General features: G+C 40.4%; 50 protein-coding genes, 2 pseudogenes and 3 riboswitches (2 of these 55 cut by a window edge). Of the genes and pseudogenes, 38 read left to right on the forward strand and 14 right to left on the reverse strand.

What is annotated here, in order from left to right:
• The 3 genes in view from AC6CHS_RS15830 to AC6CHS_RS15840 are tightly spaced (each overlapping or abutting the next) and all read left to right on the forward strand, a layout consistent with a single transcriptional unit that may run on beyond the window.
• Positions 1-502, forward strand: partial view of a spore germination protein gene (locus AC6CHS_RS15830; RefSeq protein WP_498237577.1) — the end only. 827 nt of this gene lie to the left of the window's left edge; only the last 502 of its 1,329 coding nucleotides appear in the window; the start codon falls outside the window, past its left edge; the stop codon is at positions 500-502.
• Complete coding sequence (locus AC6CHS_RS15835; protein ID WP_498237579.1) at positions 495-1,568, forward strand: GerAB/ArcD/ProY family transporter; 1,074 nt, start codon at positions 495-497, stop codon at positions 1,566-1,568. The genes AC6CHS_RS15830 and AC6CHS_RS15835 overlap by 8 nt, the downstream gene beginning before the upstream one ends.
• The gene (locus AC6CHS_RS15840; protein WP_498237581.1) at positions 1,565-2,629 is read left to right on the forward strand and encodes a Ger(x)C family spore germination protein; all 1,065 of its coding nucleotides are present in this window, start codon (positions 1,565-1,567) and stop codon (positions 2,627-2,629) included. Before AC6CHS_RS15835 ends, AC6CHS_RS15840 begins: the two co-directional genes overlap by 4 nt.
• A gap of 60 nt (positions 2,630-2,689) precedes the next feature.
• On the opposite strand, the gene AC6CHS_RS15845 is transcribed toward AC6CHS_RS15840, so the two are convergent.
• The 11 genes from AC6CHS_RS15845 to AC6CHS_RS15895 all read right to left on the reverse strand — a co-directional run bounded on the left by AC6CHS_RS15845 (position 2,690) and on the right by AC6CHS_RS15895 (position 14,947).
• Positions 2,690-3,904: an EAL domain-containing protein gene (locus tag AC6CHS_RS15845; protein ID WP_498237583.1), complete on the reverse strand. Its 1,215-nt coding sequence runs from the start codon at positions 3,902-3,904 to the stop codon at positions 2,690-2,692.
• Positions 3,905-4,236: 332 nt separating this feature from the next.
• Positions 4,237-5,001 (reverse strand): ABC transporter permease, encoded by a 765-nt coding sequence (locus AC6CHS_RS15850; RefSeq protein WP_498237585.1) that lies wholly within the window; start codon positions 4,999-5,001, stop codon positions 4,237-4,239.
• Positions 4,998-5,726 carry an ABC transporter ATP-binding protein gene (locus AC6CHS_RS15855; RefSeq protein ID WP_498237587.1) on the reverse strand — a complete coding sequence of 243 codons (729 nt, stop codon included), beginning with the start codon at positions 5,724-5,726 and terminating at the stop codon, positions 4,998-5,000. Before AC6CHS_RS15855 ends, AC6CHS_RS15850 begins: the two co-directional genes overlap by 4 nt.
• A 386-nt stretch (positions 5,727-6,112) precedes the next feature.
• Positions 6,113-7,018: an oligopeptide ABC transporter permease gene (gene opp4C / locus AC6CHS_RS15860; protein ID WP_498237589.1), complete on the reverse strand. Its 906-nt coding sequence runs from the start codon at positions 7,016-7,018 to the stop codon at positions 6,113-6,115.
• 11 nt (positions 7,019-7,029) lie between these two features.
• The gene (locus tag AC6CHS_RS15865; protein ID WP_498237590.1) at positions 7,030-7,995 is read right to left on the reverse strand and encodes an ABC transporter permease; all 966 of its coding nucleotides are present in this window, start codon (positions 7,993-7,995) and stop codon (positions 7,030-7,032) included.
• A 59-nt stretch (positions 7,996-8,054) separates the two neighbouring features.
• Entirely contained in the window at positions 8,055-9,869 is a 1,815-nt protein-coding gene (locus tag AC6CHS_RS15870; RefSeq protein WP_498237592.1) for a peptide-binding protein, read from the reverse strand.
• Positions 9,870-10,094: 225 nt separating this feature from the next.
• Positions 10,095-11,093 (reverse strand): ABC transporter ATP-binding protein, encoded by a 999-nt coding sequence (locus AC6CHS_RS15875; protein ID WP_498237594.1) that lies wholly within the window; start codon positions 11,091-11,093, stop codon positions 10,095-10,097.
• Complete coding sequence (locus AC6CHS_RS15880; protein ID WP_498237595.1) at positions 11,090-12,076, reverse strand: ABC transporter ATP-binding protein; 987 nt, start codon at positions 12,074-12,076, stop codon at positions 11,090-11,092. The genes AC6CHS_RS15875 and AC6CHS_RS15880 overlap by 4 nt, the downstream gene beginning before the upstream one ends.
• A 345-nt stretch (positions 12,077-12,421) precedes the next feature.
• Positions 12,422-12,919, reverse strand: coding sequence for a hypothetical protein (locus AC6CHS_RS15885; RefSeq protein ID WP_498237597.1), 498 nt, complete (start codon positions 12,917-12,919; stop codon positions 12,422-12,424).
• Between the two features lie 8 nt (positions 12,920-12,927).
• A complete protein-coding gene (locus tag AC6CHS_RS15890; RefSeq protein WP_498237599.1) occupies positions 12,928-13,935 on the reverse strand; it encodes a DUF3231 family protein in 1,008 nt (335 codons plus the stop codon).
• A gap of 1 nt (position 13,936) precedes the next feature.
• Positions 13,937-14,947, reverse strand: a complete 1,011-nt coding sequence (locus AC6CHS_RS15895) for a DUF3231 family protein (RefSeq protein WP_498237601.1) — start codon at positions 14,945-14,947, stop codon at positions 13,937-13,939.
• Positions 14,948-15,100: 153 nt separating this feature from the next.
• Between AC6CHS_RS15895 and AC6CHS_RS15900 the strand changes: the two genes are divergently transcribed.
• The 20 genes and pseudogenes from AC6CHS_RS15900 to AC6CHS_RS15995 all read left to right on the forward strand — a co-directional run bounded on the left by AC6CHS_RS15900 (position 15,101) and on the right by AC6CHS_RS15995 (position 40,416).
• A complete protein-coding gene (locus AC6CHS_RS15900; protein WP_498237603.1) occupies positions 15,101-16,642 on the forward strand; it encodes a spore germination protein in 1,542 nt (513 codons plus the stop codon).
• 6 nt (positions 16,643-16,648) lie between these two features.
• Entirely contained in the window at positions 16,649-17,764 is a 1,116-nt protein-coding gene (locus tag AC6CHS_RS15905) for a GerAB/ArcD/ProY family transporter (protein WP_498237605.1), read from the forward strand.
• Positions 17,751-18,932, forward strand: coding sequence for a Ger(x)C family spore germination protein (locus AC6CHS_RS15910; protein ID WP_498237606.1), 1,182 nt, complete (start codon positions 17,751-17,753; stop codon positions 18,930-18,932). Before AC6CHS_RS15905 ends, AC6CHS_RS15910 begins: the two co-directional genes overlap by 14 nt.
• 226 nt (positions 18,933-19,158) lie before the next feature.
• Positions 19,159-20,655 (forward strand): amidase family protein, encoded by a 1,497-nt coding sequence (locus AC6CHS_RS15915; protein WP_498237608.1) that lies wholly within the window; start codon positions 19,159-19,161, stop codon positions 20,653-20,655.
• 168 nt (positions 20,656-20,823) lie between these two features.
• Positions 20,824-22,374 carry an AbgT family transporter gene (locus tag AC6CHS_RS15920; RefSeq protein WP_498237610.1) on the forward strand — a complete coding sequence of 517 codons (1,551 nt, stop codon included), beginning with the start codon at positions 20,824-20,826 and terminating at the stop codon, positions 22,372-22,374.
• Positions 22,375-22,921: 547 nt separating this feature from the next.
• Complete coding sequence (locus AC6CHS_RS15925; protein ID WP_498237612.1) at positions 22,922-24,178, forward strand: hypothetical protein; 1,257 nt, start codon at positions 22,922-22,924, stop codon at positions 24,176-24,178.
• Positions 24,179-24,225: 47 nt separating this feature from the next.
• Positions 24,226-24,375, forward strand: coding sequence for a hypothetical protein (locus tag AC6CHS_RS15930; RefSeq protein WP_498237613.1), 150 nt, complete (start codon positions 24,226-24,228; stop codon positions 24,373-24,375).
• A 126-nt stretch (positions 24,376-24,501) separates the two neighbouring features.
• Positions 24,502-24,768: pseudogene (locus AC6CHS_RS15935) on the forward strand (KGG domain-containing protein); the annotation flags it as partial.
• A gap of 108 nt (positions 24,769-24,876) precedes the next feature.
• Positions 24,877-25,293, forward strand: coding sequence for a glucose starvation-inducible protein B (locus AC6CHS_RS15940; RefSeq protein ID WP_498237615.1), 417 nt, complete (start codon positions 24,877-24,879; stop codon positions 25,291-25,293).
• A gap of 296 nt (positions 25,294-25,589) precedes the next feature.
• Entirely contained in the window at positions 25,590-26,549 is a 960-nt protein-coding gene (locus AC6CHS_RS15945; protein WP_498237617.1) for an AAA family ATPase, read from the forward strand.
• Entirely contained in the window at positions 26,549-27,817 is a 1,269-nt protein-coding gene (locus AC6CHS_RS15950; protein ID WP_498237618.1) for a DUF58 domain-containing protein, read from the forward strand. The genes AC6CHS_RS15945 and AC6CHS_RS15950 overlap by 1 nt, the downstream gene beginning before the upstream one ends.
• Complete coding sequence (locus AC6CHS_RS15955; protein WP_498237619.1) at positions 27,814-30,012, forward strand: transglutaminase TgpA family protein; 2,199 nt, start codon at positions 27,814-27,816, stop codon at positions 30,010-30,012. The genes AC6CHS_RS15950 and AC6CHS_RS15955 overlap by 4 nt, the downstream gene beginning before the upstream one ends.
• Before the next feature lie 43 nt (positions 30,013-30,055).
• Positions 30,056-30,157, forward strand: a riboswitch (purine riboswitch).
• Between the two features lie 293 nt (positions 30,158-30,450).
• Positions 30,451-31,986, forward strand: a complete 1,536-nt coding sequence (gene guaA / locus AC6CHS_RS15960) for a glutamine-hydrolyzing GMP synthase (RefSeq protein ID WP_498237621.1) — start codon at positions 30,451-30,453, stop codon at positions 31,984-31,986.
• Between the two features lie 722 nt (positions 31,987-32,708).
• Positions 32,709-33,041, forward strand: a pseudogene (locus AC6CHS_RS15965) (methyl-accepting chemotaxis protein); the annotation flags it as partial.
• Between the two features lie 14 nt (positions 33,042-33,055).
• Entirely contained in the window at positions 33,056-33,880 is an 825-nt protein-coding gene (locus AC6CHS_RS15970) for a methyl-accepting chemotaxis protein (RefSeq protein ID WP_498237623.1), read from the forward strand.
• 318 nt (positions 33,881-34,198) lie between these two features.
• Positions 34,199-35,203, forward strand: a complete 1,005-nt coding sequence (locus tag AC6CHS_RS15975) for a metal-binding protein ZinT (RefSeq protein ID WP_498237625.1) — start codon at positions 34,199-34,201, stop codon at positions 35,201-35,203.
• A 136-nt stretch (positions 35,204-35,339) separates the two neighbouring features.
• Complete coding sequence (locus AC6CHS_RS15980; RefSeq protein WP_498237627.1) at positions 35,340-36,932, forward strand: metal ABC transporter solute-binding protein, Zn/Mn family; 1,593 nt, start codon at positions 35,340-35,342, stop codon at positions 36,930-36,932.
• Between the two features lie 211 nt (positions 36,933-37,143).
• On the forward strand, positions 37,144-37,854 hold the full coding sequence (locus tag AC6CHS_RS15985) for a metal ABC transporter ATP-binding protein (protein WP_498237629.1): 711 nt from the start codon (positions 37,144-37,146) through the stop codon (positions 37,852-37,854).
• Positions 37,800-38,645, forward strand: a complete 846-nt coding sequence (locus AC6CHS_RS15990) for a metal ABC transporter permease (RefSeq protein WP_498237630.1) — start codon at positions 37,800-37,802, stop codon at positions 38,643-38,645. Before AC6CHS_RS15985 ends, AC6CHS_RS15990 begins: the two co-directional genes overlap by 55 nt.
• A 212-nt stretch (positions 38,646-38,857) precedes the next feature.
• Positions 38,858-38,958: riboswitch (purine riboswitch) on the forward strand.
• Between the two features lie 123 nt (positions 38,959-39,081).
• Entirely contained in the window at positions 39,082-40,416 is a 1,335-nt protein-coding gene (locus tag AC6CHS_RS15995) for an NCS2 family permease (protein ID WP_498237632.1), read from the forward strand.
• Positions 40,417-40,489: 73 nt separating this feature from the next.
• On the opposite strand, the gene AC6CHS_RS16000 is transcribed toward AC6CHS_RS15995, so the two are convergent.
• Both AC6CHS_RS16000 and msrA read right to left on the reverse strand, forming a co-directional pair.
• Complete coding sequence (locus AC6CHS_RS16000) at positions 40,490-41,665, reverse strand: MFS transporter (protein WP_498237633.1); 1,176 nt, start codon at positions 41,663-41,665, stop codon at positions 40,490-40,492.
• A 212-nt stretch (positions 41,666-41,877) separates the two neighbouring features.
• Positions 41,878-42,402, reverse strand: a complete 525-nt coding sequence (gene msrA, locus AC6CHS_RS16005; protein ID WP_498237634.1) for a peptide-methionine (S)-S-oxide reductase MsrA — start codon at positions 42,400-42,402, stop codon at positions 41,878-41,880.
• 95 nt (positions 42,403-42,497) lie between these two features.
• Here msrA and AC6CHS_RS16010 point away from each other — a divergent pair, with 95 nt between their 5' ends.
• Positions 42,498-43,085, forward strand: coding sequence for an MOSC domain-containing protein (locus AC6CHS_RS16010; protein ID WP_498237636.1), 588 nt, complete (start codon positions 42,498-42,500; stop codon positions 43,083-43,085).
• 79 nt (positions 43,086-43,164) lie between these two features.
• On the opposite strand, the gene AC6CHS_RS16015 is transcribed toward AC6CHS_RS16010, so the two are convergent.
• Entirely contained in the window at positions 43,165-43,581 is a 417-nt protein-coding gene (locus AC6CHS_RS16015) for an Hsp20/alpha crystallin family protein (RefSeq protein ID WP_498237637.1), read from the reverse strand.
• A 466-nt stretch (positions 43,582-44,047) separates the two neighbouring features.
• On the opposite strand from AC6CHS_RS16015, the gene AC6CHS_RS16020 reads away from it, so the two are divergent.
• The 14 genes from AC6CHS_RS16020 to purD all read left to right on the forward strand — a co-directional run.
• Entirely contained in the window at positions 44,048-44,689 is a 642-nt protein-coding gene (locus tag AC6CHS_RS16020; protein WP_498237639.1) for a DUF2179 domain-containing protein, read from the forward strand.
• Between the two features lie 257 nt (positions 44,690-44,946).
• Positions 44,947-45,846 (forward strand): SDR family oxidoreductase, encoded by a 900-nt coding sequence (locus AC6CHS_RS16025; protein WP_498237641.1) that lies wholly within the window; start codon positions 44,947-44,949, stop codon positions 45,844-45,846.
• Between the two features lie 207 nt (positions 45,847-46,053).
• Positions 46,054-46,153: riboswitch (purine riboswitch) on the forward strand.
• Positions 46,154-46,272: 119 nt separating this feature from the next.
• A complete protein-coding gene (gene purE, locus AC6CHS_RS16030) occupies positions 46,273-46,764 on the forward strand; it encodes a 5-(carboxyamino)imidazole ribonucleotide mutase (RefSeq protein ID WP_036577255.1) in 492 nt (163 codons plus the stop codon).
• Positions 46,751-47,881, forward strand: a complete 1,131-nt coding sequence (gene purK / locus AC6CHS_RS16035) for a 5-(carboxyamino)imidazole ribonucleotide synthase (protein WP_498237643.1) — start codon at positions 46,751-46,753, stop codon at positions 47,879-47,881. Before purE ends, purK begins: the two co-directional genes overlap by 14 nt.
• Entirely contained in the window at positions 47,878-49,182 is a 1,305-nt protein-coding gene (gene purB, locus AC6CHS_RS16040; protein WP_498237645.1) for an adenylosuccinate lyase, read from the forward strand. Before purK ends, purB begins: the two co-directional genes overlap by 4 nt.
• A gap of 1 nt (position 49,183) precedes the next feature.
• Positions 49,184-49,897: a phosphoribosylaminoimidazolesuccinocarboxamide synthase gene (purC, locus tag AC6CHS_RS16045; protein ID WP_498237647.1), complete on the forward strand. Its 714-nt coding sequence runs from the start codon at positions 49,184-49,186 to the stop codon at positions 49,895-49,897.
• On the forward strand, positions 49,894-50,145 hold the full coding sequence (purS, locus tag AC6CHS_RS16050) for a phosphoribosylformylglycinamidine synthase subunit PurS (RefSeq protein WP_036577259.1): 252 nt from the start codon (positions 49,894-49,896) through the stop codon (positions 50,143-50,145). The genes purC and purS overlap by 4 nt, the downstream gene beginning before the upstream one ends.
• Complete coding sequence (gene purQ, locus AC6CHS_RS16055) at positions 50,142-50,825, forward strand: phosphoribosylformylglycinamidine synthase subunit PurQ (protein ID WP_498237649.1); 684 nt, start codon at positions 50,142-50,144, stop codon at positions 50,823-50,825. Before purS ends, purQ begins: the two co-directional genes overlap by 4 nt.
• Positions 50,809-53,037: a phosphoribosylformylglycinamidine synthase subunit PurL gene (gene purL, locus AC6CHS_RS16060; protein WP_498237651.1), complete on the forward strand. Its 2,229-nt coding sequence runs from the start codon at positions 50,809-50,811 to the stop codon at positions 53,035-53,037. The genes purQ and purL overlap by 17 nt, the downstream gene beginning before the upstream one ends.
• On the forward strand, positions 53,013-54,422 hold the full coding sequence (gene purF / locus AC6CHS_RS16065) for an amidophosphoribosyltransferase (protein ID WP_379549163.1): 1,410 nt from the start codon (positions 53,013-53,015) through the stop codon (positions 54,420-54,422). The genes purL and purF overlap by 25 nt, the downstream gene beginning before the upstream one ends.
• 27 nt (positions 54,423-54,449) lie before the next feature.
• Complete coding sequence (gene purM / locus AC6CHS_RS16070) at positions 54,450-55,466, forward strand: phosphoribosylformylglycinamidine cyclo-ligase (protein ID WP_498237653.1); 1,017 nt, start codon at positions 54,450-54,452, stop codon at positions 55,464-55,466.
• Positions 55,463-56,032 carry a phosphoribosylglycinamide formyltransferase gene (purN, locus tag AC6CHS_RS16075; protein ID WP_498237655.1) on the forward strand — a complete coding sequence of 190 codons (570 nt, stop codon included), beginning with the start codon at positions 55,463-55,465 and terminating at the stop codon, positions 56,030-56,032. Before purM ends, purN begins: the two co-directional genes overlap by 4 nt.
• 28 nt (positions 56,033-56,060) lie before the next feature.
• Positions 56,061-57,593 (forward strand): bifunctional phosphoribosylaminoimidazolecarboxamide formyltransferase/IMP cyclohydrolase, encoded by a 1,533-nt coding sequence (gene purH, locus AC6CHS_RS16080; RefSeq protein WP_498237656.1) that lies wholly within the window; start codon positions 56,061-56,063, stop codon positions 57,591-57,593.
• A gap of 17 nt (positions 57,594-57,610) precedes the next feature.
• Positions 57,611-57,671 carry the start of a phosphoribosylamine--glycine ligase gene (gene purD, locus AC6CHS_RS16085; protein WP_498237657.1) on the forward strand. Its footprint extends 1,178 nt past the window's final position, so the window shows 61 of its 1,239 coding nt (coding positions 1-61); its start codon is at positions 57,611-57,613; the stop codon falls past the right edge of the window.

The raw sequence follows: 57,671 nt of genomic DNA on the forward strand, positions 1-57,671 counted from the left end.
TGTGTCGCTAATCGTACCTGGTCTGTATGTAGCTTTGGTAGCAGTAAATCCAGAGGTCCTGAGGATAGAGCTAGCCCTCTCTATTGCACAAAGTAGGGAAGGTGTACCTTATCCTGCCTTTGTAGAAATGTTGTTCATGCTTATTATTATGGAATTTATTATTGAAGGGAGTATAAGACTTCCTAAAAGTATTGGTCCCACAATAACGATGGTAGGAGGAATTATCATAGGCCAAGCAGTCGTGGAAGCAAAATTAGTAAGCAATATTTTAATCATATTTTTGGCTGCTGCAACTATCGCCAACTCGACCATTATTGGTTTTCAAAACGCTGCCGCTATCCGACTATGCAAATATATTATCTTAGTTTTTGCGGCACTATACGGTGTGCTGGGAGTCCTTGCAGGAATCTTCATTATTGCAGCATACCTTGCAAGTATACAGGTTTTTGGCATTTCCTATCTATCGTTCAATTTGGTGAAGGAGGAAGGTAAAAGTGGATAAAAGTCTTCAAATAACAGTTTTTTATATTCTTACACATATGGGACTAATCTTTTTCTTGTACCCTGCAAACATTATAGAAAGTACAGCATCAGCACATTGGATTCCTATATGTGTAGGACTTTTCGTACATCTTTTAATTGTTATTATTTATCTAAAGGGACTTCAATTCTTTCCTAACAAAGATATTGTTTCTATTTATACTGCTTCCGGGATACTAACAACATTTCTATTTCTTCTGCCGATAGGAGTGTATTTTTTAATGATAAATATTATTACAGTTCGAGCGTACTCCGAAATCATTATGATTATTTTTTTATCGAAGACACCTCTCTGGGCAATTATGGCGTTACTATTATTTAGCGCAACTTATCTTGCCTGTAAAGGAGTGAAAGCTATTTTTCAGACGGGGCTAGTATTGGCAATTTTAGTTATGCCTTTCATACTGTTTACCATAGTAGCTTCTCTTCAGAATGTGGATTGGCGTTATATCTACCCTCTATGGAATGATGACTTCTCTTTTTTTACTAAATCCGTCTATTATAAGAGCTTTTTCGCTATTGGTGGGTCCTTTTTATTTCTTGGTTTTGTCCACCCTATTTTGCCTTACCGCCCCAAAAGAGTCTTACTTAGCGTGATAGCTATCCTTCCCCTCTTTTTAATTTCTGTTTACCTTCCTGTAATGACATTTGGACAAGCTACCTCTTCCCACTTTTTATTTCCCTATGTAATGACGGTAGATGCAATCTACTTACCATGGCTTATGTTTAATCGAGTGACCATGTTCTTTCTCTTAGGTCTGGTTATCTTCATAACATTATTTATGGCGCTTGTATTGTGGAAAACTGCTAGAATTGTGCATGCTTTCTTACCTATACGAAATCAAGGTTTCCTTTTAATCCTATTAGCAATATTTATCTTTAGTTGTGCTATGTTTATTGCGGATTGGAAAGGGATTGAAAAGATCTTTGGTTGGAACACACCTCTACGATTTTATGTTGTATTTAGTGTGCCAATATCCGTTCTTATACTGGGTTTAAAGCAAACAAAGGGAGAAACCTCGTTATGATAATCAGAAAAATATCTTTTATCTGCTGTCTGCTCGTATTATTAAGTGGTTGCTGGGACAATAAAGATATTAATCATCGGTTAATGCCAGTTGTTTTGGGAATTACAGGGGATGATGATCAATACAAGGCTTATTTGCAAATCCCTAAGCCAGAAGAGGATGGAGTGGGATCACAGACTATAACAGAGACGGGATATACTATCAATCAAATTGTAGATAAAATAAGTGTGAATATGGAAAGTAGTATTGATTTACTGCATATTAAGGTAATTATTATAGATAAAGAACTTGCAGAGAAAGGGATATTAGACCTTATCACAGGGTTTATGAGATCTAGAGATATTTCCTCCAAGGCCCTAATGGTGGTTAGTGAAAGTAATTTAGATGACTTGTTTTCAGAGATACCGCAGTATACAGCACCAGATGGTTCCATTTTATTGGATTACTTTGAAAAAAATGCAGGATGGGAACCGCAGATTGCACTTACAAGAATTTGGCAAGTGTACAGAAGTATACATTCGTATACCAGAGACGTTGCCATACCATTAATAGGAATGGGTGACAATACTTTTTTAAATCATACGGGTTCCGCTATTATAAAAAACGGGAAAATGGTAGGTGAAATTAATACTGATGAGACTTTGCTATATAACGCCTTTAGTGGACACAGTACAAGTGGGAAAATAGAAGTTTTAGATGACGCCAGTGTGATGATTCTAGGTAATCAATTACACATTAAGAATAAGTTTGAAAACGAGATACCATACCTTACCACAGCAATTTCGTTTAAAGTAATGATACTGGAAACGAAAAACAATCCATCAGCAGAAAAAATAAAGAAAGAGGTCGATAACCTTCTCTTAAGTCGTCTTGAAGGTTTAATAGAAAAGTCTCAAAAGAATGAAGCGGATATTTTAGGGATTGGTCAATACTTTAGAAAGGAAATTTCTAGAGACAAGCTGAAGAATTGGCGATCCAACTATTTTATGGCTTTAAATTGGAATTTAGATGTTAAAGTAGATATCCAGAATGCCGGGAATTTGAAAATACCTTCTAAATAATTGAAGCCCATAAGCCAAATGAAAATTTGGCTTGGACTCGAATCAGCGGGAACTAATAATCTATAATAGACCTTCCTGTTCATATAAATAGTCATATGGGATATCAATAAAAATAAATACTTCCTCTGATATAGGGAAGGAGTATGTCCTTATACGTTCATCTCGTTCAATATCTGTATATAGGTCGGAGAGTATACCTTTTTTCTCAATGTTCATGCGGACAATATTTTCAAAAAAGTAAGGACGCCAGCTCCAGTTCTTTTGTCTTCCTTCATAATGGAGTTTCCACTCGCCGTCACTATTTTTCTCTGCGTTGGAAGAAAGTTGGTAACCGGCTTGATTACATATGTAAACACGGAATGTAATAGGATCACAGTCATTAGCAATGGTAAGTATTGTTTTATCATAGTGGTCTTCCACGTTTAATTTTTTTAGGCTTTTACTTAGTTGGTTGTTTATTGATTCCGTTAAATCAAGCTGGGCTTTCATTTTTTTCTGCTCAAAGGTGATGAAATGGTGAAAATCTTTTTTTATTTTGCCCTTACAACAATCTGTCGCTACAAATTCAGGCAGCTCTTGTGCGAAGTATTTTCCCTGGTAGTAACGACCACCGTTTCGCCAAGCATAGTTTAATTGTTGAAAGGTTGCTATGCCTTTAAACAGCAGTGTAGCACCAATTTTTCTTGAGAACATAGAGAGTAAATGGTGCACATCTTGATAGAGATGTGGTAATGCATCATTTTCTAGAAAAGAGGTATCTACTTTTAAGATATTTGGTTTAATCATCGCCAATCGTTCCAAGTTTCCATTTTGGTTCCCTGCATCATCAATTGCCAGGCGTATGCCAAGTGTTTGGATATAGGCTAGTAGGTGTTTGTAAGAGTCAATGTGTTTGATCACATAGTCTGCAGATAGTTCTAGCACGAGCCTGTTTAAGTTTAAACCTCGTTCTGCGTATGATTGCAATAGATTTAGTAATGTTTCTCCATTATCATTTAATAATAATTTTGCATTATAATTAATAAATAAAAGCGTTGATTGTTCTGTATGGAAAAAGAGGTCTAAGGCTTTTTGTTGGATAATCGTGTTCAATTCCAGACGAAATTCGCTCGGAATAGAATCGTCCTTAAAAAACCAATCTAGACTGAGCTTTTCAGAATCTTCGTAGTAGGGTTTTAACTCGTAGCCAATAATTAATTGATTTTCGGCACTAATAATCGGCGAAAAATATGGAACAACTTGCTCTTGATTCATCATGATATCTAAAGGGTCCAAATCGATCACCTCCATCTCTGGTTATATGTATTATAGCATGAGAGAAGGAGGATTTCTTTAATTTCAATTGGTGTAGTTTCAGATTGAATTGCTAAAATATCTCTTTCTAGATGCATCATTAAACTTCTTCTCATTTTCTCTCTCTTTAGAGAGCGGTTTAAATCCTCATACTCCATATTGGTTTCTCACTCCCTGCCATTTCATATTACTAATCTCAATAGTATATTTTGATTGGCCAAGTATTGGGTGGGGAGGAGTAACAGGACTAACTAAATAGGGGGAAGAGCATATAAAAAAGGATAGGAGTCTCCCTTTCCAGAAGACTTCTATCCTTATTTTTTTGCTTTTTCTAGTTTTAAAAATTGCATGCGCTCATTAAAAAGGGTGGGGTAGGATAAATATCCTAGCATAATACTTGTCACAACGGCTGTCGTTAGAAGGAGAAAAAGGATCAGTAATTGAAATAAAACTGCCTGTAAAGGATCTGCTCCAGCTATTATCTGCCCGCTCATCATTCCTGGTAGCTGCACAAGTCCAATTGTTTTCTGACTCTCAATTGTCGGAATGGTGCTTGCTTGAATCGATGTGATTAATTGCTTATGGACTGCTTGCTTCGGCGTTCCGCCAAGGGAAAGAATAAGCTCAGTATCTTTTGATTTTGACTCCACCTCTGATATAAAACGATTTAGAAACAATATGGAAAGCACCATGGAGTTTCCGATAACCATACCACTAATCGGAATAATGTACTGGGCAGTGGCAGGTGTTATGCCTAGGCCTAGTAGAATTCCTTGTGTTAGTATCTCAACTGTAAAAAAGGTAAGAATGAGCTTCCATGTAATCCCTTTAATTTGTACGCCTTTTTTTCTAGCGTTTTGTGTTGCTGCAGCTATCATAAGAATAATCATAAGTAGGATATAGATAAGATATTCCGACTCGAAAACAAATTGCAGAACATATCCTACAGCGAGAAGCTGAATAATAGATCGTACTGTAGCAATCAGTGTATCTTTTTCAAGTCCCAAATTTAATGTCTTGGACAATACAAGAGGAATAATAACAAAGATTAGTGTAATAGCCAGTGATACATAACTCATGAATTGTCTCCTTTCACAAAAAGCCTGACTTCATTGTTTTCAGGTTCGTCTAAGAGAGAGCTTTTTCCAGATTCAATGAGTTGTCCATCTATTAACACCCATGTATAATCCCCGATTGTTCGCGCTTGTTGAAGGTTGTGTGTAATCCATACAATAGTCGTGCCATAATGTTTATTAATCCTTACAATTAACGCTTCAATATCTTGTTGGGAAACTCTATCTAGAGAAGAAGTAATTTCATCCAGAAGTAATATAGAAGGGCGGTTTACGAGTGTTCTAGCTATCGATAGCTTTTGCCGCTGTCCACCTGATAAATCGTTTGTACTCTGGTCAGTAATAGTAATCGGAAGACCTACGAGTTGCAGTAATTCTTGCGCCTTTTCCTCTGAAAGATCCTTGCCTTGTAAAGTTAGGGGCATAGCAAGGTTTTCATATACTGTTCCGTCAATCATGGTTGCATCTTGCAAGGCAAAGCCAACCATTCTTCTTAATTCAACAGGTGGATAGGTTCCAATTTCTTTTCCCGCGATTAGTATTTCACCTGTATCCGCTGTATGTAGCCCATTGCATAATTTAAATAAGGTTGATTTACCTGCCCCAGAAGGCCCTACAAGCGTGGTGATTTTTCCTTCATAAAAAGTCCCGGAAAGGTTCTGTATGATGGTTTTTCCTTTAACAGAAAAGGTGACATTATTCCATTGAACTGCTGCATTTAATGATTGCATTTTTTCACTTCCTTTAGAGGTTGTTCAAAAAGTCCAGTAAAAATGACACATCGGTACTGATGACCTTCGACTAAATTCCGACACGTCCTGTGTCGAACGTCGAAGTCACCACATCCTGTGGAAGCTCGTTGGCTTGCTTTTCCGTTCCTCACGTATTAATTGCATACGTTCCGGTACTCAAAGCTACGCCGCCTCGAACTTCTCGGTCCTTTTTATCCTCCTTTTTGAACACGCACTTTTCGTGCAAATACGCTGCACTTTTCCTATTATGAGAATATCCATAGCGTAACATGTATGGATAAAAGAAAAAACTTCCACTATTTATTAGTAGCGGAAGTTCTTATATCCCCTATATTAGGTATCACCAAACGCTGCTTCACCAGTCCTCACCTTCTGTTGCTTTTAGGGTCGAAAGCATCTCTAAGGCCATCTCCAATAAAATTAATGGCAAGCACGGTTAAAAGGATGGCTAATCCAGGAGGAATCCAAGCTTCTGGATGATCGCGTAAAATACGTATGTTCTGTGCTTCTGAAATCATATTCCCCCAAGTAGGAGTAGGTTGCGGAATGCCCATTCCAATAAAGCTTAATCCGGATTCCACTATAATCATTGTTGCCATTAAGAGCGTTGCATTTACAATAATTGGTCCAATAGCATTTGGAATAAAATGCTTAAAAATAATCCGTAAGTCATTCGCCCCAATTGCCCTGGCACCAAGGATAAATTCCTGTTCTCGTAATGATAGGAAGGTCCCCCGCACAATTCTCGTTAAGGTCGGCCAGGCTGTTATGGCGATAACTGTTACAAAAATACCAACCGTTACTTTTTCAAGAATGGCAATAATAGTAAGAGCTAAAACGAGAAATGGTAATGCTAGGACAAGATCTGCTGCACGCATTATCATATTATCTACTTTTCCACCATAGTAACCTGCTACTGCTCCAGTAATGACACCGATTATAAGGGTGAATAACATAGCTGAAAACCCAACTGTAAGTGAAATTCTCGAACCATAAATTAGGCGTGCAAAATTATCTCTACCAGAGCCATCTGTGCCGAGTATATGATCTGCAGAAGGTGGCTTCTCAATAAGCATAAGATCCCCTTTTGTAGGATCATGTTCTGTTAAGAGAGGGGCAAATAAAGCGGCCAAAATAAAAATAACTAAGACCACAATACCTGCAAGGGCCAACTTGTTTTTAAAAAATCGTTTTCTTGCCAATGTAAAGGGACTCTGATTGTGTTTCTGAGTTAATGAAACTTGTATGTCTTCCGTAGAGTTTGCTTTCACATCATATCACCTCAATCATAGCGGATCCTAGGATCGACAATACTGTAAAAAATATCTGCCAGCAGGTTGCCAATAAGAATGGCTACACCTAATAGGAGTGTAATCGACATAATAACAGGATAGTCTCTATTTGTAATAGAGTTTATAAACAAGGTTCCAAGCCCAGGATAGCTGAAAACTTGTTCTGTTATAATGGCACCACTTAGTAATGTGCCAAATTCAAACCCCATTAAAGTGATGATTGGAATAATAGCATTTCGTAAGGTGTGCTTGTACAACACATTACGATCATTCATTCCCTTGGCTTTTGCTGTTCGAATATAATCACTGCCAAGTACATCAAGTACTTCTGATCGCATATATCGCATATAGGTAGCGGTCCCTGCAAGTCCAAGGGTTATTCCTGGGAGTACCATGTGATGGATACGGTTTAGGAACTCAGAAAAGCCCGTAATGTGTATGTTAGAGATGGTTCCTTGTGCTGGAAACCAACCCAATTTAATGGCAAACACATAAATGGCAATTAGACCAAAGAAAAAGTTAGGAATAGCCAGCCCTAAAAACCCGAAAGTGGTAGCACTATAATCAAGAGGGGAGTAGGGGTTTTTTGCCGAATAGATCCCAATTGGTATGGCTACAACTAAGGTAATGACAAGAGCGAACAAACCTAAGTAGACGGTATTGACAATTCTTTCGCTAATAAGGCTTTGAACATCACGACCTTTATAGTACATTGATTCTCCAAAATCCCCTTTTGCCATGGAAGTCGCCCAGCGAAAATATTGTACAGGGATAGGGTCGTTTAGCCCGAGTGCTTCTCGCTGCTCATTAAATACTTCAGGATCAACAGTTGGATCAAGAATCTTACCGGTAAAAGGGTCACCCGGCGCTGCTTTTGCTAGGGCAAACACAATGATGGACAGCATGATAAGCATCGGTATAAAAACAAGTATTCTTCTAATGATATATTTATGCATAAAAATCCCCCCCTATGAAGGAGGAGAGTATGCTCGCTGAGCATACTCTCTACTTTATTTTAGTTCACGTCATTAACCCACCATAGATGAGCATCTTGATACATAGTGTATGGTAATGGTTCTACACCTTGCAATCGTTTATTGTAGGCCCATAGACTATTTTGTGCGTACAATAGCAATGCAGGAAGATCTTCAGAAAAGACGGTCTGCCATTCGGAATATACTTCTGCACGATAATCCTGTTCAAAAGCTTCTGGTGCTTTTAATGCCTTTTGCATAAGTTCTTCTGATTCTGGGTTATTCCATCTTGAGAAGTTGTAGGCTGCCTGTGTTGCCCATAAACCAGATGGGTCAGGATCAGCACTTCCAAGACTCCAGCCCAATAAATATAAATCCCAATCGGTGTTGTCATTTGTTAATTCTTCTACATATGCGGTCATTTCTTTAGGCTGACGCAAATTGACATTAATTCCAGCTTCCTCAAGCTGTTGTTCAATTAATGGTGCAGATTTTTCACGAAGTTCGTTTCCTGTCGGATAGTCCATATTGAGTACCCATTCATTGCCGTCAGGATCTTCTCTGAATCCATCCCCATCTGCGTCCACATAGCCAAGTTCATCTAACATTGATCCAGCCTTGTCAGGATCATACGTGTAATTGGTTGCAGCAGCATCATCATAAGCCCAGAACTGGGTTGCGATTGGAGAATTAATTGGTTGCCCACGTCCGTATAGAAGTCCTTCTACAAGACCTTGGCGATTTACAGCATAGGAAATGGCCTGCCTTACTTTTGGATCAGCTAATTTTTCGTTTGGTACCCAATTGTCTGGCTCTAGAGCACCTGATTCTACATCCTCACCTGTACGATGATTATGCTTAAAGCCAAGGAGCTGATACCCAAAATCGGGTTGTTCAATGATTTCAATATTTCCAAAACCTTGTACGGTTTCAAAGTCAGCTGGCGGTATGCCATTTGGATCGGCAATGAAGTCTATCTCGCCTGATTCCAGTAATCCGGTCATAACCGATTGTGCGACTACTTTCCATACAATGCTCTCTAAGTACGGAATTCCTTGCCAATAATCTTCATGTCTCTCCAGAATATACTGTTCTCGTTCTACCATTTCTGTAAATTTAAATGCTCCTGTACCAATAACCGCACCAGCATCACGTGACTCCGCAGCTTCCGGCATTTCAGCTACTGGGATATCTTTGAAAATATGCTCTGGGATTATTGGGAAGCTCGCATAATACAGTGGGTTAATATTTGGCTCTTCAAAATGGAATGTAACGGTATAATCATCCTCTGCTACTACGCCTTCAAACGTATCTGTCTCACCTGAACTGTATGCAGTATAGCCAAGTAGGGGAAGGACGTAGGCAGTTCTTATCCCGCCTGCTGAAACATAATCCGGATCGGACATGGATTTGTATGTGAAAACAACATCTTCAGCAGTGAATTCTTCACCGTCATGCCATTTCACATCTTCTTCAAGCTTTAAAGTCAGGGAGGTTTGATCTTCGTTTGTTTCCCATTCTTTTGCTAAGCTTGGAATAAATTCAAGGCTCTCATTCTGGGATACAAGACTATCATGTGTAAAACTTAATATGTTAGCTTCATAAGCTTCCTCGTAAAAAATAGGATTAAACATACCTGCTGGTGCAGAATACATTGCCCCAGTCAATGTTCCGCCTTCTTGCGGGCCACTCTCGGCTTTTTCTTCCTTACCTTCTTCACCATCATCAGTATTTTCTGTTGTATCCTCAGTCTCTGCGCCTTCTTCATCGCTATCGTCATTACAAGCAACTAACAAGAAACCCATCATGCATAAAAAGACTAGCAGAATCAATAATCTCCTAAACGCTCTATTCATCCTAAAATCCCCCTTTATTCAAAGAAATGATTAAACCAATAATCATCCACACCCTCCTTTTCAGTAGTTTTATATGAAAAAAGGCAACATAAAGGAATAATGGCCTTTTTTGCACGTGAGGATAGCTTGAGATTTCTTTCGAAGAGGTTCTTATAAAATGTGTACTTGCTTTAAAGACGTGCGATTTATCCCATTACTTTGTTTCTAACTTTGAGGGGACGTTAGCTATCCATGATGTAAATGGCAGGATACCTCATGTTCTGTTCCAATAGCAGCTAATGATGGTACTTCCTTTTCACACCGCTCATGTGCAAACGGACATCTCGTCCGGAAGGCACATCCGGAAGGGGGGTTAGCTGGACTTGGTATGTCTCCTTTTAACTTTATGGCAGGTTCATCTGCCTTCTTCTTAGTAAGAGTTGGAATAGAAGACAGTAATGCCTGTGTATAAGGATGGGCGGGTTCCTGAAAAAGTTTAGAGGTTTGACCTATCTCTACAATTTTTCCTAAGTACATCACGGCAACGCGGTCACTAATATGCTTCACAACACTAAGGTCATGGGCGATAAACAAATACGTAAGCCCGAGCTCTTCTTGTAAATCCTTCATAAGATTTAGTACTTGTGCCTGAATGGATATGTCCAAGGCAGAAACTGGTTCATCGCAAACAACAAATTCGGGATTTGTAATAAGTGCCCTGGCTATACTAATTCGTTGTCTTTGGCCACCGGAAAATTCATGGGGATACTTTAAGCGGTCTTCAGCACGCAGCCCAACTTTTTCGATGAATTCTATCGCCTTTGCTTGCCTTTCCTTTTTTGATAAAGAAGTTTGAACAAGTAATGGTTCTTCTACCAATTCAGCTACACTCATCTTGGAATTTAGAGAGCCAAATGGATCCTGGAAAACCATTTGCATATTGCGTCGATGGGGGCGGAATTGATTTCTTTTCATCCTTGTGATATTTGCATCTTTATAAAGAATAGTGCCTTCGGTAGCATCAAGCAGCTTGAGAATAACCCTGCCAAGTGTTGATTTACCAGATCCTGATTCTCCTACAATACCAAGGGTTTCGCCTTGATTGATGGATAATGATATGTCATCTACTGCTTTCAGTTGGCCAACCGTTCTTTTTAAAACGCCACCCTTAATCGGAAAGTATTTTTTAATATTCTGAATCTTTAGGATAGACGTTTCTTCTTTTCTTTCATTTTTTACAGTCATTCCTTCACCTCCGCAGGATAAAGGTGACAACGAACATGGTGTTTCGACTCACTTGTGGACAAGCTTGGATTTTGTGAATGGCATTTTTCCATTACATGGGGACAGCGTGTTGAAAACCGACAGCCCGATGGAAAATCATAAGCGGGCGGAACGGTTCCTTTGATCGTGCCAAGTCGTTTTACGTCTTTATCTACCATAGGAAGGCTATCCAATAATCCTTGTGTATAGGGGTGTTTTGGTGATTCAAGTAATACATCAACAGTAGCTTCTTCTACAATCTGACCACCATACATCACCATCACCCGATCAGCATATTGGGAAACCACGCCAACATCGTGGGTAATTAAGAGAAGTGCCATTTGGAATCTTTCTTTCATTTCGTTCATTAAATCAAGGATTTGTGCCTGAATAGTAACGTCAAGGGCAGTGGTTGGCTCATCGGCTATTAATAACATAGGGTCACAAGAAATGGCCATGGCAATCATCACCCGCTGTCGCATTCCGCCTGAGAGCTGGTGAGGGTACTCCTTCATTATTTCTTCTGCTCTTGATAGACCAACTAGCTTTAATAAATGGACCGCATGCTGATGAGCTTCTTGTCGACTCATATTTTTATGCTTTCGAACAATCTCCGAGATTTGGTTTCCAATTGTAAACACGGGATTAAGTGCTGTCATTGGCTCTTGAAAGATCATCGCTATATCATTACCACGGATTTTTGTCATCTGCTTGGCGTTATAATTGGTAATGTCCTTTCCGTTAAGCGTGATTTTTCCACCTTCAATACGACCTGGTTTATTTATTAATTGCATAATCGAAAGAGCGCTTATGCTTTTGCCACTTCCAGATTCGCCAACTAGCGCGACAGTCTCTCCTGGGGAAATTTTGAAAGAAATATCATCCACTGCCTTAGCGGTTTTTCCTTCTTCTAGATGAAAATATGTCTTTAAATTATCTACTTGCAGAACGGCTTGCTGTGTCATGTTTTAACACCCCAATCTTCAATTAATAGAAGAAAAATATGATGGCTCTTTATAAAGTGAAACTTCATTTGGTGGGGGTTTCCCGACCTCCCCCACCAAATGTTAGTTGAACGAATCGGACCTTTACTGGCAGTTGATCCCTCACTTAGAACGCTTGATTTCTTCGCACATTCTTGAAGTGGGGGGTTTTACTGCCAGTTGAGGCGGGATAAATAGAATGATTCGTATAAAATATGAGATGAACTTGTATAATATTCTTTTTTTGTGAGAGAAAAGTATTAGGGTGGGACAAAAGGGTTACGACAGAAAAACAAACTCCCGAGCTTATTTATCCTCGAGAGTTTGTTAGGTAGAATCAGTTCGATTGTGGTAAATAAATTTCAATAAAATCCATCTTATCAGTCCCCCTACAGCTAGTCCAACTGGTAGAGAAAGGATTGGCAGCCACATTGGGCCGATTAAATAGCCGGAAATTTTGAGCCCTGGTGAAAATATTAGACCGAGTGTCACAAAGTACGCGGAAAACACGAGCGGTAAGTATGCAAAGGGCTTTTTACCACCTCCAGCATCTTTATAGGCATCCCAGATACTGAAAAAGTAAAGACAGGGATAAAACATTAGCCACATGTAATTTGTTTGTTCAATGGCTTCTTCAATTTTAAAATGAAAACTTAGTACGATAATTTGATTAAAGTTACCCAGCACATTAATGAGAAATTCCAAAGCTACAAGGGCTAGCCCCTTTACATACTTTCTGTTTAAAAGCTGCCCAAAACCCGGCAAGGCAATACTCCATAAAATCACTTCTAGTTTTTTGCTTTTTTCCTTAATCGTCGTCTCCATAGGCACACCTATTTCACTAATTCTTTTCTGTCAGCTGCAATAGGGGGCTGTTCCATCCAACCTTTTTCGATTAAAATATTGGCCGACTCATTCGCGTACTTGGAGATTTCAGCGGATAGTCGGGTATACTGCAGTGCCAAGTCATGTCGCGGGCTAGAAGATATTGAAACACCGTATTGTCCTATACTGGAATTAATTAAAGAAGCGACGATAAACATCATCATCTTATCAGAAAAGGGTGCAGTTGTAGAAGTTGTCACCTCTGACGTAACTAAAGGCGCGCCTTGAGGAAGGTTATCTTCCTGCAATAAATTAGAAAAAATCGTAAGGTGCTTTTTGGAGATTTCTTTTCCTTTTTCAAAAAGGCGTCGTAACTCCTTGGAAGACGCAACCTGACTAAAGCCAGTAATCAACGCATGTCCAAGTGCATTTCGTTGTGAGTGAAAAAGCAAGTTACTTATTTCCATGCCAAGCAATGGTCTACGATCTCCGAACCAGCCTGCAATAAAGCTGTCCTTTTTAACAAATTCTATTTCATGAGGAATGGGCAAGACCGGTTTTTTCGGATAAAGACCTTTTTGTTTGGCAAGTTCTTTTGTTTTTTTATGAAGCCCTATAGATGAATCTAAACACATGGAAAAAAATTGAACTACGTCGTCCCTGTCCGAAGCAGAGACAGCTGTACCAAACGAGGATATGGATATAATCGTCGAATTTAAAATGTAGTCGAGATATAAGGCATCTGAAAATAGCCTAGGAGCGTCTTTTCTAACATCTTTACTTGTAAAACCTTGGGGGATCGGGAACTCTTCTGCTTTAAACAGAGCAGTGATTTTGTTGACTTGCTGTTCCGTTAAGGCTTTGGTTTCTTCTAGTATTGCCTTTATATCTTGGTCTTCAACATGTGATAAAAAGTGACTTAGGCCACATATTGCAAGGGTATTGCTCTGATAGGTAGCCCATAGATGGGAGACTTCTGAAGCGGTAAGGCGAGCTGTCACTTGATTTTCTTCCATTTTAATCTCTACCCTTCTGAATTAAATCATTTCTGTCTACCATCCTTGGTGGTTCTTCAAACCAGTGGTTGTCAATCATTAACTTTACTCCTTCTTCTGCATAAAGGGCTATCTCACCACTGAGCCTAGCGTAAAGAGTTGCAATATCACGCCTTGTGTTAGTTGCAATGCTCAACCCATAAAAACCAATTCCCTGAGAAATCATGCCGACTGTATAGAACAGCATTAGTTTGTCGGAAAAGGGACTAATACTGGAGGATTCCGTCACATAACTGTCGGATCCCATAGGAGTAGCGATATTACTTTTTTCTAAATGATTGGAAAATGTAGATACATGTTTCTTAGCAATAGTATTTCCCTTTAATAAAAATGATTTTACCTCTTTTGATTCGGCAACCTGTGCAAAGCCTAATATGGTTGCGGCTCCTAATGTATTTCGTACGATATTAGAATATAACTGGGCAATTTCAACTGCGAGTAATGGACGCTTATCACCAAACCACCCATTTAAGAAGCTTTCTTTCGTAACAAAGTTAACCAAATCAGGAGTGGGAATTGTTGGTGGGGAAACATATAATCCTTTTTTCTGCGCAAGTGTAACAGCTTGCATGTGCATGGAATTAGCATTACCTAAAGATTCCGTAAAGAAATGATAAATGTCTGGATGAGAACTCTGTGAAACACTTATGCCACCGTTGGTCATGCCAAGGACAGACAGTTCAATCGTGTAGCTTAGCATATAAGCATCAGAATATAACCGCGGTGCTTCCACGTTAACATCATCTTCTGAGAAACCTTTAGGTATAGGACAAGCACTCTCTGTTAGTAATTGGCCGGCATTTTCTAACTCAAAGGTTGAGACCGCATAAACTTTTTCCAATAAAACACGTATATCCTGATCCTCAGCTTTTTCTTTGAAGTACGATAACATCGCTATCGTAGATGAAGCATTCATATACGATGTCCATAAATTTGCAATTTCAGAAGCCGTAGCTATTGTTTGTTTATCCATTGCAACCTTCCTCCTTTATTCCAATGTCTATAGTTTGGCATTCAACAATCGTTTTATACGTGTCTTCAAGTTTGAGTAAATAGTTTTCGTATAAAAATCCTCCTTTACGGGAAAAAAAAGGAAAGGTCATGCTTGTTTGAAGGGGGAGATATCATGAAGCGAAACATTTTTAGAAGACGAAAAATGGGGCAGGAGTCTGTTGAGGGGGAAGACTTTTCAGCAAATTTAGGCATTCATCTAGAAAAAAATCTGCAGGATCTCCAGGAGATGGTTGGAAGTCCAGGTGACTTAATCATACGTAGAATAACGCTTGGGGTGGATTTGGATGCTGCAGTTGTGTTTATTGACGGATTGAGTGATAAAGAATTTATACATAACAATTTAATAAAAAATTTACAGAGAAGTAGGGAGAAGGAAGCGGACAGTGATACGCCAGAAAAAATGCTCAACAAATTGCAGCTTGACCTTATTAGTATCGGCAGTGTTGAGAAAACAAAATCCTTAGATAAATCAACAATTGAATTGCTTTCAGGAAAAACGGTTGTGTATGTGGACGGCACCGCAGAAGTAATAGTCATCGGAACAGAAAAGTGGGAAAGCCGGGCAATTGAAGAGCCCCTTTCGGAATCCCTGATTAGGGGTCCAAGGGAGGGCTTCGTTGAAAATATCGAGACAAATAGAATGCTCATACGTCGACACATTCGTGATCCGAATCTCCGTTTTGAAACAAATGAAGTCGGCAGAAGATCAAAGAAAAAGCTTGTCGTCTGCTATGTGGAAGGTATCGTTAACCCAGACATTGTGAAAGAAGTAAATCGTCGTCTTTCCTCAATAGATATGGATAGTGCATTGGAGTCAGGTTATATCGAACAATGGATAGAAGACAGTTTTATGTCTCCATTTCCGCAAATGGATAATACAGAACGCCCCGATAAAGTTGTGGCATCCATACTTCAGGGTAAAGTAGGCATTCTTTTAGATGGTTCCCCTTTTGCGTTAATTGCTCCTATTACTATCGATAATACTTTTAAATCGCCAGAGGACTATTATGATCGATGGTTAATAGGTACATTTTTGCGGATTCTTCGTTATATTGGTGCGTTTATTACTATGTTCCTTCCTGCACTTTATATCGCCCTCGTTTCTTATCATCAGGGAATGATACCCTCACAGTTGGCATTTTCCATTGCAGCGACAAGAGAAGGAGTTCCATTTCCAGCTTTTGTAGAAGCTATTATTATGGGCTTCACAATGGAACTGTTGCGTGAGGCCGGTGCGAGGCTGCCAAGGACGATTGGACAAACGATTGGGATCGTTGGTGGACTTGTCATTGGCGAAGCAGCTGTCAGTGCCGGAATTGTCAGCCCCATTATGGTAATTGTCGTTGCCCTTACAGCGGTGGCTTCGTTTACTATTCCTTTATACAGTGTGGCAATATCCTTTCGCCTCATTCGTTTCGGGTTTATGGTTGCGGCAGCAGTGCTGGGGTTATATGGCGTTGTTTTGGTTTACATCATGATAAATATACACATTGTAAATTTGAAAAGCATGGGCGTTCCCTACTCCACTCCATTTGCCCCAACCTTTATAAAGGATTGGAAGGATTTGGTATTACGTGCTCCTATCCCAATTTTAAATGAGCGACCTAAAAGTCTGAAGCCAAAAGATAAAAGATCAGGAAACCTAAGGAGGTAAACGCGGGTGAAAGATTTTAAATATGGGGATGAAAAAATTAGTTCGCGAGAGATCATGATTGCTTTACCTGCTATGACAATCGGTGTAGGCATTCTTTCCTTGCCCCGTGATATCTCGCTACTTACCATTGCTGCAGATGGATGGATCGCACTTTTGGCGGCTGGTATCTTGATCACAATTATTACATGGGTTACGGCTAAGCTAGCTGCCAGTTATCCTGGCGAATCTTTTCTGTCATATGCTTCGAAACTGGTTACGAAGCCTGTCGCCATTCTTTTTACCCTCACGCTCGTTATTCAAAGTCTATTGCTGAGTGCATATGTAATGCGGGTCATTTCAGATATTGCGAAGACTTATCTGTTTGACCAGACCCCTGTTGAAGTTGTTTCCCTTACCTTTCTTCTTGTGGTAGTTTATGCAGTCTCGGGGTCCCGGGCAGGATTGTTTCGTCTGAACATGTTATTCATCCCAATTATCGTGATGATAACTTTAGTATTATCTTTATTCTCCTTGGGGTGGTTTGAAATTGATAACTTATTCCCTTTTTTTAAGACAGGAATGATGGACCAAGTAAAAGCTGCTGAAATAAGTAGCATGGCATTTGTAGGTTTTAATATCCTATTCTTTTATATTTCACTTGTTAAAGATACAGAGAAAGCACCTAGAGCATCAGTTTATGGAATGCTTATCGTTGTTTCTATATATTTGCTGATTTTTTTCATTTGTTTAGGAGTGTTCGGAAATGCTGTTGCAGGAAATCTTGTGTATCCATTGATTGAGCTAGCAAAAGAAATTGAAATACCAGGCGGGTTTTTTGAACGATTTGATTCCTTCTTTTTTGTTATTTGGATTATGTCTATTTTTAACACCACTGCTATGTCAGTCGATGTTAGTATCTATGCGTTACAATCCTTTATAAAGCTTAAAAAACTCACCTATCTTTTTAGTATGGCTCCGATCATTTATATTATTGGAATGGTACCAGAAGGATCCTTAGAGGTTGCTAAGCTGGGCTCATTCATTGGTTATTTTGGTATTATTTCTTCTTCGGCCATTGCCTTAATACTCTTCACTGTTTCCAAATTAAAAAGAAAGGGGAACCAAAATCATGCTGCTAAGTAAAAAGGCGGTCATATTTCTCCTTGCCACAACTATATTCCTTGCTGGGTGCTGGGACAGAGTGGATATAGAAGAACGCGGGTTTATTGTTGGCACGGCAATCGACTTAGTTGATCAGAAATCTGAGGATGAATATGAAATAATGATGACGAATCAGTTTGTCATCCCCTCGGGATTAGGTTCTATCACACAAGGAGGAGGGGACCAACAAGCGTTCATGAATGTATCGGAAACTGGTACAAGTCTGTTTAGAACCAATCGGAAATTTTCCCAAATAAACAGTCAGGTCCCATTCTATCAACATTTAAAGGTTCTTATTGTATCAGATGAGGTTATTAAACAGCCACGCCTTTTCTCTAATATTATGGATTTTTATATTCGAGACCATGCGATGAGGAGGTCTATTCGATTATTGGTGGCCAGAGGGGAAGCTAAGGAAGTGTTGGACTCAAAACCAGAGAATATAGTTCTTCCAGCATTGTATCTCGATGATTTGATGGAGAGTACAAATAGAAATGCCTCTACTATTAAACCCACACATGTTGGGGAGGTACAAGAGTTGATCCTTAACCAGCAAAGCTATGTGCTTCCAACAGTTAAAAAGGATGGTTTATTAGCAAAATACGGGGATGCAGTTGTTATGAATGGGGAAGAAAACTTGATGGTTGGCTCGCTTAATGAGGAAGAAACCAGCGGGGTCGGGTTTATTGTTGGAAGTGTAGAGGGTGGAGTGTTGGAAATACAAGTTAATGAAAGCTTGGTAGCGATTGAAATGACGAAAATAGAACAAAAAATGAAAATAAAAAACAAGCAACGGAATAATCTACAGGTCGATATATCTATTGAAATAGAAGGGAATATTGCAGAACATTTTGGTGGGGAAAGCGTATTAAAGGAAAAGTATGTAAATAAGGTTGAAAAATCAGCAGAAAAAAAAGTAAATGAATTGACTGCGAAATCTATTGAGAAGGTACAGGGGGAGCTTAACACAGATGTTCTTGGAGTCGGTAAAAATCTATATCAGCATCACTACGACCTCTGGCAAAAAGTAAAGGATAACTGGGAAAAAGGAGAAGACTACTTTTCAGGCGCTGTTATTAATGTAAAGGCCAACGTTGAAATAGATAGAGTAGGTTCATCTGATCGAATAAATGTAAAGGAGAGGGAGTGAAGCGGTGGTTCAAAATTTGATAGATAAGTTTCCTGGGTGGGTGGTTTTTTTTAACGCTTCCTTGGCATTTATAATCCCTTTCTGTATTTACCTAATAAATAAAAAGTTGCATGAATATGGTGACCCAGAATGGAAGAAAACAAATGATAAAAAAGGCAGATAGTAGACTTCATTGGGGTAATGATACAATGAGTATAGAAGTTTGTTTTTGGAGGAGAGATAGAAATTGAATATTGATGAATTTAAGAAAATGGATGGCGTGGAAATGGCTGAAAAAATTCAACGGAAAGAAATAAAACCAAGTGAACTATTAGAACATAGTTTTTATCAATTGGAAATGGTAAATCCTGATTTAAATGCCGTTATTTCTTCCAGAATGGAAAAGGCCTTTTCAGAGACGGATCGTTTTTATTCGGCGGCACAACCTTTCGCAGGAGTCCCCGTATTACTGAAAGAAACGCAACGGTTAGCTGGGGAGAAATCTACCTCTGCTTCCAGGCTTCTACAAGACAGTGTAGCGAAAGAAGACGCTAACTTTGTAAGCGAATTTCGTAATGCGGGGTTCCAATTTGTTGGTCATACAAATATACCGGAGTTCGCATTAAAAAATATCACAGAGTCTTCTGTGCATGGACCTGCTAGGAATCCTTGGAATCTTGGGTTTACACCAGGGGGCTCCAGTGGCGGAGCAGCAGCGGCTGTAGCTTCAGGAATTGTGCCGATCGCAGGTGCAAGTGACGGAGGCGGTTCTATTAGGATTCCTGCTTCCTTTACAGGTCTTTTTGGTCTCAAACCAACAAGGGGCCGAACCCCAGTTGGACCAGGAGTAGGGAGACAATGGCAGGGAGCAGCGATTGATTTTGTTCTCACTCGAAGTGTAAGAGACAGTGCAGTAATGCTTGATGTTTTACAAACAGTGCAACCAGAAGCTGCCTTTCAAACACCGTTGTATCCTAAAAAATACAAAGACGTACTAGAAAAGCCTTTGGACAAAAAGCTACGAATCGCCTTTTCTACAGTGTCACCTGTAGGCACTCCCGTTTCAGCAGAAGCAGAGCAGGCTGTTTTACAAACTGTAAAGTGGCTTGAGGCGGAAGGGCATATTGTAGAAGAACAGACTCCAGATATTGATGGTGTTCAACTAATGCAAAATTATTATGTGATGAATGCTGGTGAAATGGCTTCCGTTATGGAACAACTGAAAAAGATACAGCATAGGGAGCTAACAGAGTTAGACATGGAATTGGAGGCATGGATGCTTTATCAAGGAGGAAAGCATGTAACTGCAGCAGAGTATGCAACAAGTATAGCTTTATGGGATGTTGCTGCCGCTGAGGTTGCAATTTTTCATGAAACATTTGATTTCTATATAACCCCAACTACAGCGTTTCCTGCACCTCGTGTAGGAGAGTTAACTGCAACGGAAAAAGATGCAGAGGTAATGCGGGATAAAATGAAGCAAGCTGAGCGGGCAAAACGGCTGGAGCTCATTTATGAGATGTTTCTACCAAGCTTAACGTATAGTCCTTATACACAGCTGGCTAATCTTACAGGTCAACCAGCAATGTCTGTCCCTGTTCATTTTACAGAGAATGGACTGCCACTTGGTGTACAAGTTATTGCTGGTAAAGGGGAAGAACACCGTTTATTACAACTTGCAAGCTTACTAGAAAACGCTTCCTCGCTGTGGAAAGGAATGGAGCATAACCCTTACTTTAACTAGTATTTAATGGAATTTTTTTAAGTGTTAATCTTGTGAATAATGCTAGTATTACTTTTATTTTATTAACGGTTTCAAATTAGTGACTTAGCCTTTATAATGTTACCTACGCACCGAAGATTCGGTGTTATTTTCAGAATATTACTCATATGGAAAAAGGGAGAGGAATATATGGGGAAGACAAAAAAAGGCTTATTCCAAAAGTCACTAGATGGGATAGAGTTTCTTGGTAATAAACTACCACATCCCGTCACATTATTCGCAATATTAGCACTACTAGTATTGGTGTTATCTGCGGCGCTTTCTCAGTTGGGAATTAGTGTAAAACATCCCGGAGGAGAAGGAGAAATGGTTGAAATAACCAACCTGCTTAATGCGGAAGGTATTCAGTACATTTTCTCAAGTATGACAGATAACTTCATCGGCTTTGCTCCATTAGGTGTTGTGCTTGTAACAATGCTCGGAATCGGAGTTGCAGAACGTACGGGCCTGATCAGTGCAATGCTTCGTGGTTTTGTACTATCTGTACCGAATCGTTTTATTACGCTAGGTCTTGTGTTCGCAGGGATTATGTCCAGTGTGGCTTCAGATGCAGGATATGTAGTATTGCCGCCATTAGGTGCCTTAATCTTTGCTGCGCTAGGAAGACATCCATTAGCCGGACTTGCTGCTGCATTTGCTGGTGTTTCAGCAGGTTTCAGTGCGAATCTATTGCTTTCGGGTACTGATGTTATGCTAGGAGAGCTAACGATTGCTGCGGCATCTATTGTTGACCCTGCTTATGCCGAAACGATGAATATCGCGATGAACTATGCCTTTATTGCTGTTTCTGTTTTTGTGCTTACATTGATTGGTACATGGGTAACAGAGAAGGTCGTGGAACCACGTCTTGGAAGCTATAAGCAAGAAGATAAGGAAGCAACAGATGATAACCTTGAAGGATTAAAACCGATTGAGAAAAAAGGATTAATCTGGGCAGGGGTATCATTAGTAATTGGCTTGGGTCTGACCGCATTGCTTATCCTGCCAGAAAACGCTCCAATGCGGGGCACAGAAGGTTCGACAATGGACCAGATTGTTCAATCACCGTTTATGAGCTCGCTTGTTCCAATTATTGCGATCCTTTTCTTAATTCCAGGACTTGTATATGGAATAGTAACAAAAGTGATTCGTAATGATAAAGATGTGGCAGGGCAAATGTCTGACACAATGGCATCAATGGGAATGTTTATTGTACTAGCCTTTACAGCAGGTCAATTTGTGGCATATTTTAATGAATCCAACATGGGTCTCGTGCTTGGTGTATACGGAGCAGATTTTCTAAAAAGTATTAACCTGACGGGAATTCCACTCATTTTATTATTCATTTTAATTACTGCTTTTATCAACCTATTTATTGGGAGTGCTTCAGCAAAATGGGCCATGATGGCGCCGGTATTCGTACCGATTATGATGCATTTAGGTTACTCTCCTGAATTGACTCAGATGGCTTATCGTGTAGCTGATTCCACAACAAATATTATTTCACCTTTAATGACTTACTTCGCAATTATCATTGCATTTGCCCAGAAGTATGACAAGAAGATGGGTATCGGTACATTGATTTCCACTATGATTCCGTATTCCCTTTTCTTCCTCATCGGGTGGACAATCATGCTTATCATTTGGATGTTGTTTGGTATCCCGCTAGGACCAGGGGGCCCACTCGAATATCCCAACTAATTAAATAGAATGACTTGAAAAAAGCCGAACGCTTATGGGTAAATTCACCATATTGTGTTCGGCTTTTTCTATGTGTTTCTAAGCAGGCACTCTTCGCTTTTGTATGTCTAGCTACGAGCGCCAGAAACTAGGTGACTTCGCTAAACGCCTTGCGATAAAGAAGACTTGCCGATTGGTTCAACCAGAGGCTTAGTCGCACTTATACCTGGAGGGTGAAAGGCATCATTGGTTCGTCAAATAAGGTAGGTCGACTAAAACCGGCCTTGCCGGCCAACGCCGACATACCCCTTTTGCAGGGGCATGATTTCTTTATCTCCTACGGAGGATGCTCCATTAAATCCGCCACTTTGCGTGGAAACATGGAGCCACTTGCATGACCAGGCGCAGCCACTACGTGGGCCCGGAGGATCCGGGTCATGCCGACGTTGACCCAGGACGGGTCGTGTTTAGTCGGCGTTCCATAAACAGGCGCTCTTCGCTTTTCTATTTTGTTTGATTTATTCCATACGAGGATAAAAGGAAAGGAGAAGGTGAAAGGAGGAATTGCATGACGGCAGAGGTAGCAATTATGAATAAGTTAGGGATGTCTTTAGCGGCTGACAGTGCAATCACGAGTGGGAGAGATGGTGTGCAAAAGGTTTATAATTCGGCTAATAAGCTGTTCTCTATTTCAAGCGCTCATTCTGTTGGAATCATGGTGTATGGGGCAGCATCTTTTATGGAGGTGCCATGGGATGTCATTATCAAATCATACCGTGATTATGTGGGGGATGACAAACTTCGTTACTTATCTTCATACATGGAAGACTTTATCGCATTCATTAAACAAGATGAAAGGTTTAATGTAAAAGAAATGGAAGAAGTCATCATATATCGATCTTACTCCGATACGCTTAAGCGGTTAATAAAAAAAGTAGAGGAAGAGCTGGAAGAAGAAAGGCAGCAGGACAAAAAGGTTACGGACAAGGATGCCACAAGGTTATTGAACAATCAGATTGACAAAGTACGTAAAGAGTTTGAAGAAAAAGAAGAAGTCTTTATAGAAATGGAACTTGATTCATTTAATCAAGAATTCCATGAGGTGATTCAAGAGATCAACGATGAATTCATCTCATACACCATCCCCGAGCACATTAAAGAGAAACTCTCCATGCTAGCTTTTGACGTCGTACGAAAAGATTACTTTAGTTTAGGGAGTACTGGTCTTGTTATCGCCGGTTTTGGAGAAGAAGAGATATTCCCGAGGCTGTTAAATTATCGATTAGAAGGATTTGTATTTGGTCAATTAAAATATAAAAAAATATTGGAGAAAAAGATTAGTTATTCAAATAGTAAGGATAGTGGGACTGCTGCTATCACCCCATTTGCACAAAGAGAGATGGTTGATTCTTTTATGGGTGGGATTGAACCAAACATGGAGGATGCCATACTAGGGATCGTGCAAAAAGTTTTCTCAACCTATCATCAACAGGTGGAAAACCATCTTCCGCTTCAGCTAACAAAAGATCAGGTTAGCAAGATGGAAAAAATGGGTAAAGATGTGTATGAGTCCATCGAAGACGCTGTGGACGAATACAGACAATCCAATTATATTACCCCTTTATTAGGGATTGTCCGTTCCCTTCCTAAGGAGGAATTGGCTGACATGGCAGAGGCACTAGTTAATTTAACGTCTTTCAAACGTCGGGTTTCCAGAACCACGGAGTCAGTAGGTCCACCAGTGGATGTGGCAGTCATCACAAAGGGAGACGGTTTTGTCTGGGTGAAACGAAAGAATTATATTGATCCCGTCTTAAATAGCTAGCCCTATTATGGTCATTATCTTGGGAAGGAGTTGTAGATGCTATGATCTTGCGAAGTAAATCGGATAACGAAGAATACTTTCATATCCCGCAGAGTGATCGACATGATTTCCAGCTGGAAGATAAAGAGAAGGAAGAGAAGAACAATGCAGCAGAGAAAGCTTTAGAAAAAATCAAGAAAAAAATTGAGAAATCCTGATATGGCAAGTTTGAAAGAAATATACAAGAAAAAGTTATAATAAAAATGTTTAATTAACAGCATACGTGGAATTACAACAACTGTAGGCAAGGATAAGCCAAAAATTATTGAGAGGAGATGTTAAACATGGCTAAGAACAATAACAATAATGGAAAAATGTCTCGCGAACAAGCAGGACAAAAAGGCGGAAATAAAACAGCAAGAAACCACGATCAAGAATTCTATGAAGAGATCGGGCAAAAAGGCGGAGAGACGACAGCCAAGAACCATGATCAAGAATTCTTTGAAGACATCGGTCAAAAAGGTGGGAAAGCTACCTCTCGTAACCATGATCAAGAATTCTATGAAGAAATTGGTTCAAAGGGCGGAAAAGAAAGAGCACGCCAAAATGATAACAACAATAGCTAACAGCTAGACGTTGGACAAGTCTTTAAAAAGCACATGATTAGAAAAGCTAGATTGACTACACTTTTTATCTAAAATTGAGAGGAGATGTTAAGAATGGCTAAGAACAATAACAACAATGAAAAAATGTCTCTAGAACAAGCAGGGCAAAAAGGTGGAAACAAAACAGCAAGAAATCATGACAAAGAATTCTATCAAGATATTGGACAAAAAGGCGGAGAAACAACTTCCCAAAATCATGACAAAGAATTCTATCAAGATATTGGACAAAAAGGTGGAGAAACAACTTCTCAAAACCATGACAAAGAATTCTATCAAGATATCGGAGAAAAAGGCGGAGAAACAACTTCCAAAAATCATGATAAAGAATTCTATCAAGATATCGGACAAAAAGGCGGAGAGACTACCTCTAAAAATCATGACCAAGAATTCTATGAAGAGATTGGTCAAAAAGGTGGGAACTCTCGCGCCAACAATAATCAACAACGCAACAATAACAACAACAATTCTTAATGTCAATAGATAAGTTTAATAGAGAGAGAGAAGCATCGTGCTTCTCTCTCTCTTATTGTTTATACATATGTTTAAAGGGAGAAGGAAAACGGTCGTAGTTGGCATGATACACCTTCAAAAAACTTCCATTCCTGTGTATGTGAATCTATGAAAAAGTATATAATAGGAATGTACTGCCACGGAAGATATCTTTTCTTCATAGGTCTTTTTTAGTATAGTTATAGTATATATCGTATTGATTATTACGTTATGTACATTATCATATTACGGATGAGTCAGAGAGGGGTTCATAATTAATGCAGGAAACGTATGTTTATAACCAACGAATAGGAGATGTACTCGATAATATAAGAAAGGTTATGATAGGTAAAGAGGAAGCTGCAACGTTAAGTCTAGTAGCCTTACTAGCACAAGGCCATGTTCTACTAGAGGATGTGCCGGGCGTGGGCAAAACGATGCTAGTGCGTACCTTGGCAAAATCCCTGGATTGTGATTTTCGTAGAATCCAGTTTACTCCAGACCTACTACCTTCTGATGTAACAGGCATCTCTATTTATAACCCAAAGGAACTTGAATTTGAGTTTCGTGGTGGACCGATACTTGGCAACATTATTTTAGCTGATGAAATAAACCGTACCTCTCCAAAGACACAGTCATCACTCCTTGAAGCAATGGAAGAAAAAAACGTTACCGTTGATGGGAATACCATTGCTCTACAACAGCCTTTCTTTGTTATGGCAACACAGAACCCTATTGAATATGAAGGAACCTATCCTTTACCTGAAGCCCAGTTAGACCGCTTTATTTTAAAACTTAAAATGGGTTACCCGACCTTCGCAGAAGAACTAGAAATGCTGGAACGAACTGCCGGAGATCATCCAATTGAATCCATAGGTGCGGTCATGTCCCGTGAAGAATTGATTCAAATTCAGGAAGAGGTTAAACAGGTCTATATAGATAAAAACGTACAGCACTATATTCTTAATCTTGTTTCAAGTACACGGGCAAATGTAGCAATTTACCTAGGTGTAAGCCCACGTGGCTCGATTGCATTGATGCGTGCTTCTAAGGCATATGCCTATATCCACGGAAGAAGTTACGTTATTCCCGATGATGTGAAATATCTTGCCCCGTACGTACTTGCCCATCGTGTTATTTTAACTTCAGAAGCAAAATACGATGGCACAACAAGTGAGCAAATATTGGAATCTATCGTGAGAAACGTGCATATCCCGATTCGGAAGGAATTTACTTAATGAAGGGAAACTTTAAGTTCATCGGAAATTTTGCGTTTATACTTTTTCTAGTGGTTTCGCTTTTTGCATATGCAATGTTTCAAGGCGGGTTTGTAAGCTGGTTTTTGTTTTATGCTTTTTTGCCATTTGGCATTTACCATATCGGCTTGCTCCTTTACCCGATGCGAAACTGGAAGGTGTCGAGAAACTTATCCCGTCACGTCATACAAGCAGGGGACGGGGTAGACGTCACCATACATGTGAAACGTCCCTTTCCTTTTCCGCTGTATTATTGCATTTGTGAGGAAGTTTTTCCGGCCTCGCTTCATCGGATCGATAGCCGCAAAGAAAAGTTCCATTTCATGAAGAACCCTGAGAAGCTATTAAGTAAACGAGAGATTAAGAGAATTGTGTTTCCATATTTTAAAAGGGAATTTGAGTTAACCTATTCTATGAAACAAATCCCGCGCGGGGAACATCAGCTTCGCGATATCCGAATTCGAACAGGTGATGTGTTTGGAATGGTAAAAAAAGAAGTCGTCTTTACGGTTGAAGAACAGTTAATAGCATACCCAAACGCAAGGCCGGTGAAGATGGAAAAACAAATTAGTAGTTATGGTCAAGGGTCTGTCTCTTCCCAATCCTTACATTTGAAAAATACAAATGTTGCAACAGGGGTTAGGGAATACATGCCTGGTGATAAATTTTCTTGGATTGACTGGAAACAGACCGCTAAGAAAAATACAATGATTACCAAGGAATTTGAACAGGAAAAAAGCACGGAGATCTTACTCGTACTAGATAGCTGTCTTTACGATGTTGAAAACCACATCAGCTATGAAGCTCTGTTGGAATTGGCGATTTCACTTATGGATGAATTGTATAAACAAGGGACAGAAGTAGGCTTACTTACCATTGGGGAAGAAACTGTACACGTTCCTGTGCACAACGAACCAACAAAAAAAGAGTTAGTGCGTCAACACTTGACCAGACTTCAACCAGGTGGAAGCAAGCCTTTTCCTCTAAAGTTAAAAGAAGAGCTAATTAAGCTAGACAGCGGCAGTATTGTTATATTGCTTACAAGTCATATTGATGAGGTTTTTGGTGATACGGTCAAAAAAATGAAGCAGCGAATGAAGCGCGTCGTTGTTTTATACGTACCAACCACTGGAAGTATTTCAGAAACAGAGCAGCATGCAATAGAAAGGTATCGTTTTGAAGGTATTTCTTTCTGTGTGTTATCTGCGTCAGCACTAGCAACGAATCCTCTAGAGGTGAGCCATATATGAGAAATACTACAGAACAAAAATCATTTTTCTACATCTTTCTTCTGTACCTTTGTGGTTTCTTCCTATTTTTAGAGTGGCTCTATCCACTCGGGGATATTACAGACACAACGGGGCTAAGCATATTTGTTTTTTATGCTGTGTTTTGCTTCTTGATCTCTATATTCCAAATTAGATGGTGGGTTTCCTTTCTATTAAAAGGGCTTGGCATGCTAGTTGCGTTAAATTTGTTGTTTGCGGGTCCCGGCTTCCTGTCACCAGAGTGGTTTGCCCTCGTGTTACAGGATGTTGCACATAATCTAACAGCACTTTTCGGGCGTGAATGGTATGCACTTACCCCCTTATTTCGTAGCGGGCTTTTCCTCCTGTTAATTTGGCTGATGAGCTACTTGTTGCATTATTGGTTTGTTGTAATGAAGCGCGTCCTTTTATTTGTGCTATTAACCTTTATATATTTAACCGTACTCGATACGTTTACCATTTATGATGGTGGTATGGCTATTGTTCGCATATTTTTCCTATCGTTTATCGCTTTAGGGATGGCGAATCTTATGAAAGAACTAAACAGCGAGTCGCTACGGCTTCAAAAAATGAGGAAAAATCCTATTTGGATACTTCCTTTGATTTCCATGGTTCTTGTTTCAACATTAGTTGGACTTGCCGCACCAAAGTTTTCCCCGCAATGGCCAGATCCGGTGCCTTTTATTAAAAGTACAGCAGAAAATGCTGGAAATTTTGAAGGCGGGGTCCAAAAGGTTGGATACGGAGAAGATGACTCACAACTAGGTGGATCCTTCGTGCAGGATTATACACCGGTTTTCGAAGCAGTTGCTGAGGATGACCATTATTGGCATATTGAGAGCAAGGATGTTTATACAGGAAAGGGCTGGGAGACTTCCACACCTCCCGATTATAATCAGCTCGATGGATCCAATTGGGAGCTAACACGTACCTTCCTGCCGAGTGTGGAAACAGAAGCACGAGAGGCCCATGTGGAGTTCATGGGCGATACCTCCATTGAAAAGCTAGTACATCCGTACGGAATCACGAGTGCATATTCGGATGCAGGAGCAGATTACTTTATTGATGTGGAAACAAATTCCATTCAAACAAGGATTAATAATGAAGTAGTAAGCCTGTACAACTATACGATTACCTATGAACAGCCAACTTTTTCGTTAACGGAATTAAGGGAAGCTGGTAATAATGATCCTTTCCTTGATGATAAATATACAAGCCTTCCCGACCTTCCTGACAGGGTAGGAGAGTTAGCAGAAGAAATTACGGACGCTTTTGACACAAGGTATGAGAAAGTAAAAGCAGTTGAACAGTATTTCGGTACAAATGGTTATATCTATCAAACAACGGACGTTCCTGTTCCTGAGGAAGACGAGGATTATGTAGATCAATTTCTATTTGAATCAAAGGTCGGGTACTGTGATAATTACTCGACTTCTATGGTCGTTTTATTGCGTTCCCTGGACATACCAGCAAGATGGGCAAAAGGATTTACAAGTGGTGAAGTGAAGGATTTCAATATTGGCCAAAATGGTGAGCAGGACCTGTACGAAGTAACAAATGCAAATGCCCACTCATGGGTAGAGGTTTACTTCCCTGAAATCGGATGGGTTCCTTTTGAACCAACACAAGGTTTTTCCAATCCTACGGACTTTCAGGCAGAAATGAATAACAATGATGAGCTTGATCAAGAGACTGCACCTGAAACTCCTGAACAACAAGAAGAACAAGAACAGCCAGAACAGGATGTAGAAGAAGAGGACGATACAGCAGCAAGTGCGGCTAATGACAATGATGGTTTTTCCTTCCAATTCAATTGGATATTCTTCACTGTAGTAGCTGTTGTACTTGGTATATTGTTAATCCTTGGCTATCGAAAGAGATTTCGTTGGCAAGCAAAGCTAGTCGCGACAAAATTAGATAGAACAGATGGACCACAAGGATTCCAGGATGCTTATCATTTTCTAATTAAACTATTAAACCATCACGGCGTACAAAAACAACCAGATCAGACGTTAAGAGAGTATGCACAACAGGTAGATAATGCCTATCATACAGACGACATGAAAAAGTTAACCTCCCGTTATGAGCAAATGCTGTACCAAAAAGAGTACAGTCATGTTCAAGGACGTGATTTGACACAATTATGGAAAGATTTAATAAAACGAATATTAGGTTGACCTGTCTGTTGAAGGTTAGTAGAATAAGGGAGTATTAAACGAGTTTGAATAAATATATGCCTTTCGTATATCCTCGATAATATGGATCGAAAGTTTCTACCGGAGCACCGTAAATGCTCTGACTATGAAGGCAGAATTTCTATAGGTACGTGTACAAAAAGCCTGGGATTTCTGCCTTTTTGCAGCTTTTTTTAGCTGTGGGAAGCTAGAGGTCTGGGCTTTTTCTATTAATGAATGCCTTTATCCCGGAGCAAGCGTCCGTAAGACTCCCACTTCAAAACATGAAGTGAAGCCGAAAGTTTTTAGTGGGAGTAAACGGACGCTAACCCCCCGATTCGTTCAACTAACAATCAGTGGGGGAAGAACGAAAACCCCCACTGATTGAAGTTTCACTTTATTACCGAGTTCTAAAATATTGCTACAGATAGGAGACAGCAAATGGAAAACAATGAAATGATTCTAGTTCTTGATTTTGGGAGCCAGTACAACCAACTAATTACGAGACGAATTCGGGAGCTTGGCGTTTATAGTGAACTGCACTCTCATAAGCTGACCGCAGAAGCAATTAAACGCATGAACCCGAAAGGAATTATCCTATCCGGTGGACCGCACAGTGTCTATGATGAAAATAGCTTCCGCTGTGACCAAGGGATTTTTGATCTCGATATTCCTATCCTCGGTATTTGTTATGGAATGCAGTTAATGGCATTGCATTACGGAGGAAAAGTCGAGAAAGCTAAAAATCGTGAATACGGAAAAGCGCTTATAGATATAAAGGATCAGCCAGTTCTTTTTCAGGATACACCAGAGAAGCAAACAGTTTGGATGAGTCATGGTGATAAAGTAATCGAAGTACCAGAAAACTTCCAGACGGATGCAACGAGCCCGTCAACTCCTATTGCTGCGATGAGCCAACCATCTAAGAAACGCTATGGTGTACAATACCATCCAGAAGTGCGTAACTCAGAGTACGGAAATCATTTATTAAAACAGTTCGTCTATGAAGTATGTGAGAGTGAGGGAGACTGGTCTATAGAAAACTTCATAGAAATGGAGATAGAGAAAATCCAGGAAAAAGTTGGAGACAGTAATGTTTTATGTGCATTGAGCGGCGGAGTGGATTCCTCCGTTGTTGCAGCATTAATTCATAAAGCAATTGGTGATCAGCTAACTTGTATTTTCGTTGACCATGGTCTACTTCGCAAAAACGAAGCGGATGATGTGATGAAAGTATTCGCGGATGATTTCAATATGAATATTATCAAAGTAGATGCGAAAGATAGATTCCTATCTAAGCTAAAAGGTGTGGATGATCCAGAGAAAAAACGGAAAATCATCGGCAACGAATTCATATATGTATTTGATGATGAAGCAGCGAAATTAGAAAATATGGATTTCCTTGCACAGGGAACCCTTTATACAGATATTATTGAAAGTGGTACAGAAACTGCTCAAACCATTAAGTCCCATCACAATGTTGGCGGATTGCCTGAAAACATGCAATTTGAATTAATTGAGCCACTTAATACGCTGTTCAAGGATGAAGTACGCGAATTAGGTTCCCAGTTGGGGATCCCTGACCGCATTGTTTGGCGTCAGCCATTCCCAGGACCAGGACTTGCGATTCGAGTTTTAGGCGAAGTAACAGAGGATAAATTGAAAATTGTCCGTGAATCTGACGCAATCCTTCGTGAGGAAATTGCAGCTGCCGGCCTTGATCGTGATATTTGGCAGTACTTTACCGTACTTCCTAACATTATGAGTGTTGGCGTAATGGGAGATGCTCGGACGTATGATCATACGATCGGTATTCGTGCAGTGACTTCAATCGATGGCATGACCTCCGATTGGGCAAGAATTCCTTGGGATGTACTTGAAAGAGTATCCACACGCCTGGTCAATGATGTAGAGCATATCAACCGTGTAGTGTATGACGTAACGAGCAAGCCACCAGCAACGATTGAGTGGGAATAGACTTTTTAATAGAATGATTTTTCTTTGCAAAACAAGGATCCCTTTCTTCACATTAATTGTGAAGAAGGGGTTTTTTTGTGTAGGTAGAATTATAAATTCCCCATCTTTTGTATAGATAAAGCAAAATACCTGCCAAAATTCGACAATTTTCTTCACTTTTCTTTGTCAAAAGCCGATATTATATAAGTTAAATCATGTAAAAGTAAAAAAGGAGTTTGACTATGAACAGCAGTTTACAGGCAGTCGTTAACATTGCCCCGATAATTAAAGAAACGTTAGGGCCAACCGCCGCAATGGGGATCATAGATACTGAAAAATTTGTGTACTTTGAACCATCTACTATGATTAAACTTGATGTAGCAGTTGGAACGCCCGCAATCCCTGAATATGAGGTATACGCTCGTGCTATAAAAGGAGAAAAAATTAGTGATGCCACAATGGATCCGGCTATTTTTGGTGTTCCTGTTGTGACGGATGTATTACCAATCAAAGAGGAAGATGGAGAGATTGTTGGGTTATTATCCATGAGCCGAACTTTAGAGCATCAAGTACGTCTCGATAAAGAAATAGAAAGCATTAGCCAGGTAATTGACAGTCTTCAAGGAAAAGTCCAAAACGTCGCAGCACAAGCCGAAGAATTATCAGCAACAAGTAATGATATTAATGAACAGGCAACCAAAGCTAATGATAATTCAAAACATATAGGTGAAGTAGTTCAGCTAATTGAACAAATCTCCAATCAGACAAACCTGCTTGGTTTAAATGCTGCAATTGAAGCGGCACGTTCAGGAGAAGCAGGTAAAGGATTTGGGGTGGTTGCCGATGAAATTCGTAAGCTATCTGACAACACAAAAGGAGCTGTCAAAACGATCGGCAAATCATTAAGTGAGATCCGTACTAGCATTGAGAATCTTACCTTAAGTATTAATGAGGTATCTTCATCCTCAGAAGAACAGTCAAAAATCATGGTGGAGTTCATGGATGATATTCAAAATCTTGATAATAAAAGCAAAAAAATTGTAAGCTCTATGAAAAAAATAACAAACCAAAATTAAGGAGAGTGAAAGACATGCATCCAACACTTAAAGCTATGGTAACTACTGCTCCTTTATTAAAGGAAATACTCGGTGAAAATACGATTATTGCAGTAACAGACAAAGAAAATTATGTCTACTTTTCTCCTTCTAAAAGCTATGATATAGGAGTAAAGGCCGGAGATTTTGCCATGAAAGAAGAAAATCAGGCGCTTATAAAGGCAATAGCTGGAGAAAAAACAAATGAACATATTCCCAAAGAATATGTTGGTGTAGCTATACAAAGCTCCTCCTCTCCACTAACAGATGAACATGGTGAAATTATCGGAGCACTCATGATTAGTAAGACCTTACAAGAAGAGGAAGAAGTAGGAAATGAATTACTGGAGCTTCGCGGGATTATTAACAGTCTGCAAGGAAAAGTAGAACATGTCGCTACACAGGCTGAAAAGTTGTCCACAACAAGCGCCGATATTAACAATCAAGCCACTATTGCTACAGCAAATTCAGAGGAAATTAGTAAAGTTGTCCAATTGATTGAAAATATTTCCGCAGAAACAAATCTGTTAGGTTTGAATGCATCTATTGAAGCTGCTCGCTCGGGAGAAGCAGGTCTTGGTTTCGGTGTTGTAGCAGATGAAATACGCAAGCTTTCAGATGGTACGAAAGAAGCCGTGGGTACAATAGGGAAATCTCTATCCGAAATACAGGACAGCATCAGTAACCTTAAACATAGTATTGAAGAGATTTCCATTTCTACGGATGAGCAGTCCACTGTGATGACCGAATTCACCGAGGATATTAGCAAACTTGATAAACAAAGTGAAGAAATTACGCAGTATGTAAAAGAAATTATGTAATAGATATTTTACTAGATTAACTAGAAACAAATCTCTGAAGTGCAAAAAAAACTATTGTAAAAAAAGATTCCCATTATCAATTAAAAATGATAACGGGAATCTTTTTTAGGTTTTCGTGGAGTTTACAGAGTGGGTTGTTCCCTGAAATTTTAAACTGCTCGACTAATATGGAAGTTTAATTGTTATTTGAATAGGCGCATTATAAAATTCTGATTTTAATAAAATTTAATACGTTAAGTTCTTGACAGAGTAGTTAAGATAGTGATACTATTCAAAACGTAATCATTACGATTTAAAAAAGAGAATGGGAGAGGGAAAATGAAAAAATTACTTACTAGTTTATCAATCTTATTGTTTATTAGTTTCTACTTAACAGCATGTCAAAGTACGGAAGATGATGCAGTGGATGCAACACAGAAAGAAGAACAAGAAGTACATAAAGATAAGAAACATGATCATGAGAAAGATGAAGAAGAAAATTTGGAAGCACCAGAAGGTATTGAAATCGAAGGAGTTGCTGACCACTACCATACGGGAGATAAAGTGGAGCTGACTGCAGTATTGAAAGAAGGTTCGGATTTTGATCATTGGCACTGGTATAGTAGAGAAAGTGAAAACGAGGAATGGGAAGTTATTACAGGTCAAGAGTCGGAAAAGTTCACAGGTGAAGCAACAGTAGATGGTTTAGAAATTAAAGCAGTTTTATTCAATGATGACCACGAACCTAGTGTCCAATCCGCACCAGTTGAAGTTGTCATTGATGATCATCATGGTCATGATGAAGAAAGTCAACAAATATATAAAGGTTATTTTGAAGATAGTCAAGTAGAAGATCGTGAATTATCTGATTGGGAAGGAGATTGGCAATCGGTTTACCCATATCTTTTATCTGGAGATTTAGATGAAGTGTTTGAACATAAAGCAGAGGATGGAGATATGACGCAGGAAGAATACAAGGAGTACTACACCATTGGATATGAAACCGATGTAGAGCGAATCATTATTGAGGATGGCCATGTGACATTTTTCGAAAATGGGGATGAATATTCCGGTGAGTACAAATCAGATGGTTACGAAATTCTCACCTATGAAGCAGGTAATAGAGGTGTTCGATTTATATTTGAATTAGTTGATGGCTCAGATGAAATGCCACAGTACATTCAATTTAGTGACCATGATATATTCCCAGTCGACTCACACCATTTTCATTTATATTGGGGAGATGATCGTGAAGCACTTCTAGAGGAAGTTACAAATTGGCCAACGTATTATCCTTCTGACTTAGACAAGGATGGGATTGTTCGTGAAATGCTAGCACATTAATTATTTAATTGGTGTGGTATTGCTCAGAAAACCTCTAATTGAAGGTTTAGAAAACAACTGAATTTAAAGAAGAAGGTATTTTTTTAACTTATAAATCGTAATAATTACGTATTACGCAACATTAGGAGAATGAATAATGAAGAGAAATTGGCTAGTCATCATTTTATTTAGTTTAATCTTGAGTGTCACTCTTTTGGGATGTAATCAAAACGAAGATGAAAGCACTACGAATGGCGAGTTATCTGTTGTAACATCATTTTATCCTATGTATGAATTTACTCAACAAGTAGCAGGGGACCGAGCAGATGTATCATTAATGGTCTCTGCGGGAGAAGATGCCCATCATTATGAACCAAGTGCACAAGACGTAGCAGGTGTTAGTAAAGCAGATGTCTTTGTATATAGCAGCGAAGAAATGGAACATTGGGTGGAGAGTTTATTAAACACAGTAGAAAATGATAACCTTGTGATCGCACGTACTGCTGATGGTGTGGATTTAGTTGATACTGAAAGTTCAGATCATGCACATGCGGGAGAGCAAAATCAAGAATCTAATGCAAATATGACCATTCAAGGTGTTGCGGACCATTATCATACTGGTGACATGATCGAGTTAACAGCCGAACTTGATGAGGAGGCAGAATATGATCACTGGCACTGGTATAGAAAGGAACATGCTGATGCGGAATGGGAAACTATTCCGAACCAGGGGGGAGCTGAATTCGAATATGAGGCTTCGGGAGAAAGTTTTGAGCTCCGAGCAGTTCTTTTCGATGACTCCCATAATGAATATGCAGCATCAGAATCAATAGAAATTGTGATTGATGATCATCAAGGTCATCATCACGGAGATGACGAAGAAGACACACATGGTTACGACCAAGCTGATAGTGAAGAATCTAGTCAAGGTAATGAACATGAAAGTGTTCAATCGGTTGAAATTGTTGGATTGGCGGATCACTATCATACAGGAGATGTTGTGACACTTGAAGCAGAGCTTCCAGAAGATGTGAACTATGATCATTGGCATTGGTATATACGTGAAAATAAAGCTGAGGAATGGGAAGCATTATCTGATCAAGGAACGAGTCACTTTGAGTATAAAACAACAGGAGAAAGCTTTGAAGTCCGAGCGCTCCTTTTTGATGGAGATCATAATACGTATGCGGAATCGGAGCCAGTGTCCATTATTATTGATGACCATGAGTCCCACGATCCACATATTTGGTTAGATCCAGTATTGGCACAAGAGCAAGTTAATATCATTCGTGATGCGTTAATTGAAGCAGATCCAGATGGAAAAGAAATGTATGAAAAAAATGCAGAAGCTTTTAATGAAGAGCTGCAAACATTAGATCAAGAATATCAAGATGTGCTTAAGGATGTTGAAAATCGGGCCTTTGTAGTGCAACACCAAGCGTTTGGATACCTTGCGCAGCGGTATGATTTAGAGCAAATCGCGATTGGTGGATTATCCACAGAAGTAGAGCCAAGTCCATCGCGAATTGGTGAAATCGCAGACCTAGTGGAGGAACATAATGTCCCAGTAATTTATTATCAACAGGGAGCCAATTCAGCAATTGCCGAAACTGTTGCTACTGAAACAGAGACAGAGACTGCAGCTTTATATGACTTAGAAGTATTGTCGCAAGAATTACAAGCTGAGGACTTAGGGTATGTGGAGGCAATGCGTCAGAACTTAAAATCTTTACAGTTAAGTATTAAATAACTGAAAAACTAAGATCTTATTGTGGATAAAGTGAAACTTCAATCAGTGGGGGGGTTCGTTCTTCCCCTACTGATTGTTAGTTGAACGAATCGGGGTGTTAGCGTCCGTTTACTCCCACTTAAACATCACGGTTTCACTTCATGTTTTGAGTGGGAGTCTTACGGACGGTTGCTCCGGGATAAAATGAAAATAAGTAAAGAAAGGTCGCTTAATGGTGCATTATATTGAAGTGAAAAATCTTGCCTTTCAGTATGAAGAAGAACCAATATTAGAGAATATTTCATTTGAAGTGGATGCGTCAGACTTTGTGATGTTAACGGGAGAAAATGGCGCAGCAAAGACGACACTACTGCGCAATATTCTAGGCTTACTTAAACCATCTAAAGGAAGTGTCCAAATTTCACCTAAAAACCATTTTGGGGAAAGGTTAGTTATCGGATATGTTTCCCAGCAAGTTGCATCTTTTAACGCTGGGTTTCCGAGTACAGTGCTGGAACTCGTCCAATCCGGTCGTTATCAAAGAGGTAAATGGTTTAAAAAACTAGATAAAGATGACAGGGAGCATGTTCGACGCTCCCTTGATTCAGTTGGAATGTGGGAGATGCGCCATAGAAAAATAGGGGAGTTATCTGGTGGGCAAAAGCAAAGAATTTCTCTTGCGCGTGTGTTTGTAACAGACCCTGATTTATTCGTATTGGATGAACCTACAACAGGAATGGATACAAATTCTCGTGAAGAATTTTATAAATTACTAAAGCATAATAGTAGTGAACATGGGAAGGGAATTTTAATGGTTACCCACGACCACCAAGAGATTCGACATTATGCTGACAAGCATATTGAGCTAGTGAGGAAGGAGGACTCACCTTGGAGATGTTTTTCCATGGATTCATGCAAAGAGCTTTCCAAGCCTCATTCTTAATATCATTAATTGCACCCATGTTAGGGTTGTTTTTAATTTTACGTAGACAGTCTTTGATGGCAGATACCTTATCACATGTTTCCTTAGCTGGTGTGGCACTAGGCTTGTTAATTGGTGTCAATCCGACTTTTACCAATATTATACTGGTGTCGGTGATTGCCATAGTGTTAGAATATTTGCGTGTAGTGTATCGCACGTATTCGGAAATTTCTATAGCAATTCTAATGTCGGCCGGGATGGCACTAGCATTAGTTCTGATGGGATTAAATGACGGTGGCGCAACTTTAAGTATGAACCAATTTTTATTTGGCTCCATTGTCACTATTAGTGAACAGCAAGTATGGATGTTATTTGTCCTAACAATTATAATTGGTCTCTTATATTTAATTTTTCGGAAACCATTGTATATCTTAACATTTGATGAAGAAACAGCCTTCACAGCCGGTTTACCGATTAAAACGATGTCTGTGTTGTTTAATATCTTAACAGGGGTCACGATTGCGGTGACTATGCCTATCGTGGGAGCCTTACTGGTTTCAGCAATTATTGTTCTACCTGCAGCTATCTCGATGCGTTTAAGTAATCGTTTTAATGGGGTAATTTTAATCGGAACAGTGCTTGCTTTAATAGGGATGTTTAGTGGTCTAGTCGTTTCTTATAAAGTAGGTACACCGCCAGGAGCTTCTATTACATTAATCCTACTTATCGTTTTTGTTGTAACTACACTTGTGAAAAAAATTTCACACTACATAAAAATAGAGAGGCTATTTAAAAGAAACAATATTTTATGAGCACAGATTAATTAGCGTTCTAAAAGATTACGCTGCAGGTCGTTTTTTGCCAAATGAGTGGAAGATGTAAAAAAGAGGCCATCACACTAGTTGAGTGTAAACTGTAAATATAGAGTGATAGTAAAATAAGGCTCGTGAAAGCGAACAATGGACTTTTAATCAAAGTTATTGTTCGCTTTTGGTTGACTTAGAGCAAATGACCTAGTATGATAAGAATGAATTTAATAGAGATGCGTATAATTTCGGGAATAGGGCCCAAAGTTTCTACCGGATCACCGTAAATGATCTGACTACGCAGAAAAGCAATCGTTTGGGGGCGGGATAAAACTCGCTTATCTACACGTTCGTCTTTTCTGCTAGAGGAAACGCGCCTGGTCATGGATCATGCGCGTTTTTCTATTCCTAAATATGAATGATGTAAAGAGGAGGAAGAGGCGTGAAAAAGTATTTTCGCTTTGAAGAATTAGGAACAAATTATAGAACAGAGTTTATGGCTGGATTAACCACTTTCCTAGCTATGGCTTATATCTTATTTGTAAATCCATCGACGCTATCATTAGAAGGAGTCGATCAGTTACCGGATGGGGTAACAAGAATGGACCAAGGGGCTATTTTTGCAGCAACAGCAATTGCGGCTGCTGTTGGTACATTGTTTATGGGAATCATAGCGAGATATCCTATCGCTTTAGCACCAGGAATGGGCTTAAATGCATTCTTCGCGTACACGGTTGTATTAGGATATGGAATCCCTTGGGAAACAGCTCTTGCAGGGGTTTTAGCTTCAGGACTTATTTTTATTGTACTAACGTTAACAGGGATAAGAGAGAAAATCATTAATGCCATCCCAGCAAATTTAAAAATGGCTGTGGGAGCGGGGATAGGATTATTTATCGCGTTTGTTGGTTTTCAAAATGCAAACATTATTGTCGGCGATGATGCGACCCTGTTAGCGCTTGGAGATCTGACTTCTCCAACCGTGATGCTTGCTGTGTTCGGTGTTATTATTTCCGTGATTTTATTAACTTTAGGATTTAAAGGCGGTATTTTTTATGGAATGGTGATTACTGCCATTGTCGGTATGATCTTTGGACTAATTTCTCCACCACAAGGGCTAGGAGGAGTTGTTGGCGAAGTACCGAGTCTTGCGCCAACTTTTGGACAAGCCTTTTCGCATTTTGGAGAGATTTTTACGATTGAAATGCTTGTAGTTATTCTAACTTTTCTATTCGTTGATTTCTTTGATACGGCGGGAACCCTTGTTGCAGTGGCTACTCAGGCCGGATTGATGAAGGATAATAAGCTACCTCGTGCTGGTAAAGCGTTGTTTGCTGATTCAGCTGCAACAGTTGTCGGGGCTTCACTTGGTACATCAACGACTACATCTTATGTAGAATCTACTGCTGGTGTAGGTGCTGGGGGGCGATCTGGATTTACTGCTGTAGTAGCGGCTGGGTTCTTCCTTTTGGCATTGTTCTTTTCACCGCTATTAAGTATTGTAACATCGGAAGTAACTGCACCTGCTTTAATCATTGTTGGTGTATTAATGGCATCTTCATTAAAAAGTATTGATTGGGATCAGTTTGAAATTGCTGTACCTGCCTTTTTAACTGTCGTCACAATGCCACTGACATACAGCATTGCCACGGGTATTGCGATTGGATTTATCTTCTATCCGATAACCATGTTATTAAAAGGACGTGCTAAAGAGATACACCCTATTATGTATTTGCTGTTCGTCATTTTCATCATGTACTTTATTTTCTTGAATTAGTTACGAAATAGCTGCAAAAGAAAAAATTCACATTCGCTATACAACTAGCGAATGTGAATTTTTTTACGCTCTCTTATTGATCACGTTGATGCACGTATGCTTCTTTGCCAAATGGAAGCAGGTGATAAAGTGTAATGAGTATTGTTCCCGTTGTGGCAAGGATACCCATTCCATAGTATAAGGTTTCACCGCCAAGGGAATCGATAATAGATCCTCCCACCAGTGAACCGATAATCCCTGATACCCCAAAGAAAGTGGCAAAAAACACAAGGTGTCCTGTTGATTGCAATAGTTTTGGAATCAATCGGGAAACATAATTGAATGCTGCTAAATAGAAAACCCCAAAGGTTAAACCATGCATGAATTGTAGCCCAATAATATGGATCGGGTTATCAACGGAAGCGTAAATAAACCACCTTACACTGTAAATGGCACCCGCAATAATGATAAACACAAGCGGATGGTATTTACGAAACCAAAAGCCCGCTGTTGCAAAGACAAGAGCCTCTGTAAGAACTCCAGTAAACCAGGCAAACCCAACGAGTCCTTCACTTCCACCAAGCTGCGAAATATAAAGGCCGATATAACTATCATTCGCCCGGTGTGTAATCGTTAGAAACATAATAAGTAACAAGAAAATAACAAAGGACTTATTTTTAATAATAGCACTAACGTCTCTTAACTGAACCGGTTCGGAATCAACTTTTACATCCGTCAACCCAAAGGACACGACTAAAGCAAGCACTCCGAAGCATAGAAATGGGATGATCATGTATTCTATTCCCACTCTTGTAAGTACTTCGCCAATAATCAGAGAAGAAGTAGCAAAGCCAACTGAACCCCACCAGCGAATTGCACCGAAAGAAACGCCAAAATGCTCTGCGCGACGTTGAGCTAGGCTGTCTCCTAAAGCTCCAATCGGGGTAACAAAGAAATAGAAAATGGCCCCCATAAGAATAATTGCGAGTAATGTGTTCATCTGGAAAAAGATAACGCTAGTTACAAGCAGCCCCACGATACAAATTTGAATAATCCGTTTGACTGTTTTGTATTTATCACTCATATACCCCCAAAAGGGCTGCGCGAAGATAGATGCAAGTGGCCCCACTGCGAGCACCCAACCAATTTCAGTACCATTTAGCCCTTTATATTTTAAATACAAGGGCAAGTAACTCAGAATAATCGTATTTGTAGCATGAAAACTAAACAAAAGCATTTTTAAAGGTGTTAGAGAATCACGACTGAACAAGAAATCCGCTCCTAATCTATGAATATATAAAGTGAAACTTCAATCAGTGGGGGTTTTGTTCTTCCCACACTGATTGTTAGTCTTACGGACGGTTGTACCGAGATAAAGGCTATTATACTATTATCACGTGAAGAGCGATAGAGTATTTAGGTAATAAGCTTGTCCCATCTCCGGAATTTACGAGTACCTGTACCTAGATTAGCTAAGCTCGATTAATCCCAAGTCTTTTCAATGAATTCATCTCTGCCGGATTTTGCTCGATCTTCCTTATATTCTTGCTCATTCTTTTTATAAAAATCCTGGTGATATTCCTCTGCAGGGTAGAATGTTGCGGCAGGAAGGATCTCGGTTACAATCGGTTTTTTAAAGCGACCGCTCTGTGCAAGTTCTTCTTTGGATAGCGCTGCTTCTTTTTGCTGCTCTTCATCACTGTAAAAGATGGCAGCACGATAGGAATCTCCACGATCTTGGAACTGTCCACCATCATCGGTAGGGTCAATCTGGCGCCAATATAATTCTAGTATTTCGCTGTAGGAGATCACATCAGGATTGTAGGTGATTTCCACAGCTTCATAGTGACCTGTGTCGCCAGCTTTAACCTGTTCGTAAGTTGGATTCTCGACATGGCCACCTGTATAGCCTGAGATCACTTGCTTTACGCCATCCCACTGGTCGAAGGGCTTCACCATACACCAAAAACATCCACCTGCAAAAATAGCTTTCTTGTATTGAGTCATGTTACATTCCTCCAGTTCGTCTATGTTATACTCTAATAAATTATTATTTCCTCGTAGAATAAAGATACTATACCATAGATAAAGCGGGTGACATAATGGAGGAACCTTATGTACATAAAATATTTATTAGGGATAAGCACAGGTTTGCGCCACATCCTGAGATAAAGACCTTTGTTGGGAAAACAGGGTTGGACGGAAATAAAGTAACAGATAATCCAGACAAGGCTATTTTTTGCTACCCAATCCAGCATTACACCTATTGGAATGACATATTAGATCCACCGTTCTCCGGCTTTGGAGAGTTGGGAGAAGACATGGCCGTATTGGAAATGGGAGAACAATCTGTTTGCATCGGTGATAGCTATGCTGTTGGCGACACGGTACTTCAAGTATCACAACCTAAGTCGGACACGCGCTTCCTGGATAAAGAAATGGCTATGAAAATGCTGAAAACCGGAAAAACAGGTTGGTATTTCCGAGTTTTAAAAGAAGGAAATATGCAAGCTGGCTCTGACTTAACATTGCTTGAACGTCCTTATCCGAACTGGACAATTGCTGCGTGTAATGAAGTAATGCATTTACAGAAGGGGAACTTGCGGCTTGCGGCTGATTTAGTGGCATGCCAAGCCTTAGGAAACAGCTGGAAAAATATATTAAGTAAACGTGTTGGTCACATTATCTAAATCGCAAAAAAATATAGCATACTTATAGATGTTCACTAAATGAACACCCCGAATAGGGTGTTCATCTTCCAAAGTCTTCTTATTCATCCTCCAATAATCTGACATTTACTCTTCGTTTATTGCTTGTTTCAGAAATAAGTCGGTGTAACCGAATATATACGAGACCATTGCGATAGGTTGCGGTTATTTTATCGGAACGTACTGGAAAAGGCAGTGAAATTTGCCGTTCAAAGGCACCCTGCAGAATTTCTTCCTTTATAACTTGACCGCCACCAAACTCAAGATCAATGACACCTTTTAGCTCTAGCGTAGCCATGTCAGCATAAATATCAATCTTCTCCAAATCATGTAACCCAGGAATATTTAAGACACAGAAAAGCTCATGCTCTGTTTGATAAAGGTTAATTTGTGGAATGTTAGGTTTAATGATACCTTCAAATTCGTCCCAAAAATTATCACCAAAAAATTGATCCATGTTTTTTTTCCAATCACCCATCTGTTTAAAAGGATCCATTATTTCACCTCAACATACACTTTTTCTGTATCATATGCCCAGAATAAAATGGGGTGCAGATAAAGTGAAACTTCAACCAGTGGGGGGACCCACTGATTGTTAGTTGAACGAATCGGGGTGTTAGCGTCCGTTTACTCCCACTTAAACATTACTGTTTCACTTCATTTTTTGAAGTGGGAGTCTTACGGACGGTTGCACCGGGGTAAAAAGTGGTACTGAATTAACCTGATCATTTCATATCATCTAGAAATCATGTATTCTAGGAGGGTGATATTGAAATAGATATATTTTTGTTGTACATTAGGAAAGTTTAAAATTTCAGCAAGGAAGCAAAATCGACGCAGTTGAAATTTTAAGGTGCCAAGTATAAGAAAAACGTACACATTCTCTAAAGGACCAGCGAATGCGAGTTTTTCTAATAGGAACTTAGATTTAGGAGGTATTTATATTGTTAAATAATCCACTTATGATGGTCGCTATTATCTTAGTGATCAATATTGTGTATGTCTCGTTATCCACGATCAGGATGATCCTTACGCTTAAGGGAAGAAGATATATTGCTGCTTTTGTAAGTATGTTTGAAATTGTTATATATGTACTCGGTCTCGGACTAGTACTTGATAACTTAGATGCAATCCAGAATTTAATTGCCTATGCAATTGGTTTTGGGATCGGGGTAGTGGTCGGATCGAAAATCGAAGAAAAACTTGCCCTTGGTTACATTACAGTCAACGTCATTTCCTCGAATCCGGATATTGAATTTACCAGGAAACTACGGGACAAAGGCTACGGTGTCACGAGCTGGTTTGCCTATGGGATGGATGGCGACCGTCTATCTATGCAAATCCTAACACCAAGGAAATACGAATTACGTTTGTATGAGACCATTAAAGAAATTGATCCAAAAGCATTTATTATTGCTTATGAACCAAAGCAAATTCATGGTGGTTTCTGGGTGAAACAAGTACGAAAAAGTCGGCTGGCTAACCCTAAAAAAGCCGCCGAAGCAGCGAAAAAAGACGGGCCTATCGTACCACCAGTACAGGCCAAACCCACAGCACCTAAAAATACACCAAACAACAACGAGTGAGCCTAATACTGGCTCACTTTTTTTGTGACCTAACGTAGTGAGTTGATAGGAGAGCCAAACTGGTTGATAGGAAAGGCGAAGTGGTTGATAGAAGAGCCGCACTGATTGATAGAAGCGCCAAACTAGTTGATAGAAACTCCCCCTCTGCTGATACAAAGCCCTCACTACTTTCCCTTAGCCCAACCATCATGATGAACAAAAGCCCAGCTCGCAGAATAGGCTGATTGCATGCATGGAAAAGTTGAAGGAGGATGAACATGGCTTATTATCCGAATCAAGGAATTAATCCTGAGGAGTTACCAACACAATTTCCACCACAGCATCAACCACAACAGCCTGGTATTGAATCGTTGATGACTCCTAGGCCGATTATAGAAAATCCAGGGTACAGAGGGTCTGGCAAATTAGAGAATAAGGTAGCAATTATTACAGGTGGGGACAGTGGAATTGGCGCAGCAACTGCTATCGCTTTTGCCAAAGAAGGGGCAGATATTGTTATTGCCTATTATTATGCTTATGAAGATGGGGATGCCTATCGTACGAAACAACGAATTGAGGAGTTGGGCAGGACCTGTATACTTATCGTCGGGGATTTGCGAGAAGAGGATCATTGCAAGCATGTGGTGGAGGAGACAATGCGGTACTTCGGCAAGATTAACGTCCTTGTGAACAATCATGGAGTCCAATTTCCCCAACCAGGATTGGAAGATATAACGCGGGAACAGATGAAAGCAACTTTTGAAACGAACATTTATGCCTTCTTTTATTTAACAAAAGCAGCTCTTCCTTTTCTTGAAAGTGGCAGCGCAATAGTTAATACCTCCTCTATTACCTCATATGAGGGGCAAGAACAACTGATCGATTACTCTGCGACGAAAGGGGCAATTGTAGCCTTTACCCGTTCGCTTTCCCAAAATATTGTAGGGAAAGGAATCCGTGTAAATGCCGTAGCACCAGGGCCGATTTGGACGCCGCTCATTCCAGCGAGCTTCTCTGCTGAGTATATCGCAACTAAATTTGGCAAGGATGTACCAATGAAACGTGCCGGTCAGCCATTCGAGCTTGCTCCTGCGTATGTCTACTTAGCCTCTGATGATTCTTCCTATGTAACTGGCCAGGTGATCCACGTAAATGGCGGCGCACCAGTAAGTTCCTAGAAATTGCGGTGAAATAAGTAAATTGTATTAAAATAATAACTTCCTTAACATTCATTAATGCTCCTAGTTGCTTCTCAGTATTTTTGTATGAACACCAAACAGCTGATATCTTTTATTTTAACCAAAAACCGAACATTAACTAAAATTAACAAACTAATGTTCGAAAACTATATTGACACATCACGTAGGATTTTGTTATGCTAAATGCAACAATTAAATACGGAACCTCATATATTTCTGAAGATATGGTTTGGAAGTCTCTACCCGGCGCCGTAAATGCTGGACTATGAGGGGAGATGAATCGTTACAAGCGTAATGATCTGTTTTCATGTATCAAAGGGGTAAGTCTATTCATCTTCTCTCAAATCGAGGGATAAGAATGGACTTTTTTTATTTCATATAAGTCAGAGAAAGAGGGTTTTTTATATGGCAATGGTTGGTGTAATCATGGGAAGCATCTCAGACTGGGAAACATTAAAGCATACATGTGACGTGTTGGAGGAGCTACAAATTCCTTACGAAAAGGACGTAATATCTGCACATCGTTCGCCTGATGAAATGTTTCGTTATGCAAAAGAGGCACGGAATAAAGGGTTAAAGGTTATTATTGCAGGAGCTGGAGGAGCTGCTCACCTTCCGGGAATGGTTGCATCGCAAACGACACTTCCAGTAATCGGAATCCCTGTTGAATCGAAGGCCTTGAACGGATTGGATTCCTTACTTTCTATTGTCCAAATGCCTGGTGGTGTCCCAACTGCAACAGTAGCAATCGGGAAAGCTGGTGCGACGAATGCAGGTATTTTGGCAGCGCAAATTATTGGAACAGTTGATGACTATGTGGCTGCAAAGCTTGATACCTACCGGGAAAAAATGCATGATAAAGTATTGGAAATGAGGGATGAACTTGCAAAATATTAAACAGATCCTTCCACCCCAAACCATTGGAATAATCGGCGGCGGACAGCTGGGCAGAATGATGGCCATTGCGGCACGCTATATGGGATACCAAATTATCGTCCTTGATCCCAAACCAAATTGCCCTACTGCTCAGGTGGCAGATGAACAGATTACAGCGGCTTATGATGATATGGATGCAGTAAAGCTGCTTGCTGAAAAAGCAGATGTGATTACATATGAATTTGAAAATGTAGATTTAGAAGCGGCAGTTTATTTGCAAGAGCATGGGAAGCTTCCACAGGGTTCCTTGGCACTGGAAATCACTCAAAACCGCGAAAAAGAAAAACAAATGATGAGAGCAGCAGACTTGAATGTACCACCATTTGCCATCGTAACGGACGACGCCACTTGTAAAGCTGCTTTGGAGAACATTTCCTTACCAGCCGTGATAAAAACATGCAGTGGTGGCTATGATGGAAAAGGACAGCTAAAAATTAATACAACAGAGGACATCGACCAAGCGGCTGATTTTGCTACAAAACATGGGCATTGTATTATCGAACAATGGATAACATTTGATAAGGAAATTTCTGTTGTGTTTACTAGATCACAGTCTGGAGAAATGACGACATTCCCAATTGCGGAAAACGAACATCGTGACCATATTTTATATAAAACAACTGTTCCAGCAAGGGTTAATGAGACAGTTGAAAAAAAGGCGTATGAGGCAGTAACCGCATTGGCAGAAAAAATGGAGATTGTCGGTACCTTTGCAGTCGAGATGTTTGTTAAGGAAAATGCCATTTATTTAAATGAGATGGCGCCACGTCCACATAACTCAGGGCATTATACAATTGAAGCATGCACGATTTCACAGTTCGGCCAGCATATTCGAGCAATTTGTGGATTGCCACTTGCACCGGTTAGCTTGCACCGGCCGGCAGTGATGGTTAATATTCTTGGTGAGGAACTGGATCAGATCCAGCAGGCGATGACCCGATGTGGGGCTGGCTTTGTTCATTTATATGGAAAAGACGAAGCCAAAACGAAGCGAAAAATGGGGCATGTCACCTTCATTGCAGAAACAATCGCAGAAATAGAAGAAACCTTACAACAATTTGAGGAGGCAAAACGATGATTGAACGTTACACCAGAGAAGAAATGGGTTCCATTTGGACAGAGGAAAATAAATTTAAGGCATGGCTTGAAGTAGAGATTCTTGCATGTGAAGCATGGAGTGAACTAGGTGTCATTCCAGCTGAGGATGTGAAGAAGCTGCGCGAAAATGCCTCTTTCGACATGGAGCGTATTTATGAAATTGAACAGGAGACAAGGCATGATGTGGTTGCCTTTACAAGAGCTGTATCGGAAACACTTGGCGAGGAACGGAAATGGGTCCATTATGGTCTAACCTCTACAGATGTGGTAGATACGGCGCTTTCCTATTTAATTAAACAAGCGAATGAAATTCTTCGCAAAGATTTAACAGCGTTTGTGGAGATTTTGAAAAACAAAGCATTGGAGCACAAGCATACCGTTATGATGGGGCGCACACATGGTGTACATGCTGAACCTACGACATTCGGATTGAAGCTAGCCCTATGGTATGAGGAGATGAAACGTAACCTAGAACGTTTTGAAGCAGCTGCTAAAGGAGTCGAGTTTGGAAAGCTTTCTGGAGCAGTAGGAACATACGCCAACATTGATCCTTTTGTGGAAACGTATGTATGCGAAAAACTGGGCCTTTCTCCAGCACCTGTTTCAACCCAAACATTGCAAAGGGACCGTCATGCCGCATACGTATCGGCACTAGCACTTGTGGCAACGTCCATTGAAAAATTCGCTACCGAAATACGTGGCTTACAAAAAACGGAAACCCGTGAAGTTGAGGAGTTCTTTGCCAAAGGACAAAAAGGTTCGTCTGCTATGCCTCATAAACGAAACCCAATTGGATCTGAGAATATGACAGGGATGGCACGCGTTATCCGTGGCTATATGATGACAGCCTATGAAAATGTATCGCTATGGCATGAACGTGATATCTCGCATTCTTCAGCAGAACGTGTCATTTTACCAGATGCAACAATTGCACTTAATTACATGCTGAATCGTTTTTCCAGGATTGTAAAGAACTTAACAGTATTTCCAGAGAACATGAAGCGGAATATAGATCGTACGTATGGCGTTATTTTCTCGCAGCGTGTGTTATTAACCCTAATCGATAAAGGTATGGCCAGAGAAGCTGCCTATGATATTGTGCAACCAAAGGCGATGCAAGCATGGGAGACTGCGACACCATTTAGACAGCTAATTGAGCAAGATGAGCAGATTACAAGTAGATTAAGTAATGAAGAAATCGATGAATGCTTCGACTACACGTATCACTTGAAAAATGTAGATCACATCTTTACCAAAATTGGCTTAACAAGAGGTGAATAGAATGAAAAGCTCCTTGCTGTATGAAGGAAAGGCTAAAAAGATTTATCAAGCCGAAGGAAAGAATGGGCAGCTCGTGCTGTCCTATAAAAATGACGCCACCGCATTTAACGGAGAAAAGAAAGCTACCTTTACTGGAAAGGGCAGATTAAACAATGAAATTTCTGCCCGGATCTTTCCTTTTCTACATGATCAGGGAATTGAAACACATTTTATTGAACGCCTAAATGAGACGGAGCAACTTGTTCAGCAAACAGAGATCATTCCACTAGAGGTAGTGGTACGAAATTTAGCAACAGGAAGTATTACAAAAAGACTTGGGATTAAGGAAAAAACTATTTTTGATCCACCGATCTTGGAACTGTTTTATAAAGACGATGACCTTGGTGACCCACTTATTAATGAAGAACATGCCCTGTTTCTAAGTGACGTCACCCCATCTGAATTACTAGAAATTAAAAGCAAAGCATTGGAGATTAACAAGCAGCTAACAAAGCTATTCGCAGCAATCGGTATTACATTGGTAGATTTCAAACTCGAGTTCGGTAGATTAGCAAGCGGGTGTATCATCCTTGCTGACGAGATTTCTCCAGACACGTGTAGGCTGTGGGATATCACAACAGAGGAAAAACTAGATAAGGATGTTTTTCGTCAAGGTACAGGAGATTTACTGGAAGTCTATGAAGAGATATTAAAACGACTGGAGGCAAATCAATGAAAAACGTTATCGTGAATGTAACCTTAAAATCAGGTGTGTTAGATCCGCAAGGGAAAGCAATTCAAGAATCACTAAATTCGCTTGGCTACAAGGAAGTTCAGCAGGCGAGGGTAGGTAAATCAATTGAATTGCAGGTTGAGGAAGGCCCTGATTTAGAAGAGCGTGTCAAAGAGATGTGTGACAAGTTATTGGCAAACCCGGTAATTGAAGAATACAGCTTTGTGGTGGAGGAGGCCGTTCGCTCGTGAAATTCGCGGTAATTGTTTTTCCTGGTTCCAACTGTGATCGTGATATGTACCATGCTGTAAAGGATGTACTTAAAGAGGAGGCAGATTTGGTTTGGTATCAATCTGCTAATCTCGAAGACTATGAGGCTATTCTTTTGCCTGGTGGGTTCTCATATGGAGACTACCTTCGTTCAGGTGCCGTTGCTGCAACCTCTGACATTATGCAACAAATTAAAGCACATGCCTCAAAAGGAAAGCCTGTACTTGGGGTATGCAATGGATTTCAAATTCTATTGGAGGCAGGCCTTTTACCAGGCGCTATGCAGCGTAATAAAAATCTTGCCTTCATGTGCCATCAGGAGCCGTTAGTTGTAGAAAACAACGAGACACTATTCACTTCCCTTTATGAGCAAGGTGAGGTTGTGCAATTCCCAATCGCCCACGGGGAAGGGAATTATTTCTGCGATGAAGAGACGTTAGAAAAGTTAAAGGCAAATAAGCAAATCGTTTTTACATATCGAAACAATCCGAACGGTTCTGTAGCAGATATCGCTGGGATTAGGAATGAGGAAGGCAATGTCCTTGGCATGATGCCACATCCTGAGCGTGCTGTTGAAGCATTATTAGGCAGTGCAGATGGCGTGAAGTTATTTCAATCCGTAGTAAAAAATTGGAGGGAATCCTATGTTGCAAACACATGATATACATCCAGAGCAAATCGAACGCGACAAGCTGTATCAAGAAATGGGTTTAAGTGACAAGGAATACGACCTCGTGAAAGATATCTTAAAGCGTCGCCCTAATTTTACCGAAACAGGGATATTCTCTGTAATGTGGTCTGAGCATTGTAGCTATAAAACCTCCAAGCCATTGTTAAAGAAGTTTCCTGTTAAAGGGCCGCATGTAATACAAGGACCTGGAGAAGGTGCTGGAATTATTGATATTGGGGACAATCAGGCTGTTGTATTTAAAATCGAAAGCCATAATCACCCATCTGCAGTAGAGCCATATCAAGGAGCGGCTACAGGTGTCGGCGGGATTATTCGTGATGTGTTTTCCATGGGCGCACGTCCTATTGCGCTAATGAACTCTCTTAGATTTGGAAACTTAACAACAGATCGTGTGAAGTACCTATTTACAGAGGTAGTGAATGGAATCGCCGGTTACGGAAACTGTGTAGGGGTTCCGACAGTAGGCGGAGAAGTCCAATTTGATGAAAGCTATGAAGGCAATCCATTAGTAAATGCCATGTGTGTAGGATTAATCAATCATGATGAGATACAAAAAGGAATTGCAGCTGGAATTGGCAATACAGTGCTCTATGCTGGCGCACCTACAGGTCGTGATGGAATTCACGGGGCAACATTTGCCTCCGACGATCTTGGTGAAGATGCTGCCAAGGATCGACCAGCAGTACAGGTTGGCGATCCATTTATGGAAAAATTATTAATTGAGGCATGCCTCGAAGTCATTCATTCTGATGCGCTTGTTGGCATGCAGGATATGGGAGCTGCTGGGCTTACGTCGTCTGCTAGTGAAATGGCGAGTAAAGCAGGAACGGGAATGGAAATGGATTTAGACAACGTACCTCAGCGTGAGCAGCACATGAATGCGTATGAAATGATGCTTTCTGAATCACAGGAAAGAATGCTCATGGTTGTTAAAAAAGGCCGAGAGCAGGAAATTATCGATGTGTTTGAAAAATACGGTCTCCAGGCTGTCGCAGTAGGCGAAGTAATTGAAGAAAAAGTTTTCCGTATTAAACAGCACGGAGAAGTAATGGCAGACATACCAGTGGACGCTTTAGCTGATGAAGCACCTGTCTACCATATGCCATCAGAGGAAGCGGATTATTACAAGGATTTTCAGAATAGTGGCACACCTGAAGTAGTTGTAGAAGACCATGCCGGCATGCTGAAAAAGCTGTTGCAGCAGCCTACGATAGCGAGCAAGGAATGGGTCTATGACCAATATGATTCCATGGTCCAGACAAATACAGTTGTTACACCTGGGTCTGATTCAGCAGTTGTTCGGATTAAAGGAACAAACAAGGCATTGGCAATCACAACCGACTGTAATTCACGCTATATTTATCTGGATCCAGAGGTCGGCGGAAAAATTGCCGTAGCAGAAGCTGCACGTAATATTATTTGCTCTGGAGCAAGGCCACTCGGCTTAACCGATGGATTAAATTTCGGTAACCCAACTAACCCGCAAACCTTCTGGCAAATGGAGAAAAGTGTTGATGGGATGAGCGAAGCATGTACAGCCCTTCGTACCCCTGTCATAAGTGGTAATGTGTCCTTATACAACCAATCACAAGGAAAGTCGATTTTCCCAACGCCTATCGTTGGTATGGTTGGATTGCATGAGTCGTTAGAACATATTACACCAAGCCACTTTCAAGCAGCTGGCGATGCCATTTATGTTATTGGCGAAACGGCTCCAGAATTTGGCGGCAGTGAGTTGCAAAATGTCGTGCACGGTAAATACGAAGGAATAGCGCCAGAAATTGACCTAGAGGTAGAAGCCAAAAGGCAGCAACAAATTCTTCAAGCAATACAAGCTGGCTTAGTAGAATCCGCACATGACGTTTCTGAAGGCGGTCTATCAGTAGGTTTGGCTGAGAGTGTATTTAATGGAGCGGGACTTGGAGTGGACGCAACATTTTCTGGCGATGCAACGGCAATCCTTTTCAGTGAAACTCAATCACGTTTTATTATATCGGTAAAAGAAGAAAAGAAAGCACAATTCGAAAAAACAGTCGAAGATGCAACACAGGTTGGAATCGTAACAGAGGATGCAACTTTCCGGATTCAGATTAATGGTGCGCAAGTTATTGAGGAAATCACAGAAGAGCTACACCAACTTTGGAAGGGAGCTATTCCATGCTTGCTGAAATCAAAGGCATAAACGAGGAATGTGGCGTATTTGGAATTTGGGGTCATGAAAAAGCAGCGGAGCTTACTTATTATGGATTGCATTCCATGCAGCATCGTGGCCAGGAAGGCGCAGGAATTGTATCCAGTGATGGTGTCGAACTAAAGCCATACAAAGGACTTGGATTAGTTAATGATGTATTTAAGCACGCAGATTTCGATGAGCTATCCGGAAAAGTAGCAGTGGGCCATGTACGTTATTCTACCCAAGGTGGAAAAGTAATTGAAAATGTCCAACCATTACTGTTTCGCGCTCAAGCGGGCAGCATGGCGCTTGCTCATAACGGAAACATTATGAACGCTCATAAATTGCGCGGTGAACTAGAGGAAGAAGGCAGCATTTTTCAAACGTCATCTGATACAGAAGTACTTGCACATTTAATTAAACGCAGTGGCAACGAAATTTCCGAAAAAACGATCGCAAATGCCCTTAATAAAGTCGTCGGTGCTTATGCCTACATTATTTTGAAGGAAGATAAAATGTTTGTAGCACTTGATCCGAGCGGGATTCGTCCATTGTCTATTGGGAAATTAGGGGAGGCGTATGTAGTTGCTTCAGAAACCTGTGCGTTTGACCAAATAGGTGCAACCTTTGAACGGGAAGTGTTACCAGGTGAGCTTATTACCATTAGTGATGAAGGATTAAGCTCCACCCGATTTGCCATGCGCGAGCAACGCAAAATGTGTGCAATGGAGTATGTTTATCTCTCCAGACCAGATAGTGACGTGAATTTAGTTAATATTCATGCCTCTCGGAAAAGGATGGGTATTGAACTCGCTAAAGAAGCACCATCAGATGCAGACATGGTAATTGGGGTCCCAGACTCCAGCATTTCAGCAGCAATCGGCTATGCAGAACAAAGTGGCTTACCTTACGAAATGGGAATTATTAAAAATCGCTATGTTGGCCGTACCTTTATTCAGCCCTCTCAGGAACTACGCGAACTTGGGGTGAAGATGAAGCTTTCTCCTGTCCGCGGAATTGTAGAAGGGAAACGGATTGTCATGATTGATGATTCGATTGTGAGAGGGACGACTAGCCGGAGAATAGTGCAAATGCTCAAGAAAGCTGGAGCAAAAGAGGTTCATGTGCGCATTGCTTCCCCATCGATTCAGCATCCATGCTATTACGGGATTGATATGTCGACAAGGAAAGAATTGATCGCTGCTAATTATACTCTTGAGGGAATTTGTGAACAGATCGGTGCAGACAGTATAGCTTATTTGTCTGAAGCAGGACTCGAAAAGGCAATCGTGAAAGACAAAACATTGAATCAAGGCATATGTACTGCCTGCATGACAGGTAAATATCCAGTGAAAGAAGATGGACAAAAAGAGATCGTGTTTACAAGCTGTTAAGGAAGATAAAAAAGGAGTGGCCAAACCATGTCAGAAGTATACAAAAATGCCGGAGTAGATGTGGAAAAGGGATATGAGGCAGTAGAAAGAATGAAAAAGCATATAGCAAAAACAACCAGACCAGAAGTGCTTGGGGGAATTGGTTCATTCGCTGGTTTGTTTGAACTGACATCTTTTCAATTTAAAGAACCAGTAATGGTCTCCGGCACAGATGGTGTTGGCACGAAACTTAAGCTTGCCTTTGACCTAAACAGACATGATTCTGTTGGAATAGATCTTGTTGCGATGTGCGTGAATGATATTGTCGCTCAAGGTGCTCAGCCGCTTTTCTTTTTAGATTACATTGCTTGTGGCAAAAACGACCCAGAAATGATTGAGCAAATCGTCGCAGGGATCTCCCAAGGTTGTGTGGATGCAGGTGCTGCACTAATTGGTGGCGAAACGGCGGAGATGCCTGGCATGTATGCCCCGTCGGAATACGACCTTGCAGGATTTGTGGTAGGGATTGCGGAAAAGGAAAAACTGGTTACAGGTGAAGCCATTGCGGAAGGGGATGTCGTTATCGGGCTCCCATCAAGCGGCATTCACTCAAATGGGTATTCGCTTGTCCGCCAAATCGTAGCTGATCTGGATTTAGAGGAAAACTACAATTTGCAGAAACCGCTTGGTGAGGTGCTGTTAACACCGACAAAAATTTACGCCAAAACTGTTACAAAGGTAGTTGAAAAGTATACAGTCAAAGGAATTTCCCATATAACGGGTGGCGGGTTTTATGAAAATCTTCCACGCATGTTGCCAAACGGACTCGGCGTCCAGATTGACTCCAATAGCTGGGATGTACCTGAAATTTTCCCCTTTTTGCAAAAACATGGAAATATTGCAGGAGCGGAAATGTACGGCGTCTTTAATATGGGAATAGGAATGGCGCTTGTTGTGAATCGTGATGATGCCCAGAGGGTTATAGCAGAACTACTCCAAAATGGCGAAGAAGCTTCGATAATTGGAACCGTTGTGCCAAATGAAGGAGTGCACTTTAGCTCATGAAGAAAACCAAAGCCGCTGTGTTCGCATCAGGAACAGGGAGCAACTTTCAGGCGATAATGGAAGCCGATGATCTGCCAATTGAAGTTGCCTTGCTCGTTTGTGATAAGCCTGGTGCCACAGTAATAAAAAAAGCAGAGCAATTTAATGTACAGGTCCTTGATTTTGAACCAAGAGCCTATGCGTCGAAAGCTATCTATGAACAAAAGTTAATTCAGGAGCTAGATAAGGCTGGTGTCGAGTGGATTTTCCTAGCTGGCTATATGCGCATTGTGGGACCAGATCTTCTTGGAGCTTTTGAAGGAAGAATAGTCAACATCCATCCGTCATTACTCCCGGCATTTCCGGGCAAGGATGCGATTGGACAGGCGTATCAGGCAGGAGTCGATACGACAGGGGTAACAGTCCATTTTATCGATGAAGGCATTGACACGGGGCCAATTATTGCCCAGGAATCCGTTGAACTTTACCCGGAAGATACGGAAGAGATACTCAAGAAACGTATCCAACAAGTAGAACACAAGCTTTACCCTACCGTCATCCGCCAGCTTTTAGACCAAAATACATAACATAACGAAAATGAAATGAGGGGAAAAAATGAAGAAGCAAGCTTTAATCAGTGTTTCCGATAAAACAAACATTACCACATTTGCTCAAGGGCTCGTGGACCTTGATTACGACATCCTATCAACTGGTGGAACGTTAAAAGCATTAAAAGAAGCAGGCATTCCTGCGAAAGCAGTGGACGAAATAACGGGATTTCCAGAAATTTTGGGTGGGCGTGTAAAAACATTACATCCCTTTATTCATGGAGGACTTCTGGCAAAACGTTCTGATGCCGATCATATGAATCAGTTAGAAGAAAACAATATTGCGCCAATCGATATGGTCGTTGTAAACCTATATCCTTTCAAACAAACGTTACAAAAAGAAGGCGTATCAGGTGATGGAATTATTGAGAACATTGATATTGGTGGTCCGACAATGCTACGGGCAGCCGCGAAGAATTTTGCAGACGTTGCAGTGGTTGTAAATCCTTCTGACTATGAAACAGTAATTGCAGGATTGCGTGCAGATTCCTTTGGAAAGGCAGAACGTAAAAAACTGGCAGCTAAAGTTTTCCAGCACACAGCAAATTATGATGCCATGATCGCGCGTTATTTTTCTGAAGAAACGAAAGAAGCCTTTCCAGAAACATATACCGTTACATACGAGAAGGTACAATCCCTTCGTTATGGAGAAAACCCTCACCAAGAAGCAGCATTTTATCAAAACCCGCTTCACAAAGGGTGGAGCCTTGCTGCTGCAACACAATTACACGGCAAGGAACTTTCCTTTAACAATATTCAGGATGCCAATGCTGCACTTGAAATCCTGTCTGAATACAAAGAGCCTACTGCTGTTGCAGTAAAACATATGAATCCATGTGGAATTGGCGTTTCAGATAACCTGTCGTCTGCATTCGCAAAAGCATATGAAGCAGATCCTATTTCCATTTTTGGTGGAATCGTCGCAGTAAATAGTGAAGTGGATGAACCAACAGCAAAGCAGCTGAGTGAAATTTTCCTGGAGATTGTAATTGCACCAGGCTTTACGGACGAAGCAATGGAAATATTGACACAAAAGAAAAACATCCGCCTGCTTGACCTACCGATGCAAGATGGGGATCGTGGCTACCACAAGCTGACAACAGTAAAAGGTGGAATGCTTGTACAGGACAATGATGCTGGAGAAGTTGCAAAAGAAGCATTAACATTCCTAACAAAACGTCAGCCGAGCGACAAAGAGCTTACAGATTTATTGTTTGCATGGAAAGCTGTTAAGCATGTGAAATCAAACGCGATTGTTTTAGCAAAAGACAACCAGACAGTTGGGGTTGGTGCTGGCCAGATGAATCGGATCGGTTCCGCACAGATTGCAATCACACAAGCTGGTGACAAGGCTAATGGAGCAGTGCTCGCATCGGATGCATTTTTCCCAATGCCAGATACAGTGGAAGCAGCCGTGGCAGCTGGCGTAACGGCAATTATTCAACCAGGTGGGTCAAAGCGTGATCAAGACTCCATCGATGTATGTGATGAGCATGGTATTGCCATGGTTTATACAGGAATGCGCCATTTCAAACATTAAGGAAGGGATGCGAAGGGATGAATATTCTCGTAATCGGCAGTGGTGGACGCGAGCACAGCATTGTGGTGAAGCTTGCGG

The sequence above is a fragment of the Oceanobacillus sp. GQ8 genome (assembly GCF_059758495.1).

Bases quoted from the DNA above. Each gene is read 5' to 3' on its own strand.
- AC6CHS_RS15945 (WP_498237617.1), top strand. From the start codon at position 25,590: ATGCAGGAAACGTATGTTTATAACCAACGAATAGGAGATGTACTCGAT.
- AC6CHS_RS15955 (WP_498237619.1), top strand. From the start codon at position 27,814: ATGAGAAATACTACAGAACAAAAATCATTTTTCTACATCTTTCTTCTG.
- AC6CHS_RS15870 (WP_498237592.1), bottom strand. From the start codon at position 9,869: ATGAATAGAGCGTTTAGGAGATTATTGATTCTGCTAGTCTTTTTATGC.
- AC6CHS_RS16010 (WP_498237636.1), top strand. From the start codon at position 42,498: ATGGAGGAACCTTATGTACATAAAATATTTATTAGGGATAAGCACAGG.
- purN (WP_498237655.1), top strand. From the start codon at position 55,463: ATGAAGAAAACCAAAGCCGCTGTGTTCGCATCAGGAACAGGGAGCAAC.
- purE (WP_036577255.1), top strand. From the start codon at position 46,273: ATGGCAATGGTTGGTGTAATCATGGGAAGCATCTCAGACTGGGAAACA.
- purF (WP_379549163.1), top strand. From the start codon at position 53,013: ATGCTTGCTGAAATCAAAGGCATAAACGAGGAATGTGGCGTATTTGGA.
- msrA (WP_498237634.1), bottom strand. From the start codon at position 42,402: ATGACTCAATACAAGAAAGCTATTTTTGCAGGTGGATGTTTTTGGTGT.
- AC6CHS_RS15885 (WP_498237597.1), bottom strand. From the start codon at position 12,919: ATGGAGACGACGATTAAGGAAAAAAGCAAAAAACTAGAAGTGATTTTA.
- AC6CHS_RS15850 (WP_498237585.1), bottom strand. From the start codon at position 5,001: ATGAGTTATGTATCACTGGCTATTACACTAATCTTTGTTATTATTCCT.
- AC6CHS_RS15980 (WP_498237627.1), top strand. From the start codon at position 35,340: ATGAAGAGAAATTGGCTAGTCATCATTTTATTTAGTTTAATCTTGAGT.
- purB (WP_498237645.1), top strand. From the start codon at position 47,878: ATGATTGAACGTTACACCAGAGAAGAAATGGGTTCCATTTGGACAGAG.
- AC6CHS_RS15890 (WP_498237599.1), bottom strand. From the start codon at position 13,935: ATGGAAGAAAATCAAGTGACAGCTCGCCTTACCGCTTCAGAAGTCTCC.
- AC6CHS_RS15985 (WP_498237629.1), top strand. From the start codon at position 37,144: ATGGTGCATTATATTGAAGTGAAAAATCTTGCCTTTCAGTATGAAGAA.
- AC6CHS_RS15875 (WP_498237594.1), bottom strand. From the start codon at position 11,093: ATGACTGTAAAAAATGAAAGAAAAGAAGAAACGTCTATCCTAAAGATT.
- AC6CHS_RS15910 (WP_498237606.1), top strand. From the start codon at position 17,751: ATGCTGCTAAGTAAAAAGGCGGTCATATTTCTCCTTGCCACAACTATA.
- AC6CHS_RS15865 (WP_498237590.1), bottom strand. From the start codon at position 7,995: ATGCATAAATATATCATTAGAAGAATACTTGTTTTTATACCGATGCTT.
- AC6CHS_RS15950 (WP_498237618.1), top strand. From the start codon at position 26,549: ATGAAGGGAAACTTTAAGTTCATCGGAAATTTTGCGTTTATACTTTTT.
- AC6CHS_RS15895 (WP_498237601.1), bottom strand. From the start codon at position 14,947: ATGGATAAACAAACAATAGCTACGGCTTCTGAAATTGCAAATTTATGG.
- AC6CHS_RS15880 (WP_498237595.1), bottom strand. From the start codon at position 12,076: ATGACACAGCAAGCCGTTCTGCAAGTAGATAATTTAAAGACATATTTT.
- AC6CHS_RS15940 (WP_498237615.1), top strand. From the start codon at position 24,877: ATGGCTAAGAACAATAACAACAATGAAAAAATGTCTCTAGAACAAGCA.
- purS (WP_036577259.1), top strand. From the start codon at position 49,894: ATGAAAAACGTTATCGTGAATGTAACCTTAAAATCAGGTGTGTTAGAT.
- purH (WP_498237656.1), top strand. From the start codon at position 56,061: ATGAAGAAGCAAGCTTTAATCAGTGTTTCCGATAAAACAAACATTACC.
- AC6CHS_RS16025 (WP_498237641.1), top strand. From the start codon at position 44,947: ATGGCTTATTATCCGAATCAAGGAATTAATCCTGAGGAGTTACCAACA.
- purM (WP_498237653.1), top strand. From the start codon at position 54,450: ATGTCAGAAGTATACAAAAATGCCGGAGTAGATGTGGAAAAGGGATAT.
- AC6CHS_RS15920 (WP_498237610.1), top strand. From the start codon at position 20,824: ATGGGGAAGACAAAAAAAGGCTTATTCCAAAAGTCACTAGATGGGATA.
- AC6CHS_RS15925 (WP_498237612.1), top strand. From the start codon at position 22,922: ATGACGGCAGAGGTAGCAATTATGAATAAGTTAGGGATGTCTTTAGCG.
- AC6CHS_RS15970 (WP_498237623.1), top strand. From the start codon at position 33,056: ATGCATCCAACACTTAAAGCTATGGTAACTACTGCTCCTTTATTAAAG.
- AC6CHS_RS16015 (WP_498237637.1), bottom strand. From the start codon at position 43,581: ATGGGTGATTGGAAAAAAAACATGGATCAATTTTTTGGTGATAATTTT.
- AC6CHS_RS15975 (WP_498237625.1), top strand. From the start codon at position 34,199: ATGAAAAAATTACTTACTAGTTTATCAATCTTATTGTTTATTAGTTTC.
- AC6CHS_RS15900 (WP_498237603.1), top strand. From the start codon at position 15,101: ATGAAGCGAAACATTTTTAGAAGACGAAAAATGGGGCAGGAGTCTGTT.
- purL (WP_498237651.1), top strand. From the start codon at position 50,809: ATGTTGCAAACACATGATATACATCCAGAGCAAATCGAACGCGACAAG.
- AC6CHS_RS15855 (WP_498237587.1), bottom strand. From the start codon at position 5,726: ATGCAATCATTAAATGCAGCAGTTCAATGGAATAATGTCACCTTTTCT.
- guaA (WP_498237621.1), top strand. From the start codon at position 30,451: ATGGAAAACAATGAAATGATTCTAGTTCTTGATTTTGGGAGCCAGTAC.
- purC (WP_498237647.1), top strand. From the start codon at position 49,184: ATGAAAAGCTCCTTGCTGTATGAAGGAAAGGCTAAAAAGATTTATCAA.
- AC6CHS_RS15840 (WP_498237581.1), top strand. From the start codon at position 1,565: ATGATAATCAGAAAAATATCTTTTATCTGCTGTCTGCTCGTATTATTA.